Raw genomic sequence first — 57,347 nt, forward strand, 5'->3', positions numbered from 1 at the left:
ATACGGATTATTATTAATATATAAATATTCGCCGTCAATTTTCCAAGTCTGCGAGTAATAACGATTTTTCATCAAAAACACAGTCTTATCCGGAGATATCGATTCCAATTCAAATTCTTCCGCTTCTCCGTCTCCGCCGTGAATCCACGTTCCGTTTTTATATGAAACGGAATGACAACCTAAACCGAAACCGTAATCTTTTCCCCATGGAGTATCTATTTCTTTCGGTTCGGAAATTGTTTTATGCGGACTGCCTACAAAATAAAGCCCTGCTAATTTTTCCCATGCGGCGGTATCCGATTCATTTTTAAATTGAATCTTTTCAATCTTAAAATCTCGGTTGCTCAAATCGATATAATCAAACCTGCCGACATAATCGGACAAATAACCGCCGAAGTACCAACCTTTTGTCCCTTTTTTTATAACGTCTCCCGACTTTGATTTTCCGTTTAAAACTTCTATCTTCACCCAATTACTGCGAATTGAATCGATTATTTCTTCTTTTCCCAATTCCAGTATTTTTACTTTAGAGCCGACCCTCATAACGGCGACAACGGAACTTGCCGTTGATTCCTCCGAACGCAATCTAAGATTTTCTTTTACATACATTTCTTTATTTATTTGCATATTTGTTTCTGCAAATATAAATAGAGCGATAAAAAAGAATCCGGTGCTACAAAATATTTTTTTCATTTTTTCCTCAGGGAATCATATTGTCGGTGTGTGAGTATAGCAAATTTTCAGTCGCACGACATCGTCTTTGAACAATCACAGCAACCGCGCATCGTTCATGTTGCGAAGCGAAGCAGCAGGGTTTTATCTTCGAGCCGTACGTTTATCGGGGAGCGATTTGCATTGCGGCAATTTCGTCTTTTAACGACTTCTCTACGAAGCTGTTAAGCGACATATCAAGCTTTTTTGCGGCAACGGCGACTTGACTGTGAAATAACGGCGTGAGGCGGACATTGAACTTACCGGAATAGGGTTTTTCGGGTTCGATACCGTCTTCTTTGCACCATTCAAGATAATCATCGACCGAAGCACGGAACTCTTTTTCCACCTCGTCCACTGTAGTACCTTGAAATGTAATAACCGTGCGGGTATTGAGTACTTCTCCTGAAAAAATGTGCGCGGTATCGTCATACTCAACCGTGCCGATAAAACCTTTATAATTCATCATGTTTTACCCCCGCATTATCTAAAAATTTCCGCATCGATTTTACGGCACCTTTATCCGTAATTTTTTGCGGGTGCGGACGATGAAAAACAGCCCGCTCGCCGTTCAGCTCGATACGCACTCGTGAACCGTGTCCTTCCGATATTTTGGCTCCCAAAGAGTGCAAAAGATTTTCTATTTCCCGCCATGCAATATCCGCCTGTACGGGATCCTTAAATATCGCGTCATACAATTTTTTTTGCTTCGCGTTCACAGATAAACAGTACTATAAATCGGTACCATTGTAAATATGTGCGTTGTCCGTCCGCCGAATTTTAAATCCTGCCGAATATCGGGATGCGGCGACACGAATAAAAAAAACGGAAAAGCGAAAGCCTTTCCGTTTTCAATCACAGTTTCAGTCGATGCTCTGTATGTATTTTAAGATAAGATCGACAGCACCTTCCAGGTCGTCGATATGCACCGTGCCGACGGCCGTATGCATATAGCGCTGCGGAACGGATATGATGCCGGTGAGCACACCGCTTCCGCTCGTTGCGAGCGTCCATCCGTCGGTACCGCCGTTGATCAAAACTTCGCGCTGGAATTCGATGTTGTTTTTTTCGGCGACCGCTTCGAAAGCGCGCGTCATCTTTTTGGAAACGTTGTTTCCCATCGTGGAGCCCATGTCCCAATCGTAATATTTAATGGCCGGGCCTTTTCCGAGTTCGATACAGCATTCGCTCAGTTCAAGTCCGGACGCACCTCCTGCAATCGTTACGTCTACGACGATCGCGATATCGGGCTTGACCGAAAAACCCGCAACTCCGGCGCCGCGCGCGCCGACTTCTTCCTGCACCGTTCCGATGAGCGTCAATTCGTTTTTAATGCCGGCTTCTTTTGCGCGCCGCATCACTTCGCAGATGACCGTACAGCCTACACGGTTATCGACGGATTTGCCTGTATAGATTTTACCGCCGTTAATAAATTTTCCCGTTCTCTGATAGTGACCGTAATCGCCGATACGCACACCGAGCTTTTCGGTTTCCGCTCTCGTAAGCGTGCCGACATCGACATAGATACTGTCGAACGGGATCACTTTTTCTCCTTCATCGCCTTTGAGCATGTGCGCGGGTTTATAACCGGTGACGCCTTCGATCATACCGTCTTTGGTTTTGATTTCGACGTCCTGATTTATGAGCATGCGGTCGTCGTGGTATCCGACAGGCGCGATCAAAAGCTGACCGTTGTCGTCGATATAGCGCACGATAAAACCGATTTCATCCATGTGTGCGGCCAACGCAATTTTTTTATTGCCGCCCCGCGCGTTTTGCGTAAGGATAATATTGCCGAGCGCATCTTCTCTGCAGCTGTCGTAAAAACCTTCGAGTTCTTTTTTTATCTGCGCGGCAACCGCTTCTTCTTCACCCGAAACGCCGAACGTGTTGTCGAGCGCGCTCAATGTTTTTGCCAATCGTTCCATATATCATACCTCCTCAAACTGAATAAAATTATGACAACCGCTAAAATTCCAATCGGATTTTTAGCGGTATACCGTTATGCTATAAATCCGAATATCGTATATAAAATCGCCGACACGATCACGCCGATGATGCCGTAGGGCAGCGATGAAAAACTCGTTTCCGCAGGCGATATCTCACATGCGCCCGAATTGACGATAACCGCATCGCCGTACATACAGATTTGGCTTCCCCATGCGGAAGCGGAAAAGATTGCCGCCGAAACCAGATACGGGTTGGCTCCGATCTGCGTCGCAAGCGGAACGGCAATGGGAAGCATGACTGCCGCCATATCCCAAAACATTCCCGTAAAATACGCAAACGCGGTTGCCGTCAAAAATACGACGAGGGGAAGCATTTTACCGGACATAAACGGGCGAACCAAATCGATGATGTATTCCGCCAAGCCGAGTTTCGTATTCGCATCGACGAGGACGAAAGCGATTGCCAAAATACACGCGATCGGCAGCATATTTTTCATGCCTTCCAATGCGATGTCCATAAAATCTTTTATGTTTAATTTTTTTGTAACGGAATACAAAACGATCGCCGCAATGAGCGCACCGACGATACCTTTTAAAACGTCTATGCCGGTAATGATCGTCACTGCAATCAAAACCGCTACCGGTATGATAAAAAACCATACCGGAGAAGATGCGCCTTTATCGTCCGCCTGCGAAATCTCCGTATCCGAAACGATACCTTTTTCCGCGTTCGCTTCGTGCTTTTTCATCGGACCGATGTCGGGCATGATCCGCAATGCGACGAGCAGGGAAACGGTGATCGCAATCATCGGATAGAATTGAAACGGGATCGTTTTTATGTAGCCCGCCATCGCGTTTCCGTCGACCGAAAGATTTTGACTCGCGATGAGGCCGGAATAAAACACCGCCCACGTCGAAATCGGAATAAGCGATGAAAAGGTTCCTGCCGTCGAATTCGTAAGATACGCGATCTTCGCGCGCGATATCTTGTGTTCGTCTCCGACTTTTTTCATCGATGCGCCGATGACCAAATTGTGCAGATAGTCGTCGATGAATATGGCGAGCGACGAAACCCACAACAGCAGCATTGCGCTTCGTTTTGTTTTCGCGTATTTACCGATGGTTTTGCTGAAACCGCTGAGCGCTCCCGACTGTTCGATCAGTTGAAGCAAAATTCCGAAAAAGAGCGTTACCAGGATGACCCACAAAACGCTGTCGGTTTTCAAAACTTCGATCAGCGAATCCAGCCATGCGCCGATAAAATTCTGCTTTGCCAAAATGATAAATCCGATCAACGAACCTATCAAAAGCGAATCCAGCGTCTTTTTTGTCGTAATTGCGATAACAAATACGAATACAACGGGGATGAGAGCGATGATGCCGTACTGCATAGAAAATTCTCCTTGCGTTTTTAAAGATAAAAATCTTTAGTTGTTTTCGATGATCACATATCTTATAAAGACAGTTTCATCGGTTTTATATTTTACTTTTTTAATTTTGTTATATTAACACGAGTATTTTTATCTGTCAAATTTTTAGTTTTTATTGTTTTTATAGTGTTTTTGTTAATTTTCACCGCAAGAGGCTTTATACATCTTTTCCGTCCGCGTGTCGTTTTCCGAAAAGCCTGCCGCGGCGCTTACATTTGACTGCGGGTTTTTTTATTCGATAACATAAGCCCGCAGATCGTAAGCATAACGCCCGCTATACCGGGTACGGTGATCCGCTCTCCGAGTGCAAAATACGCGAAAACGATCGTCACGACGGGAATCAAATAGATGCCGACGGTCGCGCGGACGGCGCCGAGCTTATCGCATGCGGTGTTCCACGCGGCAAAACAGAGCGCGGACGCGGCGACGCCGAGGAAGAGCAGGTTTACCCAGTTGAGCGGTTTTGCAAATCTGGCCATGTTGACGGCCGCATCGAAGCTTACAAAAAAATTATTGTTGTTTTCCGCGAGCGGAGAGAATGCGCCGAAGAGTACGAGCGGCGCCATAAAGATGAGCGCATAAAAAAATATGCGTCGTACGACCGCCAATTTGTTAAGGCGCAGCGCGTTGATCTTCGTGACGAAGAGCGTATAAAATCCCCATGAAACAGCGGAACCGAGCGCGAGCAGATCGCCTTTCGGTTTTAAGTGAAATTCCGCCGCACCGTTAAAGCTTACGAGCGCGACACCTGAAATCGCGATGATAAAACCTGCGATAAAAAAAGGCGTGACGTGTTTTTCATGCAAAAAAATCTGCGCGACGATTGCGGCGAAAATCGGGCAGATCGAAACGATGACGCTTATGTTCGATGCCGACGAAAACATGATCGCGATGTTTTCGAGAAATTGATATACCGCGACGCCGCTTAAGCCCGCCGCGGCAAAAAGCCGTTCGTCTTTTTTTCGTTCGAGCCTGAGTCGATGCGGGCAGAGAATCCACAGCATGGCGTATGCAAATAAAAACCTGATGACGAGAATTTCGAGTGCGGAAAAATCTTTTAAAAGCGATTTCGTGCAGACAAAGGTGATGCCCCATATGAAGATCGAAAAAGCGGCGAAGAAAAAACCGGTAAAGGATTTTGATTTTTGCGGCCGGCGAATTTCAAACATGAGGGAAGTATAGCACATTCGCCTGTTTTTTTCACACAGCGTACCGATTGCCGTACGCAAAGTGACCGCGCACCGCGCCGCACAAAACCGCGCACCGCCCGTGACGTTTTTACGCATTCCGTTTACAATAGACATCGTACTTATAACAGGAGCAAATCATGAAAACCGAACGATCGCCGAAAGAAATTTCGGTCGATAAAAAAATCATATCCGCGCTTGAAAAGCTGATCGCGCTTACGCCGGAAAAAGACGGTTTACCGCTCACCGTCGCAAAAGCGCTCATGCGCGACCAGGAAATCGAAGCGGTGCAAAATTATGCCAACAACGTTTCGATCGTACGGCTCGGCTACAACGATCACGGGCCGGTACACATGCGCACGGTTACGCACAACGCGATCAAAATGACGGAGATATTGTACAAAGCGGGCGTGCAGTTGAGTCTGCAAAAAGAAAAAGCGGGCACCTTTGCCGACAGTCTGACCGCCATTATATTCGCTTCGTTTTTGCACGACTTCGGCATGTCGATCGGCCGGCAGGATCACGAATTGTACAGCGTTTTTCTCGCGCTCCCCGTCATCGAACGGCTGCTCAACAAATTCATTCCCGGAGGCGAAAACATCGTGCGGCGCGTAACCGTCCGCTCGCTCGCGATGGAAGGCATCGTCGGCCACATGGGTACGCACAAAATCCATTCGCTCGAAGCCGGCATCATCCTCATCGCCGACGGCTGCGATATGACAAAGGGCAGAGCGCGTATTCCCCTCGGACTCGACAACGCTCCGACGATCGGCGACATCCATAAGTATTCGGCGAACTCGATCGAACGCGTCGAAATCGGCGCAGGCAGCGAAAAACCCCTTCGCATTCAAATATACATGTCGGCGGAAGTCGGTTTTTTCCAAATCGAAGAAGTGCTGCTGCAAAAGATAAACGCAAGCCCCGCAAAACCCTACATCGAACTGCTCGCCGGCGTCGAAGGCGAAGCGATGAAACAATATTTATAAGCGCACAGGTTTCGGAGACGTCGTTTTCGGACGAAACCTTTTTGCCATCCGCCCTTCCGCCGCTTGCTCACGCGCGGCGTCCTCGCTCCGCTGCGGTCGCTGCCTTCGGCACGGCTCCACGGCGGCGTAGGCTGTATCGTAATGCGGGCGCTTATCGGCCGTAGTTTATTAAAATGGCTCCTTCATAAACATCTTCAACGATTAAAATAAAATCCGTATGATGATGCCCTGTCGTTGCTTTTTGCATTTTACCGGAAACCGTATATTTTTTCCCCGCATCAAAGTTTTTTCGATAACCGGCAGTAAATACCAACTGGATTTCTTTTAGAAAGATATGTTTCCCTTCATCGTCGTATAATATCGGTGTATCCGGCAACAGAAAAAAATATGTTTCAATGGTGTCGTCATTCGGATTTTCGCCGAAATTCGGCGGTCCGTAAAAACCTTTTTCTACAATGGTTCCGGTAAGGGTTATGATTTTTTTATCACAACAATCGCTTTTGTCATATTCCCGAAAAAGAATTTTTGAAAAAGTATTGCCGCTTGATTTTGCTGTCATAATCATCGTAATCAGTAAAATTAATAAATTCTGTTTTAATTTCCGTTTCACAATCCGCCTTCATTTCATAAAATTATTCTCATCGTCGTACGAACTCATTGTCCGCTCTATTCGAAAATACCTTGTAAAAACTTTTCCCGATTTATTTCCTGTAACAAGATATTGAAAAAAATCGTTGATACGGCGGTTCGCTTCCATCGCATATTCATGCAATGCAGGGGAGGGTTTGTATTCCGAATCGAGTAATTTTTGTGGAAAAATATTAGCCGGTTCTTGCTCCGTTTTGTTAAATTCGAGCGGAATGTCTGCTGCATCTTTGTTGGGCATCATGCCTGTGATAACAAATAGGTACATCAATATAATTGATGTGAAAAATATTTTTTTTATATTCAATTTGCCGATCACTCTATCTCCTCATTATAACCCGAATTTTATTATCCGAAAACTGCCCGCAAAACAGCAATCCTTATTCCTGTTCGTACATCAGTTTATCGCTGTTCCATCTGACAGTGATTGTATAGCTTTTATGATCTTTATATTTTTCCAGTTCGATGTTTTTTTTACGCGCATCCGCTGAAATTATATAACAAAAACTGTATTCATTGTACGGCAATATCATCTTAAATTGACCGTTAAAAAATTCATATATGACTGGATACTGAACGACGTTGGCTACATACAAACAAATTTGATCGCGTCCTGTTCCGTTGAAATCGCCGACCCATCCGTTGGCACAGGATCGCCCCAACATCGGCATGGGTATTTTTAACAACTCCGAATAAATCTCCGCCAATCCATCTTCTTTGTAACCTGCTCCATAATTATCCAACGAATAGGAAGCAACGACCTTATTTTTATCAATAACAAAAACCTTAGCTTTGTCAACGCTTTTAGCTAGTCCTCTACTGTATAAATCGGCATTACGCATCGTATCAAAAGAAACCAAAAACTCATCATGCCCCGAATTTGTAAAGTTACCCGGTACAATCTCAAGTATAAAAAGTTTTTTCCCTGCCGGTAAATCTTTATTGACAAAATCGGAAATGATTTTTGCCGTGGTCTGATTTGTTTGCGCCCGGAGAGAATATGCGCGCAGTGCTGCGGCATACAATAAAAACAATAACATCGCTTTCATTTTATTCATACTGTTAGACTCCTATTTATCTTTTTTTTACTCAGCCGACACGGTATAAAAAACGGCTTCCCGCATTGAGGAAGCCGTCGATAAAAAAATCTCGCACTTATCCCGCCTTTCGCGCACTGCCCTTCCGCGCATCGATTATATTTTTAATAACCGGCCAAGAGAACGCAAGGATCGTCGCGATCAAAAGCACGCAGGAAACGGGTCGCTGCACGAAAGTCATGAGCTTCCCATGGCTCATCACGAGCGCACGGCGGAAGTTCGCTTCCATCATATTGCCGAGGAGCAGTCCGAGCACAAAGGGTCCCGTCGGGAAATTATATACTTTGCACACAAAGCCGAGAAGAGCAGCGACAAACATGACGATAACGTCGAAAAAATTATTATTAAGCGCATAGGAGCCGACGACGCACAAAAGACATACCGCCGTCCAAACGGTCGGCTGCGAAACGTTCAGCACTTTCGCGGACGCTTTTGCGGTAATGAGGCCGAAGATCAAAAAGACGACATTCGCAAGCAGCATGAGCAGCATGATCTTTGCGGTAAAGTCGGCATTTTCAGTAAACATTTTCAAACCCGGCTGCATGCCGTACATCGTCAAAGAGCCGATAAGGATCGCGGTAACCGAATCACCGGGAATGCCGAGCGTCATCATCGTCGTCATCGCCCCGCCGATAACCGCATTGTTTGCGGTCGAAGAAACGGCGAGCCCTTCGATCGACCCCTTTCCGTATTCTTCGGGATGCTTACTCATTTTTTTCGCATTGCCCCACGAGATGATCGATGCGATATCGCCGCCGGCTGCGGGGATCGCGCCGATGAGCGTTCCTTCAAAGGCACCGATAAGCGTCGGTATCGTGAGTTCTTTGAATTCCTTAAACGACGGCAAAACGCGGCCGAGCGCAAGATTGACTTTCCGCGCTTTCATTTCCGCCGCTTCTTCAGCGCGGTTCCGCGAATACATCTGATACAGCACTTCGCCGATGCCGAACATACCGATCATAACGGGGATAAATGAAATACCGGCAAGCAGGTCGACCGAACCGAAAGTAAATCGCGGCACGGCAAGAAGAGGATCGAGTCCCACGCAGCTGAGCAGGATGCCCGCGACGCCGAGTATCGTACCCTTGAGCACGTTGCCGGTCGACACGGCGATCATCATCGAAAGGCCGAAAAGCGCGAGCATACAGTATTCGGGTGCATTGAACGTTACGGTAAAATTCGCTATCGGTGTGGAAAACAAAATAAGACACAGCGTCGAAAAGACCCCTCCGATAAACGAATAGATGACGTTTATACCGAGCGCGAGACCGCCTTTTCCCTGCCGGTACATCTGATAGCCGTCAAGCGATTGACTTATGGAAGCGGGCGTTCCCGGCGTATTTATTAAAATCGCGGAAATGCCTCCCGAAAAAATCGCAGCGTTCCACAGTCCCATAAGCAACGCGAATCCGTTTGCCGGCGGAAACCAAAATGTAATCGGCGTCATAATGGCGATACCCATCGTTGCGGACAGGCCGGGCAGCGCGCCGATCACCGTACCGATTACGACTCCGAGGCATAAAAACAATAAAACCGATGGCGTACAAAGTTCAAAAAAAGCCTTAGCAAAAATTTCGAGTGTCATACATACTCCCGTATACTATCTATCGTCTTTTAAATATTGAATTGGATGGAAAAGCCTACGACAAAGGCCAAATAGATAAAAGCGACAAACACGACCGAATAGATGATATTGAATTTCCACGTTCGCTCAAATATAAAATTAAGAAAAATCACAAGCGCGAGCGCCCACAAAATAAATAATTTCGTAAGCTGCCACAAAATAAAAAATATGACGATGGCCGTTATCGTCAGTACGAGCATTTTAATATTTTTTTTTGTTTCTTCACTGGCGGCGGCGGACCGAGCTTTTTCATTTTTTTCACGGATGCTTCGAATTATTAAAACGATACCGAGAATTCCCAAAACGGATCCGAGCAGCACAGGGAAAAAACCGGCTCCCGGAACTCCGTCGGAAGTTTGCGCGTTGAAGCGCATCGTATTTTCCACGAGCGTATAAACGGTCACTCCGAAACCCAAAAGTGTTATTGCAATGCCGGATATCGCATCACCTTTGCGCATGACGGCAACCTCCTTTTTACACGATAAAAATCGCCCCCGCGAAAATGCGGGAGCGACTGATACAAGTATTATTTCTTCAGCAATACGGGAATCAATTTACCGTAATAGCTCAACTCTTTTGCGGCGGCCGCATCCATATCGGAGCCGCTCAAATACGCGTGTTCAAAACCTCTCGATGCGAGCAGTTCTTTTACCGGTTTCGAATTTAGGGCAACGGACGACGCTTTTTCGAGGATACTCACGATTTCGGCGGGCGTACCCTTCGGAACGGCGAACGCACCCCATCCCTGAATCGCAATATCGATGCCTTTTTCGCGGGCGGTCGGAACGTTCGGAACGACGGACGAACGGCTTTCACCGAGAATAATTAAAACTCTCAGTTTACCGTCGTTGACGAGGCTTTGCACTTCCGACGGAGAAACGGTAACCGCTTCGATATTGCCGCCGGCAAGAGCTGTTACGGCAGGGGCTGCACCTTCAAACGGAACGTGAGTAAATTTAACGCCGCATTTGTCTTCGACCGAAGCGGCCGCGACGTGCCAGATGGATCCGGTGCCGGAATTTCCGACGCGGACTTTTCCCGGATTCGCTTTCGCATACGCGATAAAATCTTCAATCGTCTTCCACGGAGAATCCGCTTTTACCGTGACGGCCGACGGAATCGTCATCGCCCGTCCGATGAATTTGAAATCGTCGGTACTCAAATCGGTAAGACCGAGTGCGCGGAGCATCGTCGATTCGACGGGCATATACGCGATCGTGTAGCCGTCGGCCTTTGCATTTTTGACCCGCGTCAATCCCGTCGCGCCCGACGCACCGGTGATGTTGCTCACGGTAATCGTACCGGGGAGCGCTTTTTCAAGTTCCGACGCATAAATGCGCGCCGTCGTATCGGATGCGCCGCCTGCAGAATACGGAACGATCAGAGAAATCTGTTTGTTGCCGGGAAATTTAACACCGTCTTCGTTACCCCGTGCAAAGCCCCAAGAAATTACCGCTGCCGAAAGCAGACACAGTATTCCGATCCTTTTCATACTACCTCCATAAAAACTTTTGCAGAAAGTTTCAACTTTCGAAAAAGTTTTTAGCCGTGCGCAAACGCGCACATGTCGAATAATCGAGTTTGCAAAATACGGTATACCATATCTATTCTGTTTTTATTAAAACGATACACATACACTTCTTTTGCAAACATCCGTGCAAACTCGAGATAAAAAGCGACGGCGATATTTCAGACGGCGCTTTTTATCGTACCTCCATAAATAAAAAGCCATATACCTCTACACCGTATTTGCAATTACAAATACGGTGCAACCTCTTTTTTCAATTCCGCAACCTGCGCGGCAGTCAAATCGAGAAGCGGGCGACGCATATATCCGCCGCGAATACCGCGCATCGTTAAGATATTTTTGAATATGGACATATTCGCGCCGCATTTCATAATCATCGCCAATTTCGTTGCTTTAACCTGCGCTTTCCGAGCCGCGGCAATATCGCCCGATTGAAACGCTTTATAGACCTCGACGAAAGCTTCCGGAAACGGGCCCGAACAACCGGACACCGTACCGTCGCAGCCGCACGACAGCGCGGGCAAAAAGAGATCGTCCGCTCCGGGAACAACCGAAAAATTTCCTCCGCGCACTTGCAGATATTCGTTTATCCGGCGCATATCGGCAAAACTGTATTTTACACCGACGACGTTTTTACACGCGGAAGCGATCTCTTCCATCGTCGCAGCCCCGATGTCGTTGTGCGCGAGCTGAGGAATCACATATACATACACGGGAAAATCGTCCGGCAGCGCGGCGCATACCGTTTTATAATATTCGACCATAGCGCGGTCATCGACATGGAAAAACACCGGCGTAATGATACCCACGCCGTCAGCACCGATGCTGTGCGCGTGTTTTGCAAGACGGATCGTACAGTCCTGACACATTGCACCGACGTGGACGAAAACCGTTACGCGGCCGGCGGCTTTTTTGACGACGGTTTCGGCGACGAGTTCGCGCTCTTCGGCGGACATCGAAAACATTTCACCCGTCGTACCGCACGGATACAAACAGTGAATGCCTTTTTGAATTAAAAATTCGGTCTGCTCTTCAAGCGCAACGACATCCACTTTATTGTCTTGAGTAAACGGCGTCGTCATAGCGGTAATAACGCCGTATAATTTTTTCATAGAACCTCCCATAAAAAACGGCTCGGCATTCAAAAGCAGCTACGATATTTCAGACGCCGCTTTTGAACTTCACATGAAATCGATAAGTACGCAAAAGCAGCTTTCCCCGAAGAGAAAGCCGCCTTTACATCATCGCCTGTGCTTCAAAGCCCTTCCGAAAGGTCTGCTTTTGAAACGGATGATCACTTAGCCGCCGCTGCGTTCGTACCGGCGATGCGTCCGAATACGACCGTATCGGTCAGCGCGTTGCCGCCCAAGCGGTTCGCACCGTGTATGCCGCCGGTAACTTCGCCCGCCGCATACAAGCCCGGAATGATTTTTCCGTCGGTATTGTACACGTGACAGCCCGTATCGATTTTGACGCCGCCCATCGTGTGGTGAACCGTCGGAACGCGGGGAGCCGCATAGAACGGCGGCTTGTCGATCGGCGTCGAATAAAGCGTACGACCGAACGCGTCCTTCGATTTATCAGCGACGTGTTTGTTGAAATCGTCGAGTGCGGCTTTCAAATGATCTGCGGGAACGTTTATAGCTTTCGCAAGCTCTTCGACGGAGTTCGCTTTCACCGCACGGCCGGCCGCAACGAGTTCGTTCGCGGATTCGTTGAAATTGTTTTTTTCGTCGCCCGTCGGATAGCAGTGCGAATCGAGTACGATCCACATATAGTTATCCGGCTGATGAAACAGCGCCATCGTCATAACGTCGCGCCTCGCGCCTTCGTCGACAAAGCGGTCGCCGTTTTTATTGACAAAGATGCGGCGTTCGACATCCATTTCGATATTGCCGGAAAGGCTTCCCGTTTCGGGATCACCGAGCGGCAGGAGCTGGATGTTTTCCATCTGTACGAGCTGAGCGTGAAGCGGTTCGAGCATGGCAAAAGCGTCTCCCGTCGAACTCGGCGGGTTCGTCGAAGGAATATTCGCGCCGAGCGTCGGCCACTGTTTGTTGTATTTTTCGCGCATTTCGACGTTGCGTGCAAAACCGCCGGTCGCAAGGACTACGCCCTTATTTGCGCGGAGCGTCACTTTGTTACCCGTTTCACCGATCGCATTGACGCCGACGACTTTACCGTTTTCGACGATAAAGCTTTCGCCCTTCGTATTGAGCATCACTTCGATGCCCTCGTGCGAATCGATGTAGCGATTATAGGTTTTGAAAAATCCCGTGCCGACGGGATCTACTGGTTTATGTGCGCGAGGCCACAAACCGCCGGTCACCGTAAACGTGCCGGGCTTGAATTCCATGCCCATCGATTTGAGCCACTCGACGCCTTTCCACGCATTGTCCGTAAGCACATGGATCAAAGCGGGGTCTCCCTGTTTGTCGCCGCCCTCATAGGTCTGCTTATAATGCAGCGCGACCGAATCCTTGTTCGCCTTTGCCGTTTCACTGCCGTCGTCGACCGCGTTCAGCGCACCTCCGGCCATGATCGTATCGCCGCCGACGCGTGCCGTCTTTTCGATGATGATGACCGTTGCGCCGTCCTGATTTGCCTGAACGCCGGCTGCCATACCCGCGCCGCCCGCGCCGACAACGATAACGTCCGCCGTCTTTTCAACGTCTGCCGCTTTCGTTTCCGCAGAAGAATCGGTTGCTGCATTCAGCTTTTCGATATCGACGCCCGCACTCTTCAGCGCCGCATCCGTTGCCTGTATGATCGCGCGGCTCGTGATCGAACATCCGCCGATAACGTCGAGGTTCGTTTTTTGAGCAGCGACGATCTGCGCCGGGATCTTTTCGATCGCAGGATCGCTGATACCGGGCGTTTCGTTGTGCTTCGTCACCGTTACCGATTCGATTTTCGAACCGGAAAGCTTTACCTGCACCGTGAGCGCACCGCCCATACCCGTACCCTCGCCGGTATAGGTTCCCGCTTTGAATTTGCTTCCGCCTCCGCAAGAAACAAAAAACAGTGACGCTGCAAGCATCACCGCCGCCGTCCGCTTTAAGAAAGCGAATTTTTTCATTTTTCCTCCCATAAAAACTTTTGCAGGAAATATCAATTTCCGAAAAAGTTTTTAGCCGTGCGCGTGTGCGCACACGTTCAATAGTCGAGTTTGCAAAACAAAACGTATCGTATTCATGCGATTTTTATCGAAATAACACGTATACACGTCTTCTGCAAACATCCAAGCAAACTCGAGATAAAAAGTGTCGGCGATATTTCAGACGGCGCTTTTTATCGTACCTCCGTTGCAAAACGTATTATATATGCGCTTTTCGGCAGAACAAATCCCGCACGTCCGCGCTTAGAGACGATTTTCCAAGTTCAATTTCCGATTTAATAAAATGCGTCATGCAAGTTTGATATTAGCATATCGGTTTATAAATGACAATGTTCGCGACGGCGTTTGTAGACGGCGTTGCAGCAGGATATATCGGCGCATACATTTCGAACGGGCGGCACACCAAGCACCTTCCGTATTTCGGACAGGCATTTCTTTCTTACGGGTGTTGCGCCTCGCCCGCTCGGCGCCGGGCTTTCCGGGATTCCGCGCATAAGCGCTCCATTCCCTCCCTCGCTCCGCTCGGTCGGGAACGGCTCCGCCGTCCCTCCAATCCCTAACACAAAAGATCGCTCGCGCAGCATCCGTGCCGTGCAAGGAGCGTTTTTGAAAATTCGCCGCCTACGACAAAGCGCACAGTTCTTTTTTTGCCGAAAGCGCGCTTCGAGCGGCGGCATCGGCCATATCCGAAAGCGTGATTACTCCTTCATCCGCTTTTCGCAGGAGATCCGCATCATTTTTCCATGCACACAAAAGAGCGCGCGAAGAGTTTACGACGCCGCCGACTTTGGAAAGGAGTGTTGCGGCAACTCGCGCTTTTCCGCCCTGCGCTCCGTAGCCGGGGATCAAAAAAAAGAGTTCGGGATATGCGTCGCGCAAAATACGGGCATCGCTTTCTTCGGTACAGCCGACGACGGCACCGACAGGCGGACAGCACTCGGCCGGATAATCCTCGGCGCATTCTTTCGCAAGCCGTTTGAGTTCCGCGCCGACGATGCCGAACACTGCACCGCCGTGTTTAAGCTCCTTTCGCTCAATGTCCGCCGCTCCGGGATTCGACGTGCGGAGCAAAACGAATATCCCTTTGCCCTTTTTGCAAAAATCTACAAAAGGTGAAAGCGTATCAAAACCCATATACGGATTTACCGTCGCTATATCCGTTTCGAAATCGCCCGAAAAATGCGCGCGCGCATAGGCTTCCGCCGTATTCGCGATATCGCCTCGCTTGATATCCGATATGACCGACAAACCCGCAGCCCTCACCGCCGAAAGCGTTTTCGCATACGCGCTCATCCCTTCGACGCCCATCGCTTCGTAATACGCGATCTGTACTTTACAGCAGCATGCGCTTTTGTCGTCCGCAATTCGATTAATAATTTCTCTGTTGTATGCGAAAACCGCTTCCGCTTTTCCGCCGAATCGGCGCAAAACGCTTTCGGGGATATACGAGGGATCGGTGTCGAGTCCGACGCACAGCGGCCCGTTTTTTTTCGAAAGCTCCCGCAGGTGTTCCATCGCATGTTTCACATCACACCTCGATTTTATGTTCCATAAGCCAGCCCGTCGCCAAAAAATACACCGCGCCGAAAATCGCATAGCGTAGCGTATGATTCCACGAATAGCGCAGCACCGCTCCATAAAACGACGAGTCTCGAACCATATCGCTCATGTCGGTATCGAAGCCGAGCGTACCGATGCGCATCGGAAAATAAAACAGAAAAAAGATGATTACGACGATCAAAAATCTATTCGGCTTTTTCGTGCGAATAAAAGCGGAGTACAGCGCCATTGCAAAATTGAACATCGCCTGCCAGCTCGCAAAAGAAATAATACCCATGATGCCGAATTGTACGAGTTCTAAAAAATGTTCGACAAACACAAAGCGGTACAGCTGCTTTATGTTTTCGATGTAGGACATACCCGGATTGAGTGCAAGCGGAAGATATTCCGAAAAAGCGCCGTGAAAGAGCAGCCCCGCCGTCGGCGCCATAAACGACAGATACAACAGAGCCGGCAGCATATAGATGACGTATTCGGCAAGATTTACGAGCTGCCTCGCTCCGAGCTGCGCATAACTGCGCTCCGGAACGAGCAATGAAAGATATCCCGTATCGCCGAAAAGGATCGGCTGCATATTGCCGCTTCCGCGCACCAACGCATACAGCGGGATGATACCCATACAGCAAAATCCGATACCGTACAGTATCATGCCGAAAAGCGAAAGATGATCCGACCTCGTTTGATATGCGATAAAATTGACGAGAACCGCGCCGAGCAGCACCATCGCAATGACGGCGCTCGTATACAAAATGCGCAGGCGGCTCGCTTTCCATTCCTGTTTCAACGTTGCTTGCATGATCATTACAGCTCCCTGACGGCGATATTCCAACTGCCGCTTTTTACAGTTCCTTGAACGTATCGATATAGAGTTCGTCGATGTCCATGCCGCGCCGGCTTTTCAGCGCGCTCGCATCTTCATACAGCACGATTTCGCCTTTACCGATAAAGCACACGTCGTTGAACATGTGTTCGATGTCGTGCACGAGATGCGTACTTACGATGATCGACGAAGAAGGATTATACGTGTTGACGATAGCCGATACGATCTTCTCCCGCGCGACGGGATCGACTCCTCCGAGCGGTTCGTCGAGCAAAAACAATTTCGCTTTGCGTGAAAAACACAAGGTCAGATTCAGTTTTTCGATCATGCCCTTCGACATCTGCGACACGGGAATATTTTTTTCGAGGCGGACGAAGTCGAGCATATCGGACGCTTTGCGCATATCGAAATCGTCGAAGTAATCGCGGTAATAATCGAAAGCGTCGAGCGCCGTCATCCACTTCGGCATAATATTACGATCGGGTAAAAAGGATACGTACTTTTTGCTTTCGACGCCGACGGGGTTTCCGCAAACGCACACTTTTCCGCCGTTCGCCTTTTGCAAACCGGCGACGACTTTCAAAAACGTCGTTTTGCCGCTGCCGTTCGGCCCCATGAGTCCCATGATCCGCCCCGATTCGAGTACGAGCGAAATGTTTTTTAGTGCGGGTTTCGCACCGTACCGTTTCGTTAAATTTTCAACAGTCAATATCGGTTCCATAGATATACGGACAGTATAGCGAATTTACGTGCGGTGTGCTATGACGCGCTTTGCAGATTCGAGGGAAAAAGCCCGGTATGCGATTGCTCGACCCGCTCACGATTTGCGCAGGAAACCGGCCGCAGTCGCGGAAGCGCACACGATATCCTTATCGAACTGCTTTTGAAAAAGCAGCAGTCGGTCGAAGCATAAAATTAGCTTATCCTAACTCCTTGCAATTATCTTCGAAAAAGCATATAGTTTTTGCGAAAGCATCATAAAAAGTGTCGTCTGAAATATCGCCGCCGATGGAGGGATCTATGAAACCCGATTATAAAAACTGGGTACCGAAAGAAGTGCTCGTCCTTTTTACCGCCTGCACATGCGTTTCGTTTATTTTGCTCGCTGTTTTCGGAATTGCCGGCGTCGGCGTTCCGGGAACGCTCAGGGCCGTACTTTCGGTACTGTTTGCGCTCTTTTTTATCGGCTTCGGTGCCGCTGCGGTATTGTTTTTGCGCTGGTACCGCGCATTCGATTACAACGGCAAGCGGCAGATGGCACGCGGTATTATCGAAGGGGTCGCGAAGTATGTGACGCTGCCCTCAGGCGGTACGGGACTCGATGTCGGCTGCGGCAGCGGCGCGCTTACGATCGCGTGCGCAAAGCGGAATCCGCAAGGTGCGATGTTCGGCGTCGATCCGTGGGGTGCGGAGTACCGCTCGTTCAGCAAAGCGCTGTGCGAAAACAACGCGCAGGCTGAAGGCGTTTCGAATGTGCGCTTTGAAAAGGGCAACGCGGTAAAACTCGATTTTCCGGACGAAAGCTTCGATGCGGTTACGAGCAATTACGTGTATCACAATATCACCGGCGTAAACAAACAGGCGCTGCTTTTGGAAACGCTTCGCGTGCTGAAAAAAGGCGGTGTCTTCGCGATTCACGATCTCATGTCCCGTTCCCGCTACGGCGATATGGATGCCTTTGTCGCGGACTTAAAAGCGAAAGGCTATGAAAAAGCCGAACTGATAGATACGACGCAGGGCATGTTTATGTCGCCGAAAGAAGCGAAGTCGTTGCAGCTTACGGGCTCGACGTTGCTCGTCGGCAAAAAATAATAGGGTGAACGGCGAGTTTTGAAAATCGCAGCCAAATAGAGGTATGTTTTCGGCGAGAATGACCGACGTACATGCGGAACCGTATTTTATAACGGAGGATGCAAATGGGCATTTTAAATAAACTGTTCGGCAATACGAAAAAGCCCGAAGGCTTTTGGGGTAAGCTTATGGTGGAGGGCATGAACCGCGGACACGCGCCGCTTGCCGATTGGGGGATGAGCTTTTTCGGCGACACTCGACCGAAATCGATTTTGGACTGCGGTTGCGGCGGCGGACGAAACGTTGCGGAATTGTTAAAACGATACCCGCAGGCGGAAGTTACGGGACTCGACTATTCGGAAGTGTCGGTTAAAAAATCGCAGGAAGTGAATGCCGATGCCGTACAAAACGGCAGGTGTCGCATCGTACAGGGCGACGTTTCCGCTTTGCCCTTTGTCGACGCTTCGTTCGATTTGGTGAGTGCGTTCGAGACGGTTTACTTTTGGCCGGGTCCCGATCGAAGTTTTTCCGAAGTGTTTCGTGTGCTGCGAACCGGCGGCGTTTTCATGGTCGTCAATGAAGCGGACGGCAAAAACAAAGCCGATGAAAAGTGGACGACTATCATAGACGGTATGAAAATTTACGGCAAAGAAGAATTGGAACGCTATCTTCGAGAGGCGGGATTTACGCGCATTGAAACGTATCGAAGCGAGGGAAAGCACTGGCTCACCGTCCGTGCGGTAAAATAAGCGTTTTCCGACACTCGAATGATTTCGGCAGCCGCTAAAAAATTATTAATTATTAATAAAAAGGCGCACGGGCGGCTTTGTTATAAGCCGATCCGTGCGCCTTTCGATTACGGGGCGAGCAGCCTACGCCCGCGTGGAGTACCGCGAAGCGTCCGCGCGTGAGCGCGGATGAGGGTTACCGAAGTACGGAAGGCGGGTTCTTCCGTTCCGTGTCGTCCGTACTTTCTTTTCGAAAACTATGCGTTGCGTTTTACATTGAATGCGCCGAATCCGGGGTATACCGCGCCGGCTCCGAGATCTTCTTCGATGCGGAGGAGGCGGTTGTATTTTGCGACGCGTTCGCTGCGGCTCGGTGCGCCGGTTTTGATTTGGCCTGCGTTGAGCGCGACTGCGAGGTCTGCGATCGTCGTGTCTTCGGTTTCGCCGGAGCGATGCGATATGATTGCCGTAAAGCCCGCTTTGTGCGCCATCTTTACCGCGTCCATCGTTTCGGAGATGGAGCCGATTTGGTTCAGCTTGATGAGGATGGAGTTGCCGCATCCGTTTTGAATGCCTTTGATGAGGCGTTCGGTGTTCGTGACAAACAGGTCATCGCCGACGAGCTGCACGTTTTTGCCGAGTTCTTTTGTCAAATGCTGCCAGCCTTCCCAATCTTCTTCGTCGAGGCCGTCTTCAATGGAAATGATCGGATATTTTTCGACGAGCGATTTCCAGTGCGCGACGAGTTCGCTCGACGTGAACGTTTTGCCGCTCTTGGGCTGTTTGTATTCGCCTTTTTTGCCGCCCTTCCATTCGGAAGAAGCCGCGTCCATGGCGAGCAGGAAATCTTTTCCCGGAGCGTAGCCGGCTTTTTTGATCGCTTCGAGGATCGTTTCGATCGTTTCGTCGTCGCTTGCGAGATCGGGCGCAAATCCGCCTTCGTCGCCGACGGCCGTCGCGAGTTTTTTCGATTTTAAAATGGACTGGAGCGCGTGGAACACTTCGGTGCACCAGCGGAGTCCTTCTTTAAAAGACGGAGCGCCTGCCGGCATGATCATGAATTCCTGCGTATCGACGCTGTTCGTAGCGTGTGCGCCGCCGTTTAAGATGTTCATCATCGGGACGGGCAGATTCGTCGCATTGACGCCGCCGAAAAAGCGGTAGAGCGGGATGCCGAGAGAAGAGGCCGCTGCGCGCGCGCTTGCGATGGAAACCGCAAGGATCGCGTTCGCACCGAATTTCGATTTGTCTTTCGTGCCGTCGGCAGCGATCATTGCGCGGTCGATCGCGTAGATATCGGACGCGTCTTTTCCGACGAGCGTTTCGTTGATCGCGCGGTTTACGTTTTCCGCGGCTTTTAAAACGCCTTTTCCGCCGAAGCGCTTTGCGTCTCCGTCGCGCAGTTCGAGGGCTTCATAAGTACCCGTCGATGCGCCGCTCGGTACGGCTCCCGTTCCGACCGTTCCGTCGGCAAGCGTCACTTCCGCTTCGACCGTCGGATTTCCGCGCGAGTCGATAATTTCTCTTCCCGTTATCTTTGTTATAAGGCAAGATTTCATACGAACACTCCTTAAAAATGAATTGCGATCGATAAATTCGGTATGCAGAGTTGCAAGATAGGTTGAACACCGCTTTATTCACTATATATAAAAACGGCGGCGCGTGTCAATGTGGAGATCACGGAAATCAATTTTTAATGGGTAATGTGCTTTATCAATTTGTAATTGGTAATGGGTAATGGGTAATGGGTAATGGGTAATGGGTAATGGGTAATGAGGCGGTATCGATTTTTCCATTTCAATGAGGACGCGAAGCGATACCGTGCCGTACATCGAGCGAAGTCCCCGCGCCACTTGCAACGAGCGCGGAGCGCGAAGTTCCCCGCACAACTTGCAACGAGCACGAAGTGCGAAGTTCCCCGCGCAGGAAACGATGTTTTCGTTTATTTTTGCAAAAAACCGCGTAATTTATCACTTTGCAGGCGATATATAGTTCAGCGGCTTCCTTGCCGCGCTATCTCAATAACCGAAGGTGCAGCTATGGAATATACCCATAAACCTGTCGAAGAACTCTCCTTTACCGATGACTTTATGTTCGGCACTGTTATGAAGAATAAAATGATTTGTAAAGGCGTCATCGAACGGCTCCTGCATATCAAAGTCGGTAAAATCGAATACCCCTCCCTGCAAAAAACGATAGCGCCTTTTTATGAAAGCAAAGGTATACGCCTCGACGTCTATGTCTCAGAGCCTAAGCGCATCTTCGATATAGAAATACAAACGTCGATCCCGCCTTCTCTTCCCAAACGCACGCGCTATTACCAAAGCCTTATGGATGTCGATAACCTCTTACGCGGACAGAGTTATGCCGAATTAAAAGAAAGCTACGTCATCTTTATCTGTACGCAGGATCCCTTCGGAGCGGGCTTACCCGTTTATACATTCCGCAACGTATGCAGTGAAGACGGTACTCTTTTTCTTGATGACAAAAGCGCTAAGGTGTTTTATAATGTGGGTGCCTACGGTAAAGAAGATGAACCTGAATTGAGCGCCTTGTTGCAGTATCTTTGCGAGAGGCGGGCGACGAGCGGTTTTACACAGCACATCGATGAGCTTGTCGAAAAAGCGAAACGGAACGAAAAGTTCAGGAGCTGGTATATGTCGTTGAATATACGGGAAGATGACTTACGTCGCGAAGGTTTACAGCTGGGTGAAAAGATCGGCTTTGAGCGGGGCGTTGCTGCGGGGGTACGCAAAGGCAGGAGAGACGGACTCTTACAAGGTCGACGCGACGGTGTCGCCGCGGGATCATATCAAGCAAAGCGGGAAACGGCAAAGCTGATGGCTGAACGCAAGTACCCGCTCTCTGAGATCCACCTTATGACCGGTCTTTCGGAAGCGGAGATCGAAAAACTGTAAGAGCTCATAAATCCGAGCAATGCGCGACTTGCAACGAGCGCGGAGCGCGAAGTTCCCCGCGCAACTTGCAACGAGCACGAAGTGCGAAGTTCCCCGCGCAGGATTTATGAGCGTCTCCTATAAAAGAAAAACGGCTTGGCCGTTTTTCTCCTCACGACTTCATAAAGCGATTGCGTTGCGATTATGCACGCGACTTGAAATGATTGCGTGCGCGCGCGAACCCGTTCGTATTATGTCAGCTTGTTGCGGTACGCGCGCACCCCTGCATCGAAATACCGCAGGATTATTTTTCCCAGAGTCTTAAATTGTCGCGGCGGATTTTGAGCTTACCGGCCGCATCGCTTTTATAATAATCGGCGTTCAATCCTCCCTCCCAATTTCCGTAGAGGGGATTCGGCAAAACGATGTATTTTACGCCGAAATCGGATTTGTATTTGTCGACGGCCGCACGGCGCGCATCGTTGAGCTTATGATATGTTTCTCCCGTAAAGGCGAAATCGTCCAGATTGTCGCCGATAAAGACGACGATTTCGTAGCCGGCTTTTTCCACCTGTTCAAAGCGTCCCGTTTTTTTCGACTCTTTGTCTTTTAAGAGCATCGATGTCTCATCGACTCCGGTAAAGCCGAGCGCTTTTAAATTATTGACCGTCGGCTGATATTCCGCACCGGCCGTGCGGTTCGAAACGTAAAACATTTTGCCGCCGTGCGAATTGACGTAATTTGCAAATTCCACGGCTCCGGGAATGGCGCGCGCCTGTTCGGCTTTGCACCACGTCGTCCAAGACGCGGGATCGAATCCCTTGTGTTCGAGCAGACGGCTCGCGCCTTCGGCGGAATTATCGATCATCGTTTCGTCGAGATCGACGACGACCGCTTTTTTCATGCCGTTTGCCGGAGCGGCCGCATCGAACGCCGCTTTTGCCGCATTGAACGCTTGATATACGAGCGCGCGGTATTCGCCCGATTGCTGCATCCAGTTGAACGCCTGCATCCCCTGTTCCGCGAGCAATACTTCGTCCGCTTCATTTTTCGCCGCAGTTGCCTGCTTCGGTTTTTCCGCCGCCCCTAAAGCGGTCGTACACAATGCGAAAAAGATCGCGCCGATAAAAATTTCCGAAATCGATTTTGTTATGCGTTTCATCATAACCTCCTAATGTAGTAATAAAAGTATACGGCTTCGATGTCGAAAAACGGCGCCGATGCCGTAACGAGTTTTTAATTTTACAGCACCGAACGCAGTTTTGCAAGAAATCGAGAATGTTTTGAAAAAAACGCGCAAACGTTTTCCGCGGTATGTCACTCGGGCAGTTTTCCGCCTACAAGCGTAATGCGTCCGTCGGTCGCGGGCGTAACCGAACCTTGCTGCCTCTGCGCATATTCCATGACGACCGTACTGATGAGCATCGACGTGTTGTAGGTGTCGATCGAAGACTTGAGCACCGTGTAGCCGTCGCCGCCCTTTGCCATATAATCGTTCGTCGCAAAGCGATAGGTTCGGTTTTTGTCGATCGGTTTTCCGCCGATTGTCACATCGCCGATCTTTCCGTTGCCGTCCGCGTCATAGATGATCGTGTAGCGGATATCTTTTGAAACCTGCGTAAAGGCACCGGCTCCCTGTTTGATGCTTCCGATAAAATCGAAGAGCTTAACGACGTCTTCGCCTTTCAGCGTGAGCACGTACACATAGTTTTCAAAGGGCAAAACCGTGAGGATGTTTTCCCGCGTAACGTTGCCCGCAGGAAGCGGAGCGCGGATGCCGCCGCCGTTCGTGATCGCACCGTCGACGGTTACGCCGGTCGTTTTCAGATAGTCGACCATCGCATCCGTCACGAGGTCGCCGAGTGCCATTTCTTGGTAGCGCGTGAGGCGTTTTCCGAATTCGAAAGCGGCCGTCGTCTTCATAACGACTTCTTTCAGCGACGCGTTCGCTTTATCGACATAGGGTTTCAAAAGCGCTTCGACTTCGGGATCGGGCGGGAAGGCTTTGAGCGTGATCGGAACGGCTTTCCACGTAAAATCCGTCACTTTGCCGTTGACGATTTTCATAACGCCGTCACCGACGTATCTACCGTATTCGTTTGCGGTAACGATCGGCACGCCGTTGACGATTTTCGGCTTTTCAAAATACGAATGCGAGTGACCGTCGACAATCAAATCGATGCCCGAAACCCGTTCGGCGAGCTTTACCGACGTATTCTGCGTTTCCGTTTCCTGGACATCGCCTAAGTGCCCGTCGATGATGACGATATCGGCTTTTTCTTTTTCACGTACGCGTTTTACCATCTGCTTTGCCGCTTCGATTTCATCGATAAAGGTGAGGCTCTTGTCGGGGCTTGCGATGACGAGCGTGCGCAGCGTCGTCAATCCGATGACCGCGACGCGGAAGCCGTCGTACTCTTTAATGATGTACGGTTTGACGAGGTAGCGGTTTCCGCGCTTGATGTTCGCGGACAGCCACGGGAATTCGGCAATTTTTATCTGCCGTTCGAGCTTTGCGAGCGTTCCGTCGAATTCGTGGTTTCCGAGCACTACCGCATCGAATCCCATTTTATTGAAACTCATGATGTCCGGTTCCGCGTTGAACATATTCGACAGCGCAGACCCCGTGTTTACGTCTCCCGCATGGAGCACGAGCACGTTTTTGTTTTGTGCGCGTACCTGCTTGATAAACGTCGCCATGGATACGAGCCCGCCGACACCGTCCTTTGTCGCCAAAACGGCGCCGTGCGTGTCATTCACGTGAAGGATGACGAGCTCATGCGCTTTGCCGTCGCTGCGTCGGGGAGCAGGCGTACTTGCACAACTGCTTGCAAAGAGAGCGATCGCCGCGGCTGCCGCAGCGATAATCATTCCGAATCGTTTTTTCATATTGCCTCCATAAAAACTTTTGCAGGAAATATCAATTTCCGAAAAAGTTTTTAGCCGTGCGCGCACGCGCACACGTTCAATAGTCGAGTTTGCAAAACAAAGCGTATCGTATTCATGCAATTTTTATCGAAATGCCACGTATACACGTCTTCTGCAAACATTCGCGCAAACTCGAGATAAAAAGCGACGGCGATATTTCAGACGGCGTTTTTTATCGTACCTCCATAAGTTTACGAATAATTATGCGCCGTACCGTTCCGCACACCCCTGCATTATGCTGCAACACACTCCCGCACTTACCCTGCGGCACGGACAGCGGTGGTTTCAGCTTTACGATGACTAAACGCTTTCCACTTCTTCTTCGGTAAGGCCGGTTACTTGCATTATTTTTTTCCGAAAAAGCGGTATGGCTCTATCATAAAATCACGCAGTGGAACATATTTCGCTTTTGGGAATGACTGTATTATATCCGATACGATATTCGTATCGGTGAATTCTTTGCCGAACTTCATCATCGCATAATTCCATTCTCTGATATTGTGAATGTCTTCTACGGTAAAATTACCGCTTACGGTCGGCTTATTCATCGGAACCTCCTATAAGCATTGACGGGCAGTATATTTTGATTTCAGGCAGATTTCTTATATTCGTTATCCGCTTTATACCGTCAATTGTTTTATCATTGACAATGTGTTTAAAGTTCCATGATACGATTATATCACATTGCGCCATTATCGCCGTTGCTATATGCCGACAATCGTCAAAACTTTTTTCTTTCAAAATGCCCGCATCGATAAAATCTTTTGACAGCTCATCAACGTCATTTTCTATTTGTACGACTGATGTATCTAGATATATCCGCCGTTTCACATTTTATTATACCACACACTCCGCATTTTGCGCCATACTCATATCACACCCCTGCATTATGCTGCAGCACACTCCCGCACTTACCCTGCGCCACGGACGGCGCTGGTTTCAGCTTTACGATGACTAAAGGCTTTCCACTTCTTCTTCGGTAAGGCCGGTTGCTTGCATTATTTTTTTTACGGAATCACCGAGTTGTTTTAATATCTTTGCCGTTTCAAGTTTCGTTTGGTACACCCCGTCGGAAAAACCTTGTTGTATACCAATCCTTAGACTTTCTTCTCTCTGTACCGCAATATCCGTATCATAGTCATATTCCGCTACTAACATATTGATTACCTCCCGCGATTTTCGCTGTAAGTATTCTTTTAAAATTCCTTTTTCTATGCATATCTTTACCGCATTGGTAAAGCCGTTTTCGCTGTCGAGTTGTGTTTGCTTTCTCACTTCCTCTACAAACAAGCTGTATTCTTCAAGCGGTTTACAGGCTGTTAGGATTTTATTTGCCTTGTCCGTATTGATATTAAGCACTTTTACTTCAAGTTCCAGCGGTAACTGTTCGGGTTTTGTCATAAAGGCATCGGAAAGTTTCAGGACCGCAGTTTCAGGATAATCTTCCTTGCCGTTGTAAAAGACATAGAATTCAGGAGTAGGTATTCTTGACAGCTTTCTTAAATATCTATCTGTCGGTGCTTGCAGTTTTTCATACAGCCTTGCTATGTGCTTCATAAGCGGCAGGGATGCCGGCCTTTGCGTATAATCGCGATGTTTGGGGCTTGCCCCAAACTCGAGGTCAAGGAATGTACAGGGAAGGACATTCCTTGACACAGCATATTTTCATTTATTGTAGATCGGTGTTCAGCCAATACGATGATTTTATTGTCTACAAGGCAGGAAACATCATTGATTATGTTCATGTACATGACGTTATCAAGCCTTATATTTTCTACGGGACAAGAAAGCTGCAGGTTCGTTCCGTGCAGGGCATTATACAACGACAAAAAGTTTTCCTTCGCCTTTTCATCTTCTGCAAAAAGGTCGACAAATACCGAATCCTTGTATTTTCTGTTTGCCGTACTCATATCATACCCCTGCATTATACCACACACCTCTGCCCTATGGGGATAGCTCGTCCACTCCTATGGTGGTGAACCATCCGTTTAATTAAGGTATTGCAGAAAACTTAGCCGGCGTTGTTCCCATAGCGGTCGCATTAGCCATATAGGTTCCAAGCTGGGCCGAAGGCACCTGTATTCCCCCGTTCGGCAAGGCGTCGCAGCCGCTAAAAGCGCCGTTAAAATTGCCGCCGATATAAGGGCAATTCATTTTTACGCTTTGTAATTTTTTACAGTTTTGGAAACAACTTGTCATATCATAAACCCCTGCAGGAATATTGATAGCTCTAGTTAAACTGCTACAGAAACGAAAACAGTCATTCATCCTCGTAACGCTTGCAGGAATAGCGGGAACTGTAGTTAAATTTTTACAGTCGTAAAAACAAGCTCGCATATTCGTAACGCCGGAAGGAAGGTTTTCCAAAGAAACAAGGTTTTTACAGTGAGCAAAACAAGAGTCCATATTGGTAACGCCTGAAAGACCTGAGGGCAGTTTAAGCGCAACTTTTTTAGAGGGGTCTTTTTTTAGCCGTTCTCCGAGTTCTCCGGGATTCGGGGGGGAACCGTATGAACCCACAAAGGCCGCTGCGGATATACCGGTTACTTCGATATAATTTACTTCGGTTGACGAAGCATTATTGGCAAGGTAGGTTCCCAACTGACCATACGGTACTTCCGTATATCTGCCCTGTTTGAGATAGCCGTTTCCGCCGACCGTCCACTCCTGTGCGGGACTTTGCGGCGTTACGGCAAACTTATATGTCTCGTTTGCAAGGGTTACGCCCGTGCCGAGTTTATCAAGCACCTGCGTTGTAGTACCATAGGTTTCAGGTGTAATGCGTGCGGCGGGATTCTGCGACAGCGGGCCGGTAATAGTGATAACTCTGCTGTTGGGTAAATAGATGTCATTATCGTTTGCAACGCGCGCGTTTCCCGACATTTCAAGTGTTGTACTTGAGTTTTCCGAAAAAATACCGGCACCTGATGAAGCTGTATTTTCCGTTATTGTTCCTCCGGTAAATTTAAATGTACCTTTAAAATATACGCCCCCGCCAAATCCTTTTGCCTTGTTGTTTTTGATTGTTGCATTTTCCGATACGGTAATGATGCTGTTGATTCCTCCATATATACCGCCGCCTGAAGCCGTCCCTTGACAGGTCGATTCGTTATGGGAAATTTCGGCACTTCCTTTTATGGTTATGTTGATAGGTGAAGGTGCGTAATCTACGCAAATGCCGCCGCCGCGTCCCTTATTACTGCTGGACAAAGTAACATCCGCTTTACACTGCGTTATTTTACCGCCGTTCATTGTAAACGAAATTCCGCTGCCTTTGATGCACACACCACCGCCGCCGTAGCCGTCAATCGTTTTATTATATTGGATGGAACCGCCGTTCATTGTAACCGAAGTTCCGTTGCCTTCGATGTACACACCGCCGCCGCTTTTTGCTTTGTTGCCCTTTGTTTTACCGGAGTCGGTACCGTCGTAGAATTGCTCGCCGCCGATTGTTGTGTTTGTAAGCGTCAGAGAACCGTCTGTTACATAAATTCCTCCGCCGTAAACAGATGCCTCATTATTGGTAAGGGTGCAGCCTGTCATTTCGACGGTTGCGCCGGATGCAAAAATGCCGCCGCCGTTGCCTACGCTGCTGTTCGTCGCTTTGCAGTTCTTAATGGTCGTGCGCGTAAGCTTTACGGTGGTGCCCGTGCCGCATCCGATAGCTCCGCCTTTGTCAGCGGTGCAGTCTTCGATAACACAGTCCGTAAGTTCCGCTGTAGTGCCGCCGACGGTAACATTAATGGCACCGCCGAATGTTCCGGATATACCTTTGCCGCCTTTGAGCGTCAGGTTTTTAAGGGTAAGCGTTTTGCCGCCCGATACGCGGAAGATGGGGTGGGCATTCGAGCTGAGATTATCACGGTTTGCGTTAAGAATGTCCGAGGCCGCTCCGGTTTTACCCTGTATCGTCAGGTTCTTGTTGATGTCTATTACGCCGTTGTTGGCATTGGAGCCTGAGCCGGCTGTCGCATTTATTTCGCCGTCTATGGTAATGGTACTGCCTTCGGGGAGGTTTTGCACGGCATCTTTGAGCTTTTTCCATGCACCGGAACCGCCGTTTATAGTTGTGGGTATTGCCTTCAGTGTTCCGTCATTCTTTATTGTCCATAAGAAGCCATCGTCCCGCTGTGTTACGCTGAACTTGGTGTATTCCGTGGTGACCATGCCGCCCGTAAGTACCGTACTTCCGTCTATATAGCTAGGCGTAATGCGGGCAACAATAGGCTCAGGACTCTGCAAAGCGTCGTCCAGCTTGATTTTGGCGCCGTTTGCAAGATACACATCGTTTTTGCCCTTCGTGTTTATATCGGCTCCCGTTGACGGGGTAATGACGGTTTTGCCTGTCAGTTTAAGTATTCCTCCGGCTTCGACATAAACCGCCCCGCCTGTACTTGCATTTCCTCCTTCAAGTTTTATGTCTTCCAGATTAAGCACCGTGCCGCTTCCGCTTATTTTGAAGATGCGTCCATTTTCGTTTGCATTTATTGTATTCGTACCGCCTGAGCTGGGTATCAGTTTAAGATTTTTGCCGTCCGATACAGCTATTTCGGTATCACCGGAAGGAGCTGTAAGGTTGCCGCCAATATTAATCTGAATTTCATTTCCGGCCGGAGCGTTTTTTACAACGTTTTTAAGCTGTGTATAGTTGCTCACGGCATTTACAACCTTAATATGCACGGTAGCGTGGGGGCCTGGCCATCCGCCGTTTTCAGCCCATACTTCAAGTTCGTATGGTCCTGTGCCGGTTAATTGTATTCTTGCCGGTGTTGCTGTGGGCTGCACTACAGTGCCTCCGTCCAGCTTATACTTTACAGCTGCACCGCTGCCTGCACGCGGAGCGATTTCAAACTCGGCCTTGTTGTTTGAGTTGTAAATAACCAGTGCATTTGTGGAGTTATTATAGTTTCCCGCATCGGGAATGATGTCTTCGGTAACATAGCCGTCAGCGGCTGTGGAAATGTTTTTCTCGTAAGGAGTACCATTAAAATTTTGTACTAGTTTAAGAACAGGAACTTCCTGCCGTACCAGTCTAACAAAAAAGTCTTTTGAATTGCTGTCATCATAGCCGCTTAACTGCGCTTTCAAGGTAATTTTGTAGAGTACTGGGGTTTCGCCTGTGCCGAGTGCCGGCAAGTTTATCGCAGCGGTTGTTGTGCCGCTTACGGTATCCGTCTCCGTCCAAGAACCGTAGCTGTTTTGCTTTTCGACTTTGCCCGTTATGGCGGCACCGGCGGGTGCGGCCTTTGCCGTCAAGGTTTTGCCGCTCATCCCTTCAAATACTTTCGGATTAATATACGTTGTTCCTGTTATTCCGATTAAGCCGTCAAATAATTCCACATCGGACAGCTTATTTTTTTGGGTGCTTGCCCGTATCACTTCGGAACTTAAGCCTTGCGTGTCTTTTATGCTGACATCGTACACTTTTTCAGGGCCGCCTATTTTTACATCGGTTTTTAAGCGGAGAAGCCAGTAGTTGTCAGTAGGAAGAGGATGAGCAGCGTCGAGCTGACTTACTGCCGTTGCCGCCAAAAGGTCTCCGCCTGTTGTAAAATCCGTCTTGCCTGTATTAAAGCTAAGCGGAATCTCAGACAGAACGCCGCCTGCCGTAACGTTCATAGTGTTGATGTCTTTATGTACACTCTGACCGCCTATCGTTGTGCCCATATCTTTTGCGCGGAATAACAGCACATAGTAGTCGTCAGTACCGACCGTGGTTTTTCCGATCCCCGCGTACTCCAAAACGGGGGCGGTGTTCGCGTACAAATCAAACTTATAAATTTGATTGAACTTTCTGCCGTCGGTACTGTAAAGCTTGATCGCAGCTCCTATGTTGCCGCTGCCGTACTCGTACCGTTCCAAAAAAGCCGTTGTATATGTAAGGGTCAAAGTATCGCGATTGCTTTGCACAAGCGTATAATCGGCGGTAAATGCGGGCGGATTCGTTCCCGAACTGTCGTCGTGTATACCGCTTCCGAAAGTTACGATATCCGAAGGAGAACCGGGCGTATCCGGCATTATAAACGAAAAGTTTTTGGGATTGCGCACGGTAAAGGTAAGCACCGCAGGACTTGCAGAGGGCACGCACTGAACGCCCGCCGCGCTCACGGATACCGAAGATGCGGATCTGAAACCGGTAATGGCGGGTTCCGCAGCCCAATACGAAAAATCTTCTTCTATGTCCGCAAAAAGCTCTTTGCATGCGGTTATAGTCAACAATGCCGCTGCCGAAGCGATGGCGATAAGTACCGTATTGATTTTACGCATTAGGTTACCTCTAAAAACTGCAGTTTTCAGAGGTAACTTTGAAAATGCACATTTCCTTGTTCTATACATATCTCTATCTCTATCTTAAGTTCCGGCGGCGGAAAGTATGGATGTGCAATAAAGGCATCCGCCGGTTTCGGAATTGCAGTTGCAGGGAGATCATCCGGTTCGTTGTAAAAACGTCATAACTGCTCCCTCGCTTACTATATTATAACATAAATCGGTCGATCTTGTTAAGGGAATATTTTTTATGAAAAGTCCGCATACCGGCCGCGTGAGGCGATAAATTTTTCAAATCGCATATCGGCATAATGTGACGGAATGCATACGTATTCGATGCGCGTTCCGTCTGCGTTCTCGTTTGCCGATTCGACGTATTCCCGTTTCGCCCGCACGATGCGCCGGTTTACCGTCCGCTCGTCGGCAATTTCGACAATGTAAAACTGCCTCTGCTTTGTTTCGATCAGGAAATCCGGATGATACAGGCAGCGCGCGCGGGTATCGAAGTCGCGGTAAGGGACGAAAAAATCCGCCGCATCGGAAGACCGCGTTTTATCCGCAGTACCCGGCGCTTTAACGGATGCGTCATCGTTCGGCGCTTCGAACAAGGGGCTTGCCCGCATACCCGTGTACCAGATGTGTTCGATTGAAGCATCGTAAAAAAGATTTGTGTCGAAAAATAATTTTTTTACATTCGAAGAAAAAAAATATTCCGAAAGATGAAAGCTTTTTTTATTGCCGCCGAGCTGATTGTACGGTTCGTAGAGCGCATCCGATTCGCAAGCGCAGAGGTCGCTCACGGGAAAACGGATCGCCTGCCCTTGAAGAGGCGCGCCTCTTGCAGGCGGCAGCGCTTCGGGAAACAGAGGAGCAATATGTGCGCGGACAAAGACGGTGCGCTTCGCCGATCCGTCGATCCTATTCATATACCGTTCCTGCGGTTTTAAAACTTTATGAAGTTATTATAACGCAGTAGAGTAAACAAATCTATACGGCGGAGACTTTTGTGATACACCTGTATCATGCACCTGTTTTGGAAAAACGTGTATCGGATCATCGCTTATCGGGAAATTAATTTAAAAACGCTTGCGACGCTTGCGGATGTCCCGTATTCGACGATCACGAACGGAAAAAATAAAGGAGAGGGGCAGCCGTCGGTCGGGACGGCATATAAAATCGCTTCGGCGCTCAATGTATCTATGGAATCGCTTATGCGCGATACGATAAAAATAAAAAATGAACGCGATGTCCTGTCGGTGGAAAATTCGCTGCCGAAAGAAAAAACGAAACTGTACCGCAGATACGAACGCATCATCGATGCGCTTGAAACACTTCCTGTCGGAACGCGCGAATCGATCGCCGATATGATTTTGACTGTTGCTGCAGGGGGACAGGCAGCGGGAAGCGAAATAAAAAAATCGGCGGACAAACGGATATACCGCGTCCGCCACTGACGCCTCTGTCCTTCGAACGGCCGCCGTTTCCCTGCTTGTAAAATAACACAATAGCGATCGCCGTGCCGCAGTTATGCAAACCGATGCGGCAGAGAGCGCCGTTTCCGGCACTCTGTATGTCCGGCTGCGTCTTTTTACGCCCCTCCGGATCACTCGCCTTTCGTGCCTGACCGCATGTGCGTGTTTGAGTGCGTGCGACACACACTTCCGATAACACACTTCCGGCGCGTTGACATATCCTCTCCGGTCGGCTAGGATTGCGACGATGAGGTTTTGCGATGCTGAATCACAACGATCCGAAAGACATCGAAGCGTTTAATAAAGGTATAGACCGCACCGCGCTTGTCAATTCGTGCAAGCATTTTGTGCTCGACATGGACGGCACTTTTTATCTCGGCAATACGATTTTGCCGGGCAGTCTCGATTTTTTAAAGACGCTCGAAAAAACCGGACGCGATTATTTATTTTTTACAAACAATTCGTCGAAAAGCCCTGACGTATACATTGAAAAGCTCGCGGGCATGAACTGTTTTATTTCGCGGAAGCAGATCATGACGAGCGGAGACGTAACGATCGAATATCTGAACGCCGCGTATCCGGGAAAAAGAGTCTACCTCGTCGGAACGGAAGCGCTTATCAAAAGTTTTCGCGAAGGAGGGATCGGCCTCGTCGAAGACGATCCGGATATCGTCGTCATCGGTTTCGACACGACGCTCACGTATGAAAAGATCGTAAAAGCGAGCGATTACGTGCGCGCCGGCGCCGTCTATCTTGCGACGCACCCCGACATCAACTGCCCCGTTGAAAACGGCTATATCACAGACGTCGGCGCGTTCTGTGCGATGATTTCGTTGTCGGCGGGGGTCGGCGAAGTAAAATCGCTCGGAAAACCGAATCCCGAAACCGTCGACATGGCGATGCTCCGCGCAGGCTGGAAAAATCGCAGCGAAATCGCCTTCGTCGGCGATCGCCTCTACACCGACATTGCAGTCGGCGTCAATAACGGCGCTCACGGATTGCTCGTGCTCACCGGAGAAGCAAGTATGCGTGACGTACAAAAATTCGACACGAAACCCGATGCGATTTTCCGCGACTTGAGCGAAATCGGTTCGTTCCTGAAATAACACAGCAATATCGTCGTTTTTTTTCCGGCGCGTCTTCAATGCGCTTTCGTCCGAGGTTTTCCCGTAGTCTTTCTGTCGATGAGTTTGTTTTTAAATTCGAGACGGGTTAAGGCGACGTGCTCTGCATCGCCGTTTTCAAGTTTTGCCTGCAAAAGCGAAAACGCGCTCTGTCCGCGCTGATTGATAAAGTGGTCGATCGTCGTAAGCGACACTCCGCTGAACTTGGACGGGTAGATGTTGTCGAAACCGCATACGCTGTAGTCATCGGGAATGCGGAATCCCTCTTCGATGATTTCGTCGATGACGCCGTAGGCGACCATGTCGTTGATGGCGACGATCGCGGTAACGTCGGGATACATCCGTATGCATTTTTTCGCGAGCGTACGCCCCGTGCGGTGTTCGATTTCAACGGTCGAAAGCTCCGACATCGGATCGACGTCGCTTGTGATAAGCGATACGGTACCGAGTTTTTTAAAACTTTCACACAATCCCCTGTAGCGCAATACGCGCGAAGAATGATATTTGTTGAGCGTCGTTGAAACATAGCAGACGCGCTTGTGTCCGAGCGAAATCAAATGCGTTCCCATTTGATAACCTGCGTCGAAATTGTTTATTTCCGCCATATCGATCCGCATCGCATCCTGTTTGTCTCCGACCGCGACGACCGGCAGACTGTCGGCCATTTTTTCAACGAGTCCGGGCTGCTGCGGTACCATTGAAAAAATCAATCCGCGCACGGCGGGGTTTTGCGCAAAGTTGAGGATTTTCTTTTCGCGTTCGATGTTCCAATACGTGTTGTAGATGATGGTCATATAGCCGTTCTTTTCGGCGGCGAGTTCCATGCCCTGCAGCAGCGTCGCGTAGTACGGATTGATTATGGACGGACAGACAATGACGATGATACCCGTTTTGTCGGTACCGTGTTTCGGTTTATAGTTGAATTTTCGAGCGGCGGCGTAGACGGCTTCGATCGTGTCGTCGGAAAAGCGAGAGAGATTTTTTCCTGCGAGTATCATTGAAACCGTTGCCGCAGAAACGTGAACGGAGTCGGCGATATCCTGTAATGTCGGTTTCGCTTTCATTTATTAAACAAAATTTAGCACGGGTTTTAAAAAAACGCAAGAAAAATTTGACAAGTGTGCATTTTGGTCTTATGATTAGGGGAAATTACGGATGAATATCCGTCAATCATTGTTTAATTTTGTTGAATTATCAACGCAGGAGGCCTTATGAAAAAACCGTTGATCTTTTTTGCCGTATGTGCGATGCTGCTTTCCGCAACGGGACTGGGAGCGCAGAAAAAAGCGGCCGGTAAAAATTACAAACTCGTTTTGAGGATGAGCCACGTATTCGCACCGAACGAACAGCTGACAAAATCGCTTACGATCGTTTGCGACAACGTTGCAAAGCGCACGAACGGCGCGATCGAAATTCAGCAGTATCCGCAGGGACAGCTTGCCACATACAAAGACGGCGTCGAACAGGTCGTGCAGGGTGCGAAATTCATTTCGGTGGAAGACCCGTCTTATCTCGGCGATTACGTTCCCGATTTCAACGCGCTCGTCGGCCCCATGCTCTACAGCAATTTCGATCAGTATGAATACCTTATCCGCACCGATTTGGTAAAACGTATGATCAAAGAAGTCGAAGACAAGCACAGGATCAAAGTGCTCGCCCTCGATTATATTTTCGGCTTCAGAAGTTTGATGACGAATAAAGTTATTAAAACTCCGGCGGATTTGAAAGGCATGAAGATCCGCGTACCGGGCAGCCAGCTCTTTATCAATACGCTCAACGCCATGGGCGCAAGCGCAACGCCGCTGCCGTTTTCCGAAACGATCTCCGCCGTACAGCAGGGTGTCGTCGACGGTCTTGAAGGAACGATGGACGCCTACGGTGCGAACGGCAGCTCCGAAGTCGCAAAAAAGATGGCGCTCACGAATCACTTTCTCGGGACTTGCGGCGTATACATCAACGCCGATTTATTCAATTCGATCCCGAAAGAATATCGGGATATCATCCAGGAAGAGTTTACGAAGGGCGCGGCTCAGATGATTTCCGAAGTTTCGAAAAACTACAACACGGCAAAAGCGAAGCTCGAATCGCAGGGCATTACGTTCAACGAAGTCGATCACGATGCGTTCGCAAAAGCGGTCGCTCCCGTCTACGCCAACATGAAAGGTACGACGCCCGGCATCGTCGATAAATTCCGCGCGGAACTCGCAAAAATGCCGAAAAAATAATCGCATACAATAATCGTGTACCGGCCGTATAAGCGCGTGCCGGTATGCTCATCTTCCGAAACGCGGGCGTGGAGTGAAGTTCCCTCCTGCGTTTCGCTTTTTGCGGATATCAGGATGGAAAAAGTAAAAAAATTTTTTAATTATTTTGAAGAGATCTGTGCCGGCACGTTTCTCATCGCGACGACGGTGCTTGTCATCGTCAACGTGTTTACGCGCTATTTTTTGAAGACGGCTATCTATTGGTCGGAAGAAGTTGCGACGGGCTGTTTTGTGTGGAGCGTTTTTCTCGGCGCGGCGGCGGCGTACAAACGGAAAGTACACGTAAGCGTCGATATGATCGTCAACCTTGCAAAAGGAAAAGCGCGCGTTTGTATCGCCCTCGTCATGGATCTGCTGCTCGTCCTCGTAAACGGCTATATCGCGTATATGGCGATGCGCTACGTAAAAGTATCGCGCGTAAAACCGACGCCCGTTCTCGGCATTTCGTCGGTATGTATCAGCGCGTCGATCCTTATCGCGTTTATGCTCATGACGATATATTCGGTCAAATTTTTTGTTCGGGATTTTGTTAAAATAACAAAATCGGGAGGTACGCGATGATCGGATACCTTCCCGTTATTCTCGTTCTCGTTCTGTATTTTTCGAGCATGCCGATCGCGTTCGCATTGTTCGGCGCGACGATGTTTTATTTCGGCTTTATCGATACCGGCACGTCGGCCGCTCTGCTTTTGCAGCGTTTCGTGAGTGCGACGCAGTCCTTTCCGCTGCTTGCGATTCCGTTTTTCGTTATGGCCGGTTCCATCATGAATTACAGCGGCATCAGCAAAAAACTCATGCAGTTTGCGGACGTGCTCACCGGTCATTTGCCGGGCGGGCTCGCGCAGTCGAACGTTCTGCTCAGTATGCTTATGGGCGGCGTTTCAGGTTCGGCGAATGCGGATGCCGCAATGGAAAGCAAAATGCTCGTCCCCGAAATGGAAAAGCGCGGATTCGGTAAAGCGTTTTCCGCAGCGATCACGGCGGCGTCTTCGGCCGTTACGCCGGTCATTCCTCCGGGCATCAATTTGATCGTCTACGCGCTCATCGCAAGCTGTTCGGTCGGTCGTATGTTTGCCGCGGGATATCTGCCGGGGCTTTTGATGACACTGTCGCTGATGATAACCGTGCATATCATTTCAAAGAAGCGAAACTACGGGACGACGAGAACCCGCGCAGCGTCTCCCGTTGAAATCGGCAAACAGGCGATCGATTCGCTTTGGGCGCTGCTTTTTCCGTTCGGCATCGTGCTCGGACTCCGCATCGGTTTGTTTACGCCGTCGGAAGCCGGAGCGATCGCGGTTTTGTACTGCATCATCGTCGGAAAATTCGTGTACAAAGAATTGAAAAAAGAACACATCGTTCCGATCATTCTCGAAACGGTATACGGAACGAGCACGGTCGTCTTTATCATCGTTGCGGCATCGGTGTTCGGTTATTATTTGAATTGGCAGCGTATCCCGCAGACGATGACGACGTGGCTGCTCGGCATTACGCAAAACAAATACGTTATGCTGATTATTTTCAACGTCGTGCTGCTCGTCGGCGGTATGTTCCTCGAAGGAGGGGCACTCATCATCATCCTCGCGCCGCTACTCGTTCCGGTCATCACGCAGCTCGGCGTCGATGTCATCCATTTCGGTTTGATCTGCATCGTCAATATCATGATCGGAGGGCTTACGCCGCCGTTCGGCTCGATGATGTTTACGTGCTGCGGTATTACCGGCTGTAAACTCGAAGCGTTTATCAAAGAAGTATATCCGTTTATCGTTGCGCTGCTCGTGTCGCTCATTCTCATAACGTATATTCCGCAGATAGCGCTCGTCGTACCGAATTTGATTTACGGTGCGGCCGGATGATGAAACGGTGAAAAAATAAAAAGGATGAATTACGGGAGGATTTTATGAACGTTGTTGCACACAGAGGATACAGCGGAGTTTATCCTGAAAATACGATGCTTGCATTCCGCAAAGCCGTTGAAGCGGGTTCGGACGGTATCGAACTCGACGTACAACTTACAAAAGACGGGACGGTCGTCGTCATACACGATGAAAAAGTCGACCGGACGACCGACGGCTCGGGCGCCGTCCGCGATCATTCATTTGCGGAACTTCGAAAACTCGACGCGGCGAAAACGTGGAACGGAAAATATCCGAAAGAAGCGATACCGTCGTTCGAAGAATACTGCGAATGGGCGGCGACGGTAAACATAACGACGAATATCGAATTGAAGACGGGACTCGTGTATTATGAAGACATCGAGCAAAAGACGATCGATATTATTAATAAATATAAGCTCGAAAAAAAAGTGCTGTTTTCGTCGTTCAACCACTGTTCGCTCATTACGGCAAAAAAAATCGCACCTTCGATCCCGGTCGGTGCGCTCGTCGAAGAAGCGGGTTTGGTAAATGCGGGTTTTTACTGCAAAAAATACGGTTTTGAATTCTACCATCCGAGTTATAAAAATGTGGACGATGAAGCGGCGGCGGAATTGAAGCGACACGGCATCGGCATCAACGTGTGGACGGTCAACTCGATGGCCGAGCTTGAAAAAATGTATGCGCTGGGCGTTTTCGGGATCATCTCGAATTATCCGGCGGTATGCCGCGCATATTGCAACGGAATGTCTAAACGGGACGCTGAAACAGCGCGTCCCGTTTAACTGCAAGTTTGCAGGGCAAACCGTTTTCATTTGAAAACTCGCGGATATACGTGTACGCCGCTCACAACTTCGCGCATACGCGCTCGTTGCGAAGCTCGCGCACTAATGAGGCATTTTCGAAGATCGATATTTCGAAAAGTATGCCGGTGTTTCGAAGCGCTCAGATGCCGCGCGCGATTTCCGTGCTTTCGACGAGAGCTTCGAGCAGCGTACACACGGGCGTCGGAATGTCGTGCGCTTTTCCGAGCTTGTTCACCGTGCCGCAAAACCATGCGTTTTCGCTTTTTCTGCCGGCTTCAAAATCCTGCAGCATGGAAGTTTTACCGTGCGCATCCAAACCGATGATAAGCGAAAGCGTATCTTCGAATATCGTCTGCGTGAGCGGGACGCCCTCCGCCTGAGCGACGGCGATGACTTCTTTTCCGACGCTCCGCGCAAGATCGCGCATAACGGGGGCTGAAAAAGTGCCGTACGGAGCGCGGCACAATGCGCTCAGCGTATTGAACACGACGTTGAGCAGAAATTTTTTCCACTGCTCGAGGTGAATGTTTTCCGGTACTTCGCTTTCGATTTCCGCTCTTGCAAATAATTCTTCGACAGCTTTTACCCGATCCGTTTTTTTATTGTCCTTTTCACCGAATACGATACGGCCTTCGACGGGACAGCGGATTTGATTTTTTTCGTGAATCGAACTGATGCCGATGATAAAACTCCAGAGTATGCGCTCTTCGCCGTAAACCGTCGCGGCGTCGCGTTCGCTTTGAATGCCGTTACAGAGTGTCATGATCGCCGTGTGAGTTCCGACGGAAGAGCGGATGCCCTCGAGCGCTTCGCCGAGCTGGAGATTTTTCGTTGCGATTATTATTAAATCCGCAGGCACGGCATCTTCGGGCGTGAGGTAATTGAAATCCTGCTTCACTCCGTTGATGAAGATGCCGTCGCGCTCGTAGCGCGCTTTGCGCTCGGTGTCGACTATGCACTGTACCTTTGCTTTACCTAAAAAAGACGTGAGACGGGACGCGACGACTGCTCCTACCGCACCCAATCCGACTATGGACACCGAAGCGATTTTCATGGTTTGAGTATATCACCGAATGCGATGTCAGGGCAATGCTGCATCGCATAGACAAAGTTTCGGTAATCGCTATACAATCAATAAGCGAGGTAAGCGATGAAACATACGGTGAAGTTGTCGAACGGCGAAGTTGTGCCGGCGCTCGGGCAGGGTACGTGGCATATAGGAGAAGCGGCGGAGAAACGCGCGCAGGAAATCGATGCCATACGCGCGGGCATTGGGGCGGGTATGACGCTCATCGACACGGCGGAGATGTACGGCAGCGGTTTAAGCGAAAAACTCGTCGGAGATGCGATCGCGGGCGCAGATCGGAAAAAGCTTTTTATCGTATCGAAAGTGCTGCCGTCGAATGCCGGCAAAAAAAATATGGAACGCTCGTGCGATGCGACGCTCAAGCGGCTCGGCACGGATTACCTCGACCTGTATCTCTATCATTGGCGGGGAAGCGTGCCGCTTGCAGAAACGGTCGCATGTTTGGAAGATCTGAAAGCGAAGGGAAAAATCCGCGCGTGGGGCGTTTCGAATTTCGACACATCCGATATGGAAGAACTCTTTGCGCTTCCGTCGGGGAAAAATTGCGCCGTCAATCAAGTGCTCTATCACTTGGGTTCGCGCGGTATCGAATTCGATTTATTGCCGTGGATGCGGCGGCACGGCGTCGCGCTTATGGCGTATTGCCCGCTGGCTCAAGCCGGCAGTTTGCGTCGCGGCTTATTTGAAAACGAAACGGTCGCCGCCGTTGCGGAAAAACACGGCTGTGATGTGACGCAGGTGCTGCTTGCATGGTGCATCCGCGACGGCAGCACGATCGCGATCCCGTGCAGTTCGAAAAAAGAACACACGCTGCTCAATGCGGGAGCGGACGCACTGATGCTTGACGAAGAAGATTTTATTAATTTGGATAAAGCTTTTCCGCCGCCTTCGCACAAAATGCCGCTCGACGTCGAATAAACTATTCGGTGTACGAACGCATCGCCGCAAACTTGTCGTGCGAACGTGAGGCGATGCGTTATTTGCAATATTTTTTTTCTATGTCCGAAATCATCCGCACGCGCTCGGCGTGACGACCGCCTTGAAACTTCGCGTCGAAAAAAGAGTCGACGATCATTTTTGCCAATTCGGAACCCACGACGCGCGCGCCCATCGCGATGATATTCGCATCGTTGTGTTCTACCGTGAGCTTTGCCGTATAGGGTTCGCTGCACACCGCGGCTCTGATGCCCGGCACTTTGTTTGCGGCGAGCGAAATACCGACACCCGTTCCGCAAATGAGTACGCCTTTTTCGACTTCATTCGATTTGATCGCTTCGGCGACTTTCAAACCGTAGTCCGGATAATTTGCGCTGACATTCGGATCCGATGCGCCGTAATCGATGCATTCGAATCCTCGATTTTGCAGGTGTTCTATCAAGATACGTTTTAATTCGATCGCCGTGTGATCGCATCCGAAACCTACTTTCATATACGGTCTCCTTCAGACATATATTTTGTTTTTTATTAAGGTTCAATTTCGATAAAATAATTAACAATTAACAAGTTCGCCGCGGAACAGCGAGGTACATTTTCAAAGTTGCCTCTGAAAATTGCAGTTCTTGAAGGCTCCAATTTATTATAACGAAATCGTATCGATCATACAATCGACCGGTATATGTTTCCGTTTCCTTTTGCATCCGTTCCCGTCCGCACATCCTGCCGATATATGATTTCCGTATATAAATTGCCGCGACATTGACGTGTGCCGCGCCCTATGATAAGATTATTTGCGTATTTATGGATAAAGCTCTTTACAATGCGGGAAGATTTAAAACAGATGATATCCGTGCCGTCGATGCGAAATTTGAAGCGCAAAAAATAGCGTTTGCGCCGCTCACATTTCAAGCGATCCGCGCCATGCTCAATTTGAATATTTTGCGAGCGATCGAAAGAGCGGGAGACGAAGGTATCACCAGGGTGGAGCTTGCTGCAACGACGGGCGTTTCGGAATACGGCGTCGGCGTGCTCTGCGAAATGGCGCTCGGCATGGGTGTCATAAAGCTCACTCAGGACAGCCGAACGGACGACGGCAAAGCCGAAAAATTTATCATCGGAAAAATCGGTTGGATGCTGCTCGAAGACGATTTGACAAAGGCGAATTTCAATTTTACAAACGATATCTGTTATATGGGCGCTTACGATTTGGATGAATCGATCCGAACGGGAAAACCGGCAGGATTGAAATACTTCGGCACACAGTGGACGACGATCTACGAAGCGCTCTCTTCGCTGCCCGACCGGGCAAAGCACAGCTGGTTCGCATTCGATCACTTTTACAGCGATATTGCGTTTCCCGAAGCGTTGCCGATCGTATTCGGCGACAAGCCGCAGCATCTCGTCGACATCGGCGGTAACACCGCAAAGTGGGCAGTCGCATGCTGCGCGTACGACAAAGACGTACACGTGACGATCGTCGATTTACCCGGACAGACGGCCGTCGCCGAAAAAAATGCGGCAAATGCGGGATTCGCAGACAGGATCTCCGTACATCCGTGCAACGTGCTCGACGAAACGACATCCCTTCCGACGGCGCCCGACGCCGTGTGGATGAGTCAATTCCTCGATTGCTTTTCGCTTCCGCAGGTGACGAAAATTTTAACGAAAGTGTACAGTGCGGCGAAGCCCGAAACGAATGTGTACGTACTCGAACCTCTGTGGGATAAACAGCGCTTTGAAGCGAGCTCGTATTCGCTGCAGGCGACATCGCTTTACTTTACGTGCATGGCAAACGGTACGAGCAAAATGTACCGCTTCAGCGAACTCGTCGATGCCGTCGAAGCGGCAGGCTTTGCACTGAAGCGCGAACATCACAATCTCGGCTCGAACAGCTATTCGCTGCTCGTGTTCCGAAAGAAGGCCTAGCCGTGGCACAGATCATCGTTTCGGATACAACAGCATGGGCGCCGGGACTCGTTTCAAACGACGATTGGAAAAAATGGGCGCGCGGCGAAAAATCGATCGAAAAAACAGACGCTGCGCCGAAGCTCGAATACGTCGATGCGATTTTCCGAAGGCGATTCAGCCGGATAAGCAAAATGACGATCCAAGTCGTACACGACGTACTCGAAAAATCGCAGTGCGACAAAGATACGCCGCAGGTGTTCATCTCGCATCGGGGAGAACTTGCACGCGAATTCGCCGTGAGCAAAATGATCGTCGAAGAAAAAGAGGTGTTGCCTGCTTCTTTTTCGCTTTCCGTGTTCAATACGCCGATCGCACTCGCATCGATCGCGCTCGGTCTGCACGGCGGCTATTCGGCAGTCTTTCCGTCGAAGGGCAATTTTCGAAGCGCATTCGAAGGAGCCTGTGCATCGGTGCTTTCGGGCACGGAAACGGAAGTCGTGCTCGCCTATGCCGACGAACTCGTGCCCGAAGCGTATGGATCGCTCGGTACGGAAAACTGCGATCCGTTCGCATTTGCCGCCGTTCTTTCCCTTTCAAAAAGCGGCGTCCGTATCTCCGATGTGTCCGCCGTTTCGGAAAACGCGGCGGATTTTTTAAAGGATATTATTTTAGAGGATACGTCGTTTTGAGTGAATTAATAAATAATAAAATCGATCCCGACGCATATCGCTATGCCCGTGAAGATTTACCGCCGATAAAAAATCCGCTCCTCTACGTATACGGCGCGATTATGAAATTATGTATGTATGCATTTTTCGGCATCGGCAGCGTCGTACTCGGCCTCGTCGTCTTTCCGATCGAGCGGCTCCTGCTTCATCCGAAAGCGCGATTTCAAAAAGCGGCGCGTGCGACCGTTTCGTTTATGTTTCGCTTTTTTATCAATGTCATGCGCACAGTCGGTGTCGTGCGTTTTCGAACGGCGGACAAAGAAAAATTCCGCAGCCTTTCGTCGAAGATCGTCGTTGCGAATCATCCGTCCATGCTCGATGTCGTGTTCCTCATTTCGCTTATTCCGAACGCGGACTGCATCGTGCGCGGGAGCCTTGCCAATTCGATGTACGCGAGCGTTATCAGGCAGTTGTACATCGTCAATACGCTCGGCTACGAAGAGATGATCGACTTTTGCAAAAAATCGCTTGCGACCGGAACGAATCTCATCGTGTTTCCCGAAGGAACGCGTACGCCGCGTCACGGTACAAATGCGTTCAAAAAGGGAGCCGCGCGTACGGCGCTCGATACAAAATGCGATATCCTGCCCGTATACATCGGCGGCAGCGACAAATACGGACTCGGCAAGCACGATGCGTTTTTTTCTTTCGTGCGTTCGGGGATATACCGCTATAACGTCTATATGCTGGACGAAATCAAAATCGCAGACTACGAATCGCTTGAACCGCAGATCGCTGCAAAACGCATCACCGAAAAAATACATCAAACGATCGCGGATAAAGCCATGCTTGTCGACAATCGATTGATATAAGCCGATTATCAATCGATTGTCCGTATCGATTTTTATTAAATTTGAAACGACATATTATTAATTTTGGAGTTCAGTATGGAACAGCGTGAAACCCTCAGTTCAAGGCTCGGATTTATCCTCCTCTCCGCCGGATGTGCGATCGGAATCGGAAACGTATGGAAGTTTCCGTATATCACAGGCTTTCACGGAGGCAGCGCCTTCGTACTCGTGTATTTGTTTTTCCTCGTCATCATGGGTATTCCGATATTGACGATGGAATTTTCGGTCGGACGTGCGAGCAGAAAAAGTCCGATCCACGCATTCAACGCGCTCGAAAAGCCGGGACAAAAATGGCACTTACACGGTTATATGGCGCTCGCGGGAAATTACCTGCTTATGATGTTTTACACGACGGTTACCGGTTGGATGCTGCACTATTTTTATCTCAGCGTAACGGGCGCATTCGACGGCAAAAACGTTGAGCAGGTAAGCGCCTTTTTTCCGATGATGCTCTCCCAACCCGCCGTTATGACGTTTTGGATGATCGTCGTCGTCGCCTCGGGCTTTGCAATCTGCGCCGCAGGTTTGAAAAAAGGCGTCGAAAAAATTACCAAGGTAATGATGATCGCACTCTTCGTACTGCTGCTCGTACTTGCGATCCACAGCATATTTTTAAAAGGCGGAAGCGCCGGTTTGAAATTTTATCTCCTTCCCGACTTCGAACGGATGAAAGAAACGGGCATCGTCGCAACCGTCGTCGCTGCGATGAATCAGTCGTTTTTTACGCTGAGCCTCGGCATCGGCGCTATGGCGATTTTCGGCAGCTATATCGGAAAAGAACATTCGCTGTTCGGCGAATCGATACGTGTCGCCGCTCTCGATACCTTTATCGCATTTTTTGCCGGCCTCATCATATTTCCGGCGTGCTCGGCGTTCGGCGTCGATGCGGGAAGCGGTCCGAACCTGCTGTTTATTACGCTGCCGAATATCTTCAACAATATGGCAGGCGGACGAATTTGGGGCAGCCTCTTTTTTATCTTTATGGCCTTTGCGGCTTTTTCCACCGTCATCGCCGTCTTCGAAACGATCATCGCGTGTAATATCGATTTGACCGGCCGGTCCCGGAAAAAAATCGCGCTCACCAACACATTCATACTGATAGCTCTTTCACTTCCGTGCGTGCTCGGCTTCAATGTGCTTTCGGGCGTACAGCCGCTCGGCAAAGGTTCGGGCATCCTCGACTTGGAAGATTTTTTAGTCAGCAATATCGCGCTTCCGCTCGGCTCGCTCGTCTACCTTTTGTTCTGTGTGTCGAAGCGCGGCTGGGGATGGAAAAATTTTACCGAAGAAGCGAACGCCGGCGACGGCGCAAAGCTTCCGAATTGGCTGCGGTTTTATACGACGTATATTTTGCCCGTCATCATCGTGTCGATATTTATCATCGGCATAAAGGATAAATTTTTCTGAACGGGTTTCATTTGTCCTATTCCGCCCGTCGTACTTGAAGCGTTCGGCGGAAGGGCATCGAAAAGGACGACGTTCTCTGCTGTTTCGATCGGTACTTCCGTATTCAAACGCCGGTGTTGTAAAAACCGTAAGAACGCAGCATAATAATTTTCGGAGGATCATATGAAAATAGTCAATTTCGGTTCGTTGAACATCGATCATGTCTATACGGTGCCGCATTTCGTGCGTCCGGGAGAAACGCTTGCGGCCGTGCGGCGCGACATATTTCCCGGCGGCAAAGGATTGAATCAGACGACGGCGCTTACCCGCGCGCTCGGCAAAGCGTCCGGTATTGAAATCTGCATTGCGGGCGGGATCGGCAAAAACGACGGAGCGATTTTAAAACAGGCCATCATCGATATGAACGTCGACACGGCATTGCTCGGAGAATACGATGCGCCGTCGGGACACACGTTTATACAAGTGGATGCGTCGGGGCAAAACAGCATCGTCTATTACGCCGGAACGAACAAAATGCAGACGAAAGATTTCATCGACGGCGTGCTCTCTCATTTTTCAAAAGGCGATTTTATTATCCTCCAAAACGAAATCAATATGCTCGATTACATCATTGAAAAAGCGCACGAGCGCGGACTCGTGATTTTTTTCAATCCGTCGCCGTTCGAAAAAAGCATTCTCGATCTGCCGCTGCACTATGTCGATTGTTTTCTCGTAAACGAAGTGGAAGCCGCCGATATTGCGGGGGTGCCCGTCGGGGACGGCGATGAACTCCTTCGTGCCGTGACACAAAAATTCAGCAGCGCGTCGGTCGTGCTGACGCTCGGAAAACACGGTGTCGCTTACAAAGATGCGAGCGGCACGTACCGCCACGGCGTTTACGACGTGGACGTCGTCGACACGACGGCGGCGGGAGATACTTTTACCGGCTATTTTATCGTGTGCCGCGCGCTCGGCATGCCCGTCGAAAAAGCGCTCGAATACGCATCGAAAGCGTCATCCATTGCGGTGTCGCGAAAAGGCGCATCCCCGTCGATCCCGACATTCGACGAAGTTGAAAGGTGTACGCTCGCGCTGAAAAACTGATCCCTTCCCGGACAATATGAAATAATAATTAACCGGGTCTTTCAAAGCATCCGACAGGGTTTTAGAGACGCTCAGCCGTTGTCCGAAACCGAGCCGGATTGCCGCGGTGCGTATGTATCGTTTGCCGGATCGGCTCGGTATTCGCGCGGCGAAAGCCCGGTCACTTTTTTGAAAATAAAACTGAAGTAGTGCGGATCGTTGAAACCTGTTTTGTATGCGATGTCCGCGCTTTTCATATCGGTCGATTTTAATAATTTTTTTGCGCGGGCGATCCGTACTCCCGTTAAATATTCGATAAACGTCGTATTGCATTCCTGTGAAAATATCGTGCTGAAATGATTCGGACTGAAATGCACCGCGTCCGCAACCGAACGCAGGCAAATGTCGGGGTCTGCAAAATTCGCGTCGATATATTTTTTTGCGCGCAGGATGACGTCGGCGTAGTGTCCGCGTACGTGCTCGTTGCGGTAGCGCAGCACGGAAGCGAGCACTTTTTCGATTTCCGCGATAAAGGTTTTTTCGTTCTGCACGGCGGCATCGATAAACGCATGCGTGAGGATTTCCGGCATAACGCTTTGAATGTTTCCGCCGAACTGTTCGATTATCTTCGACACCGCCATGATCACGTCGACGAGAAGATAGGATGCGATGATCGAAAAGCGCTCCCGATTGTCGCCGAGCAGCGCTATGTATTCCCGTATGATTTGATCGATTTCGCTTTCGTCGGCATAATTGAGGCGTTCGACCAGCGGATCGTTTTCCTGCAGTACGATGGAATTGTTTTGCGATGCGTCGATATCGCCCGCACTTATTATTTTATTTTTGTCCGAAATGCGGCAGCGTTTTAAAATCGACGATGCGTCTTGAAACGAATTGACGATGTGCGATATGTGTTCGGCGATCGAACCGATCGCGGTGATAACCGTACACGCCGTGTTTTTTGCGATTTCATGCCGGATCGTGTCGGCGATGTTGAACGCCGCCTCTTCGCACGATTCTTTTGCGCCGCTTTTGATGATCGAAACGAAGGTATCGGGCGCGATAAAAAATCCGATGCTGTCGGGCATGCTTGCGCTTACCGACAGGACAATCGATTTTGCGGCGATCAACGCATCGACCGTATCGTCCGCGCTTGCGATCGTGCTGACGCTTACGATATAAAAGCGCGCGACGAGATCGATGGCGAGCGCTTCCGCTTTTTGGATGGCCGTATGCGTATCGAGTGCGCCGAGTACGATATCCGAACAAAGCTTTTCGCGAGCGAGCACGATATTCGATTCGAGTTCCGCTTTCATCCGCGAGATGTCGGTAAATTGCCGGCGCTCCAGGTCGAGCTTTTCGGCAACGCGGTTTAAGCAGCGAAGAATTTCATCGAGCGTAAACGGTTTTAAAATATAATCTTCCACACCGATCGAAATCGCTTTTTTTGCGTAATCGAATTCGTCGTGTCCGGACAGGATGATGATCGATATTTTCGGCTGCAATTTTTTTACCGCCTGTGCGAGTTCGAGCCCGTCCATAAACGGCATTTTGATATCGGTGATGAGGATGTCCGGCTTTATATCCTGTATCATCGAAAGCGCGATTTCTCCGTCACCCGCTTCGCCTGCAAACGAAAAGCGCGACTTTTCCCAATCGATTTTTGTGCGGAGACCTTCGCGGACGATCATTTCATCGTCGACGATAAAGACGCTGTACATATTATCCCCCGCTCCCGTACGTTTCGACGGGCACCGTAAACGAAACGCGCGTCCCTTTGCCGCGTTCGCTCGTTATCGAAAGCGACACCGACGTATCGTAATACAGATTGAGGCGCTTGTTCACATTGTACAGACCGTATGTGTGCAGGTTTTCCGCAGGAGACGTTTGCAGCAACTCATCGCGGATGATTTTAAGCCGCTCTTCCGTAAATCCTATGCCGTTATCTTCGACGGTAAATCGTATGCGCGTATCGCCGCCGTCCGCTGCCGCAGTTTTTTTTGCCGTTACGGAGATAATCCCCCGCCCTCGTTTATTTTTGATACCGTGATAGATCGCGTTTTCGACGAGCGGTTGCAAAACCAATTTAAGGACGGGGATGTCGCCGATCCCTTCGTCGGCGTCGAGCGTATAGTCGAGGATGTCGGCATAGCGGATACGCTGGATCGTCAGGTAATTCCGCACGTGATCGAGCTCCTGCGCGATCGTTATCCACTCGTGTCCCTTGCTCAGCGAAATGCGAAAAAAATCGGAAAACGCGCGCGTTATTTTTATGACGGCGTCTTTTTTTTCCGATTCGGCGAGCCAGATAATCGTATCGAATGTATTGTATAAAAAGTGCGGTGTGATCTGCGCCTGCAGCGTTTTCATTTCCGCCTTTTGCAGATTTTGCTGCTCTTTAATATTTTCATCGATGAGGTCGGTTATCTTTCCCGCCATGATGTTAAGATTGAGCGCAAGGTTGTCGAGCTCTTCTACATAGGGCTTTTCCGCACGCGCGCTCAAGTCTCCGTTCGCGATGCGCGACGACAGTATTTCCATATCGTGGATCGGACGCCGTATGTTTTCCGATACCGAAGTGAACGCGTACACTGAAATCATAATAATAATTATTATGATGCCTATCTGTATATACATAAGCGTGATCGACGAGTGTTTTAAACTTTCGTTCGTATTCGTCGACGATTCGATTTCCGCAACGATGTAATCCTGCAAAATGTCGTAGATGAGCGATGATACGCCGCGTATTTCATCCATCGTCTTTTCGTTTTCGGCGACCGTTGTGCCCGAGTCGATTTGCCTGCCGAGCATATCGACGTAATTTTCAAGCGTTTTTTCCGCTCTCGAAACGACGACAAGCAGCTGCCGGTTGTCATCGCGTATCGTCGAGCGCGCGATCTCGGCGATGCCCGACCGTATGCGTTCGAGTATGACGTATTGCCGTCCTTCGGCAAAATCGACTTTTCCCGCAACGATGTCCCATATTTCGTCGGAAATTTCGGTTTTGACGATTTGGCTCAACCTGTTCGCACGGCTCACGTTGGTAATGATTTTATCATATTGCAGCGTGTACATGCGCTGCGCAATTATGGAATAAGCCGTCGGTATGATCATGAGGACGATGATGAAGATATAGGAAAAGCTCAAGTGCTTTTTTATGCTGTTCGTTTTTTGCATGATCGTATATCAATAACCTCGCGGCGGCACATCATCGAGATTGTCGTTTTCAGTAAACACCCGCTCGGGTATATCGGTACGACGCGGAATGGATTTTCCCTCCGCCAAAAGCTTGACGAGTTCCATAACACGTTCACCGCTGTCGGGATTGCATTCGACGACACAGTTGATCTCTCCCGCCTTCAGCCTATCGAGCGCTTCCTGTTCCGCATCGTAGCTTACGACGACGATGTCCTTTCCCGTTCGGATCCCGTGTTCGCGGAGCACGTCCAAAAAACCGAGCGTCATCCCGTCGTTGTTGGAGACGATTATATCGATCGGCTTTCCGTCTATCGAAAGGGAGCCGTTCGCCGCTAAAATCGTCTTTGCGATCTCTTTTCCCCGCGACCGGATAAAGTCTCCGCTTTCGCTGTATACGATCGAAAAGCGGTCATCGTCCCCGAGCACTTCCCGAAAACCGCTTGAGCGGCCGTCCGATGCGGATGATCCGTCGGTACCGCGTATTTCGAGGATATTGAACGGACCGCTTTTGTTTCTAAATTTACCGAGCAAAAAGCGTGCGGCGGCGCGTCCTTCTTCAACGCTGTCCGTTCCGATGTATCCGGCATAGAGGTCTTCGTTCGATACGGTGAGCTTTCTGTCGCACACGATGACGGGAATTCCCGCGTCTTTCGCTTCGCGCAATACATTGTCCCAGCCGTCCTGCACGATCGGAACGAAAACGATGACATCGACTTGATAAACTATAAACGAACGGATCGCTTTGATTTGATTTTCCTGTTTTTGTTCGGCATTTTCATACAGGAGCCGGATACCTGAGCGCTCGGCGGCAAGGCGCATCGATTTTGTATTGAACGTACGCCATGCGCTTTCCGCGCCGATCTGCGAAAATCCGAGTATGATACTGCTTTGTGCCCGCTCTTCGTTTGCTTTTTTTGTACAGCCGGAGAGCGCACACAAAAACGCGGCTCCGATACAAAGGCCTATATTACGCATAATACTTTCCGTATAGCGCATTATACACCGTAACGGCTGCAAACACAAACGATGCGGACATACCGAACGCGCCGACGCGCGCATTTGCACTTACTGCCGCTTTTGATTTTTCATCATGATAAATACGCTCTGCAGCACGATGAAAAAACAGAGCAGTGCGGACAGCACGATTTTATTCCACCACGACGAAAGCGTTCCGTTGCACCGGATATAGGTTTCGATCGTCGCTTTGATGAGCACGCCGAAAAAGGTTCCGACAACGGTGCCGACACCGCCGGTGAGCATCGTACCGCCGATAACCGCCGATGCGATGGCATCCATTTCAAAGCCGCGCGCCTGTTCGACGAAACCGCTCGTCGTGTTGAGACAAAAGACGAATCCCGCAAGAGAGGCGAGAAATCCGTTGAGCATATACGCGAGGAATTTCGTTTTGCGCACATTGATACCCATGAGCAGAGCCGACTGTTCGTTGCCGCCGACTGCAAAAAGATTGCGTCCGAATTTCGTATACTTGCAAACGTACCAGATGACGGCCATTGCGGCGAGCGCGATGATAACGCTCGGATGGATAAACGGATACATCTTTACACCGCGTCTGTTTACCGTCGCGCCGATAAGCAGATGGATATCTTTATTCGCGATGGCGAGAAAGGTTCGGTTTTCGGTGATGGCGATTTGGTTGACGCTGATGATCGCCGTCAGTCCGCGGCAAAAAAACATTCCCGCGAGCGTGATGATAAATGGCTGCAGCTTCATATAGGCGACGAGAAATCCCTGAATCGCTCCGAATACGACACCGAACAGCAGTACGAAAAAAATCGCAGTCCACGCATTCATCCCCATGTTTTGCATGGAATACGCGAGCATCATACACACAAGGCCGACGACCGAACCGATGGAAATATCGATGCCGCCGGTGATCATGATGATTGTCATACCTGAAGCGGCGATTATCAATCCTGCATTGTCGATAAGCATATTGCAAAACGTTTGAAATTTACCGAAACCCGCATCGGCAAAGATGATGCAACCTGCGATATACATTATGACGAACAGAACGATCGTAACGAAGAGCAAAAAATTGCTGCCGTCGAGTTTTCGTTTGAACAGCTGAGTTTTCATTGTGATGCCTCCATCGTTGCGCTGCGGGCATGTCTGCGCTTCAGCTTATACATCGCACGGATCCGTTTGAACTCCTCCGACTGCAGCGTCACGATGAGAACGACGACGATCGCTTTATATACGGGAAGCTGATCCGCCGAAACGCCCACGGCATAGAGTCCCGTCGTGAGCGCTTGAATCGTAATCGCGCCGATGACGGAACCTGCAAGATTGAATTTACCGCCGCCGAGACTGTTACCGCCGAGGGCTACCGCGAGGATCGCATCGAGCTCCATGTAGAGTCCGATATTGTTTGCATCGCTCGAATAGATACGGCTCGACGAGATGAGGCCTGCGAGGCCCGATGCGAGTCCGCAAAACACATAGCAAAAAAAGATGACGAGCGTCGAATTGATGCCGACGAGCCGACCCGCTTTCGGATTTATGCCGACCGTTTCAATATACATACCGAGCGCGGTTTTTCTGAGCAGCAGCGTCGTCGCGATGACGAAGGCGGCAGCGATAAAAACGGGCGTGGGAATGACGACGCCCGGAATAAAACCTCCGATGTATTTAAACGACTCCATGCGCACGTAGAGAATTTGACCGGGCACCATGACGCCGTTGATCTCCCGCGCGCTCAACAACTGCGCGATGCCGCGCCCTGCGGTAAACAGGATAAGTGTGGCGATCATCGGTTGTATACGAAGGCGAGCCACGAGAAACCCGTTGAACGCGCCGCACGCGACGCCTGCAATCAGACACATCACCGCCGCGAATGCGAAAGGGACGGCATACGCGTCGTAGCTTGAACCGAGCAGGCGGACGCAGACTGCGGCAGCAACCGCTTCGACCGCACCTACGGAGATATCCGTACCGCGCGAAGAAGCGACGGCGAGTGTCATGCCGATCGATAAAATGACCAATTCGCACGCACGGTTTAAAATGTCGATCGTATAGCCGTACAGCACACCGTTTTGAATGGATATTTTAAAAAACGACGGCGTGATGATTACGTTTACGCAAAGCATGATGATAAGCGCGGCGACCGGCAGCAACAGAGGATTGCGCGTTAACGATTGCCGCAGCGATTTATTCGTTGCCATTGTTTTCTCCTCCGGCTATCGCCGCCATAACGTCGTGCTGCGTGAGGTCGTCGTTTTCGAGTTCGCCGACTTTTTTTCCGTCGCGAAGTACACACAGACGGTTCACCGTACGGAGCATTTCGTCGATTTCGGAACTGATAAACATAATAGTCATGCCTTGCCCTGCAAGCTGAACGATAAGTTTTTGAATTTCCGTTTTTGTTCCGACATCGATGCCGCGCGTCGGTTCGTCGAGGATCAAAAAATCGGGATGCGTTATAAGCCATCGCCCGATGATCACTTTTTGCTGATTTCCGCCCGACAGCTGACGAACGAGCGTTTCCGGTGACGGCGTTTTAATATTGAGCGCTTTGATGTACCGTTCGGCAAGTTCGTTTTGCTTCGCCGCCGGCAGCAGTTTGAAAACGCCGGTTTTAGCCTGCAGCGCGATTATTAAATTTTCTCGCACCGACAGATCGGCGATGATGCTTTCATCTTTGCGGTCTTCCGGCAAAAACGCCATTCCCGCGCGCATGGAGTCGATCGGTTCCGATGCTTTCAGTTTTTCGTTTTTGAAAAACAGCGTACCGGTATCGACTTTGTCCGCACCGTACAAGGTGCGCGCAAGCTCCGAGCGGCCGGAGCCGAGCAATCCCGTCAGCCCGACGACTTCGCCCTGCTTGATTGTGATATCGAACGGCTTTATCGTACCCGTGTGAGAAAGTCCGACCGCACGAACGACTTCCGCTGCATGATCGGAACGATCGCTGCCCTGCATATTGCTGCGGATGGACGCGAGCTCGTCGAATTCGTGGCCGAGCATCGTCGCAACGAGTTTGACACGCGGCAGTTCTCCGATAGGAAATTCGCCTTCGAGCTCCCCGTTGCGAAGCACGGTGATTCTGTCGCACACTTCGTATACTTGTTCGAGAAAGTGCGTAACGAACACGATACCCGTTCCCTGCGATTTTAATTTTTTCATAACCGCAAAGAGATTTGCGACTTCACGGTCGTCGAGCGAACTCGTCGGCTCGTCGAGGATGAGCACTTTGCAGTTGAAGTTGACCGCGCGCGCGATGGCGATCATCTGCTGGATCGCGACGGAGTATTTGCCGAGAGCGCGCGTCACATCGATATGCGAAAGTCCGACATTACCGAGAATTTCTTTTGCCGTCTCATTCATCTTTTTCCAATCGATGGCAAAATGTTTTTTCGGCTGATGGCCGACGAAAATATTTTCGGCAACGGAAAGATTCGGACAAAGATTTACTTCCTGATATACGGTGCTGATGCCGTTTTGCAGCGCTTCTTCGGGCGAACGGTTGTCGATCTCTTTACCGTCGAGCAGTATCGTCCCCTCGTCCCGCGTATGTACTCCGGTGAGAACTTTGATAAGCGTACTTTTTCCGGCGCCGTTTTCTCCCATCAGCGCGTGTATTTCTCCGCGGCGCAGCGTGAAATCGACATGCTGAAGCGCTTTTACGCCCGGAAAGGTTATGGAGATATTTTTCATGGAAAGCAAAACGTCGCTTTTCATGGCTCCTCCGCTGTTGCAATAAGGCATCTCGAAAAACTCGCCTTTAGCGATTTTTTCGAAATTTCGACTAATTGAAAATGCCGGAGACGCACGGGCTTCCGGCGTTCCGGCAAATTTATTAATTATCGAGATCAATATTTACGTTTCGGCAATTCTTTTGCAGCATTCGCCTGATCGAATACGCCTTCGACGACGTATTGAATTTTTTCGACTTTTTCACCTTTTTCAAGTTTTTGAATGATTTCGGCGATACGCGGTCCGTGAAGCGGATTGCATTCGACCGCGCAGTTGAGCTCTCCTGCGATCATTTTATTAAACGCTTCGTGAACGGCGTCGAACGAAATGATGATGATGTCTTTGCCCGGGCGTTTGCCGGCGGCTTTGATGGCATCGATTGCACCGAACGCTTCGTTGTCGTTTTCACAGAATACGACGTCGATTTTCGGATATGCTTTTAAGAACGATTCCATCACTTCCTGTCCTTTAGCCTGCGTGAATTCGCCGGATTGTTTTGCAAGCAGATGATATTTGGGATTTTTTGCGAGCCCTTCGGTGATGCCCTGCGTGCGTCCGACTTGCGCGGAAGAACCGATCGTTCCCTGAATGAGGACGACATTCAAATCTTCTTTATCGCGGCCGATTTTTTTCAAATATCCGTTGAGCCACGCGACCGCATCGTTTCCTTCTTTGACGAAATTTCCGCCGACCCAGCAGACGTACAAGCTGTTGTCGGAAACTTTCATTTGACGATCGGAGAGCAAAACGGGGATGCCTGCGCGCTTGGCTTCGTTGAGAACCGTTTCCCATCCCGTTTCAACGACGGGAGCGACGACGATGTAATCGACATCCTGTTGGATAAAATTGCGGATCGCTTTGATTTGATTTTCCTGTTTTTGCTGCGCATCGTCGAAAATCAGTTTATAGCCGTTCGCTTTGGTGAACGTGCTTTTAAAAGATTCCGTGTTCGCCGTTCGCCAATCCGATTCGGCGCCGACCTGCGCATAACCGACCGTGATGACACCCTTCGGTCCGGCTGCAAATGCGCCGGCCATGCAGATGCTTGCCGCTACGATGCAGCTTATCGTTTTAATCAATTTCATAAAGTTCCTCCTTTTCTATAAGAACCGATGAATCGATTGTACGGCGGTATTTTAAAAAAGTACATAAATAATTTTATCGATTTCGGTTTAAGTTTTTTTGAACGGAAGCCGATATCCGTACGATCGCGGCGGAGGCGGTGAAAAAGTTCGTTTTTTTCCGAAAAAGGTAGATAATTTAACGGATCACCGCATACATTGGGATGGGAAAAGTCGTCGTATGATTCGTGAGGAGGGCTTAATAAGGCTGCCGCTTATTTTTAGGATAGCCGGATTCCTATTATTTTTTCGAGCGGACGACGCGCATGCCGATAAAATTATAGCGGGAAGCGGGGCTGCCGCAATTTCTGAAGTAGGGCGAGCAGTCGGACGCTTCGGCATTCCATGCGCCGCCGCGCCCCATGCGGTCGGTGTTGTCGGCTGTGCGTTCGGCACCGCGCGGGTTTACGAATTCGCCGGGCATATAGCAATCGTACCAGTCCCAGCACCATTCCCACACGTTTCCGAAAAGATCGTAAAAGCCGAGCACGGACGGCGATTTTAAGCACACGGCATGGGTCATACAGTCGCTGTTGTTTTTGTTCCACGATCGACTTTCGTCTGCGTCTTTGGCCGCTTTTTTTTGTCCGTCGTGAACGCCGCCGCGCGCCGCGTATTCCCATTCGGATTCGGTCGGGAGCCGATAGCCGTTCGCCTCCCAGCGGCATTCGGCGTTGTCCCACGCGTTGTTCTGTTCGTCGGGAACGGGTCCCCATTTTTTCGGATCGGATTCGCCTTTGATGATATAGCACGGCGTCAATTTTTCGGCGATGCTGCGTTTGTTGCAGTAGACGAACGCATCGTATTGGCTTATGTGTTCAATGGGACGTTTTGTCTGCGATTCGCCTTTTTTCGGGCTGCCGGAAAAATATGCGGGGTTTTCCCCCATGATCTTTTTCCATTCGGCTTGAGTAACCAAGTGTTCGTCCATGTAAAAGTCGTCGACGGTAACGGTATGTACAGGGCGCTCGTCGGCCATGCCGGTCGGAGAACCCATTTGAAATGTGCCGCCTTTAACCAAAATCATCATGTTTCCGTATTATACCACAGCTTTTGAAATTTATCAAAAAAAAGATCGTATTTTCAAAGTTACCTCTAAAAACTGCAGTTTTAGAGGTTCCCGGATGAAGTTTTCGGAAAAATTATCGAGAACGACACCTATCGGATTGCGTATTTCGAAATCGGGCACTACTTGATTTAAATTTCGCTTTAATTTGTATAGTACGGCAAAGATAAGGGAATACAATGGAATACACGGTAAGTAAAGCTGCGGAATATCTGTATACGACGCCGTCCGTCCTGCGGTACTGCGAAAAAGCGGGTAGGATCGACGCTCTTTCGAAGCTGCTGCAGGCATCGATGTTCGGATAGGAAATCGTAATCGCTTTTTCCGACGCCATTTATAAAAGCATCGGATGAACAATTGTCATCTTTGAAATCGCTTCGGTAATTTTTTAGTTTATACTTTCAAAAATTTACATTTATGCTGAATATAATTTTTTGTTATATTTGTGTAATTATTTATAATAC

52 protein-coding genes and 1 pseudogene are annotated in these 57,347 nt (G+C 49.6%); 17 read left to right on the forward strand and 36 right to left on the reverse strand.

The window, feature by feature from the left end; all coding sequences use genetic code 11:
* From JSQ97_RS07765 to JSQ97_RS07790, 6 genes are all read right to left on the reverse strand, one after another.
* Positions 1 to 693: SH3 domain-containing protein (locus JSQ97_RS07765; protein ID WP_205075530.1), on the reverse strand; the 693-nt coding region annotated here is incomplete at its 3' end.
* A 142-nt stretch (positions 694 to 835) separates the two neighbouring features.
* Positions 836 to 1,180 carry a type II toxin-antitoxin system HicB family antitoxin gene (locus JSQ97_RS07770; RefSeq protein ID WP_205075531.1) on the reverse strand — a complete coding sequence of 115 codons (345 nt, stop codon included), beginning with the start codon at positions 1,178 to 1,180 and terminating at the stop codon, positions 836 to 838.
* Positions 1,167 to 1,430 carry a type II toxin-antitoxin system HicA family toxin gene (locus JSQ97_RS07775; RefSeq protein ID WP_205075532.1) on the reverse strand — a complete coding sequence of 88 codons (264 nt, stop codon included), beginning with the start codon at positions 1,428 to 1,430 and terminating at the stop codon, positions 1,167 to 1,169. The genes JSQ97_RS07770 and JSQ97_RS07775 overlap by 14 nt, the downstream gene beginning before the upstream one ends.
* Before the next feature lie 144 nt (positions 1,431 to 1,574).
* Positions 1,575 to 2,639: a M42 family metallopeptidase gene (locus JSQ97_RS07780; RefSeq protein WP_205075533.1), complete on the reverse strand. Its 1,065-nt coding sequence runs from the start codon at positions 2,637 to 2,639 to the stop codon at positions 1,575 to 1,577.
* A 74-nt stretch (positions 2,640 to 2,713) separates the two neighbouring features.
* Complete coding sequence (locus JSQ97_RS07785; RefSeq protein WP_205075534.1) at positions 2,714 to 4,051, reverse strand: Na+/H+ antiporter NhaC family protein; 1,338 nt, start codon at positions 4,049 to 4,051, stop codon at positions 2,714 to 2,716.
* Positions 4,052 to 4,299: 248 nt separating this feature from the next.
* The gene (locus JSQ97_RS07790) at positions 4,300 to 5,259 is read right to left on the reverse strand and encodes a DMT family transporter (RefSeq protein WP_205075535.1); all 960 of its coding nucleotides are present in this window, start codon (positions 5,257 to 5,259) and stop codon (positions 4,300 to 4,302) included.
* 158 nt (positions 5,260 to 5,417) lie between these two features.
* On the opposite strand from JSQ97_RS07790, the gene JSQ97_RS07795 reads away from it, so the two are divergent.
* Positions 5,418 to 6,263 (forward strand): phosphohydrolase, encoded by an 846-nt coding sequence (locus JSQ97_RS07795; protein ID WP_205075536.1) that lies wholly within the window; start codon positions 5,418 to 5,420, stop codon positions 6,261 to 6,263.
* A gap of 151 nt (positions 6,264 to 6,414) precedes the next feature.
* Here JSQ97_RS07795 and JSQ97_RS07800 read toward each other — a convergent pair whose 3' ends face one another.
* The 11 genes from JSQ97_RS07800 to JSQ97_RS07850 form a co-directional block, all read right to left on the reverse strand.
* A complete protein-coding gene (locus JSQ97_RS07800) occupies positions 6,415 to 6,873 on the reverse strand; it encodes a DUF4431 domain-containing protein (RefSeq protein ID WP_205075537.1) in 459 nt (152 codons plus the stop codon).
* Between the two features lie 9 nt (positions 6,874 to 6,882).
* Complete coding sequence (locus JSQ97_RS07805) at positions 6,883 to 7,227, reverse strand: hypothetical protein (RefSeq protein ID WP_205075538.1); 345 nt, start codon at positions 7,225 to 7,227, stop codon at positions 6,883 to 6,885.
* 61 nt (positions 7,228 to 7,288) lie between these two features.
* Positions 7,289 to 7,966, reverse strand: a complete 678-nt coding sequence (locus JSQ97_RS07810) for a hypothetical protein (protein ID WP_205075539.1) — start codon at positions 7,964 to 7,966, stop codon at positions 7,289 to 7,291.
* 97 nt (positions 7,967 to 8,063) lie between these two features.
* Positions 8,064 to 9,590 carry a tripartite tricarboxylate transporter permease gene (locus JSQ97_RS07815; RefSeq protein ID WP_205075540.1) on the reverse strand — a complete coding sequence of 509 codons (1,527 nt, stop codon included), beginning with the start codon at positions 9,588 to 9,590 and terminating at the stop codon, positions 8,064 to 8,066.
* 29 nt (positions 9,591 to 9,619) lie between these two features.
* On the reverse strand, positions 9,620 to 10,087 hold the full coding sequence (locus JSQ97_RS07820) for a tripartite tricarboxylate transporter TctB family protein (protein ID WP_205075541.1): 468 nt from the start codon (positions 10,085 to 10,087) through the stop codon (positions 9,620 to 9,622).
* A 68-nt stretch (positions 10,088 to 10,155) separates the two neighbouring features.
* The gene (locus JSQ97_RS07825; protein ID WP_205075542.1) at positions 10,156 to 11,121 is read right to left on the reverse strand and encodes a tripartite tricarboxylate transporter substrate binding protein; all 966 of its coding nucleotides are present in this window, start codon (positions 11,119 to 11,121) and stop codon (positions 10,156 to 10,158) included.
* Positions 11,122 to 11,384: 263 nt separating this feature from the next.
* The gene (locus JSQ97_RS07830; protein WP_205075543.1) at positions 11,385 to 12,269 is read right to left on the reverse strand and encodes a dihydrodipicolinate synthase family protein; all 885 of its coding nucleotides are present in this window, start codon (positions 12,267 to 12,269) and stop codon (positions 11,385 to 11,387) included.
* A 182-nt stretch (positions 12,270 to 12,451) separates the two neighbouring features.
* A complete protein-coding gene (locus JSQ97_RS07835; protein WP_205075544.1) occupies positions 12,452 to 14,236 on the reverse strand; it encodes a flavocytochrome c in 1,785 nt (594 codons plus the stop codon).
* A gap of 660 nt (positions 14,237 to 14,896) precedes the next feature.
* A complete protein-coding gene (gene pyrF, locus JSQ97_RS07840) occupies positions 14,897 to 15,802 on the reverse strand; it encodes an orotidine-5'-phosphate decarboxylase (protein ID WP_205075545.1) in 906 nt (301 codons plus the stop codon).
* Between the two features lies 1 nt (position 15,803).
* On the reverse strand, positions 15,804 to 16,637 hold the full coding sequence (locus tag JSQ97_RS07845) for a hypothetical protein (protein ID WP_205075546.1): 834 nt from the start codon (positions 16,635 to 16,637) through the stop codon (positions 15,804 to 15,806).
* Between the two features lie 37 nt (positions 16,638 to 16,674).
* Positions 16,675 to 17,376, reverse strand: a complete 702-nt coding sequence (locus tag JSQ97_RS07850; RefSeq protein WP_205075547.1) for an ABC transporter ATP-binding protein — start codon at positions 17,374 to 17,376, stop codon at positions 16,675 to 16,677.
* A gap of 299 nt (positions 17,377 to 17,675) precedes the next feature.
* On the opposite strand from JSQ97_RS07850, the gene JSQ97_RS07855 reads away from it, so the two are divergent.
* Both JSQ97_RS07855 and JSQ97_RS07860 read left to right on the forward strand, forming a co-directional pair.
* Positions 17,676 to 18,467, forward strand: coding sequence for a class I SAM-dependent methyltransferase (locus JSQ97_RS07855; protein WP_205075548.1), 792 nt, complete (start codon positions 17,676 to 17,678; stop codon positions 18,465 to 18,467).
* Between the two features lie 104 nt (positions 18,468 to 18,571).
* Positions 18,572 to 19,195 (forward strand): class I SAM-dependent methyltransferase, encoded by a 624-nt coding sequence (locus JSQ97_RS07860; protein WP_205075549.1) that lies wholly within the window; start codon positions 18,572 to 18,574, stop codon positions 19,193 to 19,195.
* A 236-nt stretch (positions 19,196 to 19,431) separates the two neighbouring features.
* On the opposite strand, the gene eno is transcribed toward JSQ97_RS07860, so the two are convergent.
* The gene (eno, locus tag JSQ97_RS07865; protein WP_021329707.1) at positions 19,432 to 20,733 is read right to left on the reverse strand and encodes a phosphopyruvate hydratase; all 1,302 of its coding nucleotides are present in this window, start codon (positions 20,731 to 20,733) and stop codon (positions 19,432 to 19,434) included.
* Positions 20,734 to 21,213: 480 nt separating this feature from the next.
* On the opposite strand from eno, the gene JSQ97_RS07870 reads away from it, so the two are divergent.
* The gene (locus tag JSQ97_RS07870) at positions 21,214 to 22,092 is read left to right on the forward strand and encodes an Rpn family recombination-promoting nuclease/putative transposase (protein WP_205075550.1); all 879 of its coding nucleotides are present in this window, start codon (positions 21,214 to 21,216) and stop codon (positions 22,090 to 22,092) included.
* A gap of 283 nt (positions 22,093 to 22,375) precedes the next feature.
* Here JSQ97_RS07870 and JSQ97_RS07875 read toward each other — a convergent pair whose 3' ends face one another.
* From JSQ97_RS07875 to JSQ97_RS07905, 7 genes and pseudogenes are all read right to left on the reverse strand, one after another.
* Positions 22,376 to 23,233, reverse strand: coding sequence for a 5'-nucleotidase, lipoprotein e(P4) family (locus tag JSQ97_RS07875; protein WP_205075551.1), 858 nt, complete (start codon positions 23,231 to 23,233; stop codon positions 22,376 to 22,378).
* 155 nt (positions 23,234 to 23,388) lie between these two features.
* Entirely contained in the window at positions 23,389 to 24,960 is a 1,572-nt protein-coding gene (locus JSQ97_RS07880) for a bifunctional metallophosphatase/5'-nucleotidase (RefSeq protein WP_205075552.1), read from the reverse strand.
* Between the two features lie 383 nt (positions 24,961 to 25,343).
* Entirely contained in the window at positions 25,344 to 25,547 is a 204-nt protein-coding gene (locus JSQ97_RS07885) for a hypothetical protein (RefSeq protein ID WP_205075553.1), read from the reverse strand.
* Positions 25,540 to 25,830 carry a PIN domain-containing protein gene (locus JSQ97_RS07890; RefSeq protein WP_370590044.1) on the reverse strand — a complete coding sequence of 97 codons (291 nt, stop codon included), beginning with the start codon at positions 25,828 to 25,830 and terminating at the stop codon, positions 25,540 to 25,542. The genes JSQ97_RS07885 and JSQ97_RS07890 overlap by 8 nt, the downstream gene beginning before the upstream one ends.
* Positions 25,831 to 25,953: 123 nt before the next feature.
* Positions 25,954 to 26,909: pseudogene (locus tag JSQ97_RS07895) on the reverse strand (nuclease/transposase family protein).
* A gap of 82 nt (positions 26,910 to 26,991) precedes the next feature.
* Positions 26,992 to 30,861: a leucine-rich repeat protein gene (locus tag JSQ97_RS07900; RefSeq protein WP_205075554.1), complete on the reverse strand. Its 3,870-nt coding sequence runs from the start codon at positions 30,859 to 30,861 to the stop codon at positions 26,992 to 26,994.
* A 653-nt stretch (positions 30,862 to 31,514) separates the two neighbouring features.
* A complete protein-coding gene (locus JSQ97_RS07905; RefSeq protein ID WP_205075555.1) occupies positions 31,515 to 32,192 on the reverse strand; it encodes a hypothetical protein in 678 nt (225 codons plus the stop codon).
* A gap of 96 nt (positions 32,193 to 32,288) precedes the next feature.
* Between JSQ97_RS07905 and JSQ97_RS07910 the strand changes: the two genes are divergently transcribed.
* The gene (locus JSQ97_RS07910) at positions 32,289 to 32,720 is read left to right on the forward strand and encodes a helix-turn-helix domain-containing protein (protein ID WP_205075556.1); all 432 of its coding nucleotides are present in this window, start codon (positions 32,289 to 32,291) and stop codon (positions 32,718 to 32,720) included.
* Between the two features lie 278 nt (positions 32,721 to 32,998).
* Positions 32,999 to 33,844, forward strand: a complete 846-nt coding sequence (locus tag JSQ97_RS07915) for an HAD-IIA family hydrolase (RefSeq protein WP_205075557.1) — start codon at positions 32,999 to 33,001, stop codon at positions 33,842 to 33,844.
* A gap of 35 nt (positions 33,845 to 33,879) precedes the next feature.
* On the opposite strand, the gene JSQ97_RS07920 is transcribed toward JSQ97_RS07915, so the two are convergent.
* Entirely contained in the window at positions 33,880 to 34,926 is a 1,047-nt protein-coding gene (locus tag JSQ97_RS07920; RefSeq protein ID WP_205075558.1) for a LacI family DNA-binding transcriptional regulator, read from the reverse strand.
* Positions 34,927 to 35,073: 147 nt separating this feature from the next.
* Here JSQ97_RS07920 and JSQ97_RS07925 point away from each other — a divergent pair, with 147 nt between their 5' ends.
* The 4 genes from JSQ97_RS07925 (at position 35,074) to JSQ97_RS07940 (ending at position 38,785) form a co-directional block, all read left to right on the forward strand.
* Complete coding sequence (locus JSQ97_RS07925; RefSeq protein ID WP_205075559.1) at positions 35,074 to 36,087, forward strand: C4-dicarboxylate TRAP transporter substrate-binding protein; 1,014 nt, start codon at positions 35,074 to 35,076, stop codon at positions 36,085 to 36,087.
* A 114-nt stretch (positions 36,088 to 36,201) separates the two neighbouring features.
* Positions 36,202 to 36,687, forward strand: a complete 486-nt coding sequence (locus JSQ97_RS07930) for a TRAP transporter small permease (RefSeq protein ID WP_205075560.1) — start codon at positions 36,202 to 36,204, stop codon at positions 36,685 to 36,687.
* A complete protein-coding gene (locus JSQ97_RS07935; protein WP_205075561.1) occupies positions 36,684 to 37,982 on the forward strand; it encodes a TRAP transporter large permease in 1,299 nt (432 codons plus the stop codon). Before JSQ97_RS07930 ends, JSQ97_RS07935 begins: the two co-directional genes overlap by 4 nt.
* Positions 37,983 to 38,026: 44 nt before the next feature.
* Positions 38,027 to 38,785 carry a glycerophosphodiester phosphodiesterase gene (locus JSQ97_RS07940; RefSeq protein ID WP_205075562.1) on the forward strand — a complete coding sequence of 253 codons (759 nt, stop codon included), beginning with the start codon at positions 38,027 to 38,029 and terminating at the stop codon, positions 38,783 to 38,785.
* 160 nt (positions 38,786 to 38,945) lie between these two features.
* On the opposite strand, the gene JSQ97_RS07945 is transcribed toward JSQ97_RS07940, so the two are convergent.
* A complete protein-coding gene (locus tag JSQ97_RS07945) occupies positions 38,946 to 39,860 on the reverse strand; it encodes a ketopantoate reductase family protein (protein WP_205075563.1) in 915 nt (304 codons plus the stop codon).
* Between the two features lie 96 nt (positions 39,861 to 39,956).
* Here JSQ97_RS07945 and JSQ97_RS07950 point away from each other — a divergent pair, with 96 nt between their 5' ends.
* The gene (locus JSQ97_RS07950; RefSeq protein WP_205075564.1) at positions 39,957 to 40,811 is read left to right on the forward strand and encodes an aldo/keto reductase; all 855 of its coding nucleotides are present in this window, start codon (positions 39,957 to 39,959) and stop codon (positions 40,809 to 40,811) included.
* Positions 40,812 to 40,869: 58 nt separating this feature from the next.
* On the opposite strand, the gene rpiB is transcribed toward JSQ97_RS07950, so the two are convergent.
* Positions 40,870 to 41,322, reverse strand: coding sequence for a ribose 5-phosphate isomerase B (rpiB, locus tag JSQ97_RS07955; RefSeq protein ID WP_187385568.1), 453 nt, complete (start codon positions 41,320 to 41,322; stop codon positions 40,870 to 40,872).
* Between the two features lie 308 nt (positions 41,323 to 41,630).
* On the opposite strand from rpiB, the gene JSQ97_RS07960 reads away from it, so the two are divergent.
* The 5 genes from JSQ97_RS07960 (at position 41,631) to JSQ97_RS07980 (ending at position 46,806) form a co-directional block, all read left to right on the forward strand.
* Positions 41,631 to 42,755 (forward strand): methyltransferase, encoded by a 1,125-nt coding sequence (locus JSQ97_RS07960; protein ID WP_205075565.1) that lies wholly within the window; start codon positions 41,631 to 41,633, stop codon positions 42,753 to 42,755.
* Positions 42,756 to 42,757: 2 nt separating this feature from the next.
* The gene (locus JSQ97_RS07965) at positions 42,758 to 43,426 is read left to right on the forward strand and encodes a beta-ketoacyl synthase chain length factor (protein ID WP_205075566.1); all 669 of its coding nucleotides are present in this window, start codon (positions 42,758 to 42,760) and stop codon (positions 43,424 to 43,426) included.
* Entirely contained in the window at positions 43,423 to 44,277 is an 855-nt protein-coding gene (locus tag JSQ97_RS07970; protein ID WP_205075567.1) for a lysophospholipid acyltransferase family protein, read from the forward strand. Before JSQ97_RS07965 ends, JSQ97_RS07970 begins: the two co-directional genes overlap by 4 nt.
* 75 nt (positions 44,278 to 44,352) lie before the next feature.
* Positions 44,353 to 45,723, forward strand: coding sequence for a sodium-dependent transporter (locus JSQ97_RS07975; protein WP_205075568.1), 1,371 nt, complete (start codon positions 44,353 to 44,355; stop codon positions 45,721 to 45,723).
* A gap of 162 nt (positions 45,724 to 45,885) precedes the next feature.
* Entirely contained in the window at positions 45,886 to 46,806 is a 921-nt protein-coding gene (locus tag JSQ97_RS07980; protein ID WP_205075569.1) for a ribokinase, read from the forward strand.
* A 71-nt stretch (positions 46,807 to 46,877) separates the two neighbouring features.
* On the opposite strand, the gene JSQ97_RS07985 is transcribed toward JSQ97_RS07980, so the two are convergent.
* The 8 genes from JSQ97_RS07985 to JSQ97_RS08020 all read right to left on the reverse strand — a co-directional run bounded on the left by JSQ97_RS07985 (position 46,878) and on the right by JSQ97_RS08020 (position 56,847).
* On the reverse strand, positions 46,878 to 48,506 hold the full coding sequence (locus JSQ97_RS07985; RefSeq protein ID WP_205075570.1) for a response regulator: 1,629 nt from the start codon (positions 48,504 to 48,506) through the stop codon (positions 46,878 to 46,880).
* A gap of 1 nt (position 48,507) precedes the next feature.
* Complete coding sequence (locus tag JSQ97_RS07990) at positions 48,508 to 49,962, reverse strand: sensor histidine kinase (protein ID WP_187385575.1); 1,455 nt, start codon at positions 49,960 to 49,962, stop codon at positions 48,508 to 48,510.
* A 9-nt stretch (positions 49,963 to 49,971) separates the two neighbouring features.
* Positions 49,972 to 50,958, reverse strand: a complete 987-nt coding sequence (locus JSQ97_RS07995; protein ID WP_239447029.1) for an ABC transporter substrate-binding protein — start codon at positions 50,956 to 50,958, stop codon at positions 49,972 to 49,974.
* A gap of 90 nt (positions 50,959 to 51,048) precedes the next feature.
* Entirely contained in the window at positions 51,049 to 52,080 is a 1,032-nt protein-coding gene (locus JSQ97_RS08000) for an ABC transporter permease subunit (protein WP_205075571.1), read from the reverse strand.
* The gene (locus tag JSQ97_RS08005) at positions 52,077 to 53,165 is read right to left on the reverse strand and encodes an ABC transporter permease (protein WP_205075572.1); all 1,089 of its coding nucleotides are present in this window, start codon (positions 53,163 to 53,165) and stop codon (positions 52,077 to 52,079) included. Before JSQ97_RS08005 ends, JSQ97_RS08000 begins: the two co-directional genes overlap by 4 nt.
* Positions 53,152 to 54,681 carry a sugar ABC transporter ATP-binding protein gene (locus JSQ97_RS08010; RefSeq protein WP_205075573.1) on the reverse strand — a complete coding sequence of 510 codons (1,530 nt, stop codon included), beginning with the start codon at positions 54,679 to 54,681 and terminating at the stop codon, positions 53,152 to 53,154. The genes JSQ97_RS08005 and JSQ97_RS08010 overlap by 14 nt, the downstream gene beginning before the upstream one ends.
* A gap of 131 nt (positions 54,682 to 54,812) precedes the next feature.
* Positions 54,813 to 55,781 (reverse strand): ABC transporter substrate-binding protein, encoded by a 969-nt coding sequence (locus JSQ97_RS08015; RefSeq protein ID WP_205075574.1) that lies wholly within the window; start codon positions 55,779 to 55,781, stop codon positions 54,813 to 54,815.
* A gap of 277 nt (positions 55,782 to 56,058) precedes the next feature.
* A complete protein-coding gene (locus tag JSQ97_RS08020) occupies positions 56,059 to 56,847 on the reverse strand; it encodes a formylglycine-generating enzyme family protein (RefSeq protein WP_239447030.1) in 789 nt (262 codons plus the stop codon).
* A 215-nt stretch (positions 56,848 to 57,062) separates the two neighbouring features.
* On the opposite strand from JSQ97_RS08020, the gene JSQ97_RS13065 reads away from it, so the two are divergent.
* On the forward strand, positions 57,063 to 57,188 hold the full coding sequence (locus JSQ97_RS13065; RefSeq protein ID WP_255519647.1) for a hypothetical protein: 126 nt from the start codon (positions 57,063 to 57,065) through the stop codon (positions 57,186 to 57,188).
* The last annotated feature ends 159 nt before the right edge of the window (positions 57,189 to 57,347 follow it).

Source organism: Treponema sp. Marseille-Q4523, from assembly GCF_016901105.1.
Lineage (GTDB): Bacteria > Spirochaetota > Spirochaetia > Treponematales > Treponemataceae > Treponema_D.

Coding starts and splice junctions, on each gene's coding strand:
- JSQ97_RS07980 (WP_205075569.1), top strand. CDS start 45,886: ATGAAAATAGTCAATTTCGGTTCGTTGAACATCGATCATGTCTATACG.
- JSQ97_RS07830 (WP_205075543.1), bottom strand. CDS start 12,269: ATGAAAAAATTATACGGCGTTATTACCGCTATGACGACGCCGTTTACT.
- JSQ97_RS07885 (WP_205075553.1), bottom strand. CDS start 25,547: ATGAATAAGCCGACCGTAAGCGGTAATTTTACCGTAGAAGACATTCAC.
- JSQ97_RS07780 (WP_205075533.1), bottom strand. CDS start 2,639: ATGGAACGATTGGCAAAAACATTGAGCGCGCTCGACAACACGTTCGGC.
- JSQ97_RS07925 (WP_205075559.1), top strand. CDS start 35,074: ATGAAAAAACCGTTGATCTTTTTTGCCGTATGTGCGATGCTGCTTTCC.
- JSQ97_RS07985 (WP_205075570.1), bottom strand. CDS start 48,506: ATGTACAGCGTCTTTATCGTCGACGATGAAATGATCGTCCGCGAAGGT.
- JSQ97_RS07835 (WP_205075544.1), bottom strand. CDS start 14,236: ATGAAAAAATTCGCTTTCTTAAAGCGGACGGCGGCGGTGATGCTTGCA.
- JSQ97_RS07790 (WP_205075535.1), bottom strand. CDS start 5,259: ATGTTTGAAATTCGCCGGCCGCAAAAATCAAAATCCTTTACCGGTTTT.
- JSQ97_RS07920 (WP_205075558.1), bottom strand. CDS start 34,926: ATGAAAGCGAAACCGACATTACAGGATATCGCCGACTCCGTTCACGTT.
- JSQ97_RS07935 (WP_205075561.1), top strand. CDS start 36,684: ATGATCGGATACCTTCCCGTTATTCTCGTTCTCGTTCTGTATTTTTCG.
- eno (WP_021329707.1), bottom strand. CDS start 20,733: ATGAAATCTTGCCTTATAACAAAGATAACGGGAAGAGAAATTATCGAC.
- JSQ97_RS07870 (WP_205075550.1), top strand. CDS start 21,214: ATGGAATATACCCATAAACCTGTCGAAGAACTCTCCTTTACCGATGAC.
- JSQ97_RS08020 (WP_239447030.1), bottom strand. CDS start 56,847: ATGATGATTTTGGTTAAAGGCGGCACATTTCAAATGGGTTCTCCGACC.
- JSQ97_RS08010 (WP_205075573.1), bottom strand. CDS start 54,681: ATGAAAAGCGACGTTTTGCTTTCCATGAAAAATATCTCCATAACCTTT.
- JSQ97_RS07915 (WP_205075557.1), top strand. CDS start 32,999: ATGCTGAATCACAACGATCCGAAAGACATCGAAGCGTTTAATAAAGGT.
- JSQ97_RS07880 (WP_205075552.1), bottom strand. CDS start 24,960: ATGAAAAAACGATTCGGAATGATTATCGCTGCGGCAGCCGCGGCGATC.
- JSQ97_RS07810 (WP_205075539.1), bottom strand. CDS start 7,966: ATGAATAAAATGAAAGCGATGTTATTGTTTTTATTGTATGCCGCAGCA.
- JSQ97_RS07860 (WP_205075549.1), top strand. CDS start 18,572: ATGGGCATTTTAAATAAACTGTTCGGCAATACGAAAAAGCCCGAAGGC.
- JSQ97_RS07910 (WP_205075556.1), top strand. CDS start 32,289: ATGCACCTGTTTTGGAAAAACGTGTATCGGATCATCGCTTATCGGGAA.
- JSQ97_RS07995 (WP_239447029.1), bottom strand. CDS start 50,958: ATGCGTAATATAGGCCTTTGTATCGGAGCCGCGTTTTTGTGTGCGCTC.
- rpiB (WP_187385568.1), bottom strand. CDS start 41,322: ATGAAAGTAGGTTTCGGATGCGATCACACGGCGATCGAATTAAAACGT.
- JSQ97_RS07875 (WP_205075551.1), bottom strand. CDS start 23,233: ATGAAACGCATAACAAAATCGATTTCGGAAATTTTTATCGGCGCGATC.
- JSQ97_RS07815 (WP_205075540.1), bottom strand. CDS start 9,590: ATGACACTCGAAATTTTTGCTAAGGCTTTTTTTGAACTTTGTACGCCA.
- JSQ97_RS08005 (WP_205075572.1), bottom strand. CDS start 53,165: ATGGCAACGAATAAATCGCTGCGGCAATCGTTAACGCGCAATCCTCTG.
- JSQ97_RS07930 (WP_205075560.1), top strand. CDS start 36,202: ATGGAAAAAGTAAAAAAATTTTTTAATTATTTTGAAGAGATCTGTGCC.
- JSQ97_RS07770 (WP_205075531.1), bottom strand. CDS start 1,180: ATGATGAATTATAAAGGTTTTATCGGCACGGTTGAGTATGACGATACC.
- JSQ97_RS07905 (WP_205075555.1), bottom strand. CDS start 32,192: ATGAATAGGATCGACGGATCGGCGAAGCGCACCGTCTTTGTCCGCGCA.
- JSQ97_RS07820 (WP_205075541.1), bottom strand. CDS start 10,087: ATGCGCAAAGGTGATGCGATATCCGGCATTGCAATAACACTTTTGGGT.
- JSQ97_RS07945 (WP_205075563.1), bottom strand. CDS start 39,860: ATGAAAATCGCTTCGGTGTCCATAGTCGGATTGGGTGCGGTAGGAGCA.
- JSQ97_RS07785 (WP_205075534.1), bottom strand. CDS start 4,051: ATGCAGTACGGCATCATCGCTCTCATCCCCGTTGTATTCGTATTTGTT.
- JSQ97_RS07990 (WP_187385575.1), bottom strand. CDS start 49,962: ATGCAAAAAACGAACAGCATAAAAAAGCACTTGAGCTTTTCCTATATC.
- JSQ97_RS07855 (WP_205075548.1), top strand. CDS start 17,676: ATGAAACCCGATTATAAAAACTGGGTACCGAAAGAAGTGCTCGTCCTT.
- JSQ97_RS13065 (WP_255519647.1), top strand. CDS start 57,063: ATGGAATACACGGTAAGTAAAGCTGCGGAATATCTGTATACGACGCCG.
- JSQ97_RS07850 (WP_205075547.1), bottom strand. CDS start 17,376: ATGGAACCGATATTGACTGTTGAAAATTTAACGAAACGGTACGGTGCG.
- JSQ97_RS07950 (WP_205075564.1), top strand. CDS start 39,957: ATGAAACATACGGTGAAGTTGTCGAACGGCGAAGTTGTGCCGGCGCTC.
- JSQ97_RS07825 (WP_205075542.1), bottom strand. CDS start 11,121: ATGAAAAGGATCGGAATACTGTGTCTGCTTTCGGCAGCGGTAATTTCT.
- JSQ97_RS07845 (WP_205075546.1), bottom strand. CDS start 16,637: ATGATCATGCAAGCAACGTTGAAACAGGAATGGAAAGCGAGCCGCCTG.
- JSQ97_RS07940 (WP_205075562.1), top strand. CDS start 38,027: ATGAACGTTGTTGCACACAGAGGATACAGCGGAGTTTATCCTGAAAAT.
- JSQ97_RS07975 (WP_205075568.1), top strand. CDS start 44,353: ATGGAACAGCGTGAAACCCTCAGTTCAAGGCTCGGATTTATCCTCCTC.
- JSQ97_RS07960 (WP_205075565.1), top strand. CDS start 41,631: ATGGATAAAGCTCTTTACAATGCGGGAAGATTTAAAACAGATGATATC.
- JSQ97_RS08015 (WP_205075574.1), bottom strand. CDS start 55,781: ATGAAATTGATTAAAACGATAAGCTGCATCGTAGCGGCAAGCATCTGC.
- JSQ97_RS07795 (WP_205075536.1), top strand. CDS start 5,418: ATGAAAACCGAACGATCGCCGAAAGAAATTTCGGTCGATAAAAAAATC.
- JSQ97_RS08000 (WP_205075571.1), bottom strand. CDS start 52,080: ATGAAAACTCAGCTGTTCAAACGAAAACTCGACGGCAGCAATTTTTTG.